49 protein-coding genes (1 of these 49 running past the window's edge) are annotated in these 57,671 nt (G+C 58.0%); 19 read left to right on the forward strand and 30 right to left on the reverse strand.

Features of this window, described 5'->3' with window-relative positions:
* Nucleotides 1–95, reverse strand: a 95-nt coding sequence (locus tag QN399_RS08105; RefSeq protein ID WP_323566405.1) for a hypothetical protein, incomplete at its 3' end; no start/stop codon positions are given.
* 783 nt (nt 96–878) lie between these two features.
* On the opposite strand from QN399_RS08105, the gene QN399_RS08110 reads away from it, so the two are divergent.
* The 5 genes from QN399_RS08110 to QN399_RS08130 all read left to right on the forward strand — a co-directional run bounded on the left by QN399_RS08110 (nt 879) and on the right by QN399_RS08130 (nt 3,743).
* The gene (locus QN399_RS08110; protein ID WP_330200795.1) at nt 879–1,613 is read left to right on the forward strand and encodes an FKBP-type peptidyl-prolyl cis-trans isomerase; all 735 of its coding nucleotides are present in this window, start codon (nt 879–881) and stop codon (nt 1,611–1,613) included.
* 371 nt (nt 1,614–1,984) lie between these two features.
* Nucleotides 1,985–2,437 carry a YkvA family protein gene (locus tag QN399_RS08115; RefSeq protein WP_322178225.1) on the forward strand — a complete coding sequence of 151 codons (453 nt, stop codon included), beginning with the start codon at nt 1,985–1,987 and terminating at the stop codon, nt 2,435–2,437.
* A 144-nt stretch (nt 2,438–2,581) separates the two neighbouring features.
* Nucleotides 2,582–2,920, forward strand: coding sequence for a helix-turn-helix transcriptional regulator (locus tag QN399_RS08120; protein ID WP_322178226.1), 339 nt, complete (start codon nt 2,582–2,584; stop codon nt 2,918–2,920).
* Nucleotides 2,917–3,282 carry a hypothetical protein gene (locus tag QN399_RS08125; RefSeq protein WP_219061537.1) on the forward strand — a complete coding sequence of 122 codons (366 nt, stop codon included), beginning with the start codon at nt 2,917–2,919 and terminating at the stop codon, nt 3,280–3,282. The genes QN399_RS08120 and QN399_RS08125 overlap by 4 nt, the downstream gene beginning before the upstream one ends.
* Nucleotides 3,279–3,743: a sel1 repeat family protein gene (locus tag QN399_RS08130; protein WP_330200796.1), complete on the forward strand. Its 465-nt coding sequence runs from the start codon at nt 3,279–3,281 to the stop codon at nt 3,741–3,743. The genes QN399_RS08125 and QN399_RS08130 overlap by 4 nt, the downstream gene beginning before the upstream one ends.
* Before the next feature lie 8 nt (nt 3,744–3,751).
* On the opposite strand, the gene QN399_RS08135 is transcribed toward QN399_RS08130, so the two are convergent.
* Nucleotides 3,752–5,524 (reverse strand): bifunctional diguanylate cyclase/phosphodiesterase, encoded by a 1,773-nt coding sequence (locus QN399_RS08135; RefSeq protein ID WP_322217257.1) that lies wholly within the window; start codon nt 5,522–5,524, stop codon nt 3,752–3,754.
* Between the two features lie 145 nt (nt 5,525–5,669).
* On the reverse strand, nt 5,670–7,748 hold the full coding sequence (locus QN399_RS08140; protein WP_330200797.1) for a carboxy terminal-processing peptidase: 2,079 nt from the start codon (nt 7,746–7,748) through the stop codon (nt 5,670–5,672).
* A 139-nt stretch (nt 7,749–7,887) separates the two neighbouring features.
* On the opposite strand from QN399_RS08140, the gene QN399_RS08145 reads away from it, so the two are divergent.
* Entirely contained in the window at nt 7,888–8,850 is a 963-nt protein-coding gene (locus QN399_RS08145; RefSeq protein WP_322217254.1) for a zinc-binding dehydrogenase, read from the forward strand.
* 58 nt (nt 8,851–8,908) lie between these two features.
* Here the strand turns inward: QN399_RS08145 and QN399_RS08150 are convergent, their stop codons facing one another.
* The 6 genes from QN399_RS08150 to QN399_RS08175 all read right to left on the reverse strand — a co-directional run bounded on the left by QN399_RS08150 (nt 8,909) and on the right by QN399_RS08175 (nt 14,203).
* A complete protein-coding gene (locus QN399_RS08150) occupies nt 8,909–9,562 on the reverse strand; it encodes an HAD family hydrolase (protein WP_322178231.1) in 654 nt (217 codons plus the stop codon).
* 60 nt (nt 9,563–9,622) lie between these two features.
* Nucleotides 9,623–10,612, reverse strand: a complete 990-nt coding sequence (locus QN399_RS08155; protein ID WP_322178232.1) for an ABC transporter ATP-binding protein — start codon at nt 10,610–10,612, stop codon at nt 9,623–9,625.
* Nucleotides 10,609–11,409, reverse strand: a complete 801-nt coding sequence (locus tag QN399_RS08160; RefSeq protein WP_219061530.1) for an ABC transporter permease — start codon at nt 11,407–11,409, stop codon at nt 10,609–10,611. Before QN399_RS08160 ends, QN399_RS08155 begins: the two co-directional genes overlap by 4 nt.
* Nucleotides 11,396–12,241 (reverse strand): ABC transporter permease subunit, encoded by an 846-nt coding sequence (locus QN399_RS08165; RefSeq protein WP_330200798.1) that lies wholly within the window; start codon nt 12,239–12,241, stop codon nt 11,396–11,398. Before QN399_RS08165 ends, QN399_RS08160 begins: the two co-directional genes overlap by 14 nt.
* Nucleotides 12,238–13,044 carry an alkaline phosphatase family protein gene (locus tag QN399_RS08170; RefSeq protein WP_322178234.1) on the reverse strand — a complete coding sequence of 269 codons (807 nt, stop codon included), beginning with the start codon at nt 13,042–13,044 and terminating at the stop codon, nt 12,238–12,240. Before QN399_RS08170 ends, QN399_RS08165 begins: the two co-directional genes overlap by 4 nt.
* 91 nt (nt 13,045–13,135) lie before the next feature.
* The gene (locus tag QN399_RS08175; RefSeq protein ID WP_322178235.1) at nt 13,136–14,203 is read right to left on the reverse strand and encodes an ABC transporter substrate-binding protein; all 1,068 of its coding nucleotides are present in this window, start codon (nt 14,201–14,203) and stop codon (nt 13,136–13,138) included.
* 363 nt (nt 14,204–14,566) lie between these two features.
* On the opposite strand from QN399_RS08175, the gene QN399_RS08180 reads away from it, so the two are divergent.
* A complete protein-coding gene (locus QN399_RS08180) occupies nt 14,567–15,283 on the forward strand; it encodes a UTRA domain-containing protein (RefSeq protein ID WP_322178236.1) in 717 nt (238 codons plus the stop codon).
* A gap of 36 nt (nt 15,284–15,319) precedes the next feature.
* On the opposite strand, the gene QN399_RS08185 is transcribed toward QN399_RS08180, so the two are convergent.
* The 7 genes from QN399_RS08185 to minC all read right to left on the reverse strand — a co-directional run bounded on the left by QN399_RS08185 (nt 15,320) and on the right by minC (nt 22,038).
* Entirely contained in the window at nt 15,320–17,503 is a 2,184-nt protein-coding gene (locus QN399_RS08185) for a mechanosensitive ion channel domain-containing protein (RefSeq protein WP_322178237.1), read from the reverse strand.
* A gap of 138 nt (nt 17,504–17,641) precedes the next feature.
* Nucleotides 17,642–17,806, reverse strand: a complete 165-nt coding sequence (locus QN399_RS08190) for a hypothetical protein (protein ID WP_322178238.1) — start codon at nt 17,804–17,806, stop codon at nt 17,642–17,644.
* A gap of 104 nt (nt 17,807–17,910) precedes the next feature.
* On the reverse strand, nt 17,911–19,200 hold the full coding sequence (locus QN399_RS08195) for a M18 family aminopeptidase (protein WP_322217248.1): 1,290 nt from the start codon (nt 19,198–19,200) through the stop codon (nt 17,911–17,913).
* Nucleotides 19,201–19,299: 99 nt separating this feature from the next.
* The gene (locus tag QN399_RS08200; protein ID WP_322178240.1) at nt 19,300–19,935 is read right to left on the reverse strand and encodes an RluA family pseudouridine synthase; all 636 of its coding nucleotides are present in this window, start codon (nt 19,933–19,935) and stop codon (nt 19,300–19,302) included.
* Nucleotides 19,936–20,029: 94 nt separating this feature from the next.
* Nucleotides 20,030–20,284 (reverse strand): cell division topological specificity factor MinE, encoded by a 255-nt coding sequence (gene minE, locus QN399_RS08205; RefSeq protein ID WP_219061521.1) that lies wholly within the window; start codon nt 20,282–20,284, stop codon nt 20,030–20,032.
* The gene (gene minD, locus QN399_RS08210; protein ID WP_219061520.1) at nt 20,281–21,096 is read right to left on the reverse strand and encodes a septum site-determining protein MinD; all 816 of its coding nucleotides are present in this window, start codon (nt 21,094–21,096) and stop codon (nt 20,281–20,283) included. Before minD ends, minE begins: the two co-directional genes overlap by 4 nt.
* Nucleotides 21,097–21,297: 201 nt before the next feature.
* Entirely contained in the window at nt 21,298–22,038 is a 741-nt protein-coding gene (gene minC, locus QN399_RS08215) for a septum site-determining protein MinC (RefSeq protein WP_322178241.1), read from the reverse strand.
* A gap of 133 nt (nt 22,039–22,171) precedes the next feature.
* On the opposite strand from minC, the gene QN399_RS08220 reads away from it, so the two are divergent.
* From QN399_RS08220 to QN399_RS08245, 6 genes are all read left to right on the forward strand, one after another.
* Complete coding sequence (locus tag QN399_RS08220) at nt 22,172–23,104, forward strand: lipid A biosynthesis lauroyl acyltransferase (protein ID WP_322178242.1); 933 nt, start codon at nt 22,172–22,174, stop codon at nt 23,102–23,104.
* A 54-nt stretch (nt 23,105–23,158) separates the two neighbouring features.
* Nucleotides 23,159–24,328: a patatin-like phospholipase family protein gene (locus tag QN399_RS08225; RefSeq protein WP_322178243.1), complete on the forward strand. Its 1,170-nt coding sequence runs from the start codon at nt 23,159–23,161 to the stop codon at nt 24,326–24,328.
* A gap of 217 nt (nt 24,329–24,545) precedes the next feature.
* Nucleotides 24,546–25,367 carry a hypothetical protein gene (locus QN399_RS08230; RefSeq protein WP_330200799.1) on the forward strand — a complete coding sequence of 274 codons (822 nt, stop codon included), beginning with the start codon at nt 24,546–24,548 and terminating at the stop codon, nt 25,365–25,367.
* Nucleotides 25,364–28,684, forward strand: a complete 3,321-nt coding sequence (locus QN399_RS08235) for a LysM domain-containing protein (RefSeq protein WP_330200800.1) — start codon at nt 25,364–25,366, stop codon at nt 28,682–28,684. Before QN399_RS08230 ends, QN399_RS08235 begins: the two co-directional genes overlap by 4 nt.
* A complete protein-coding gene (locus tag QN399_RS08240) occupies nt 28,669–29,661 on the forward strand; it encodes a sel1 repeat family protein (protein WP_322178246.1) in 993 nt (330 codons plus the stop codon). Before QN399_RS08235 ends, QN399_RS08240 begins: the two co-directional genes overlap by 16 nt.
* Nucleotides 29,662–29,811: 150 nt before the next feature.
* On the forward strand, nt 29,812–31,002 hold the full coding sequence (locus QN399_RS08245; RefSeq protein WP_330200801.1) for a hypothetical protein: 1,191 nt from the start codon (nt 29,812–29,814) through the stop codon (nt 31,000–31,002).
* Nucleotides 31,003–31,019: 17 nt separating this feature from the next.
* Here QN399_RS08245 and QN399_RS08250 read toward each other — a convergent pair whose 3' ends face one another.
* From QN399_RS08250 to QN399_RS08305, 12 genes are all read right to left on the reverse strand, one after another.
* Nucleotides 31,020–31,637, reverse strand: a complete 618-nt coding sequence (locus QN399_RS08250) for a glutathione S-transferase (RefSeq protein WP_323565853.1) — start codon at nt 31,635–31,637, stop codon at nt 31,020–31,022.
* Between the two features lie 21 nt (nt 31,638–31,658).
* On the reverse strand, nt 31,659–32,171 hold the full coding sequence (locus tag QN399_RS08255; protein WP_322178248.1) for a peptidylprolyl isomerase: 513 nt from the start codon (nt 32,169–32,171) through the stop codon (nt 31,659–31,661).
* A 118-nt stretch (nt 32,172–32,289) separates the two neighbouring features.
* A complete protein-coding gene (locus QN399_RS08260; RefSeq protein WP_330200802.1) occupies nt 32,290–35,946 on the reverse strand; it encodes an AAA family ATPase in 3,657 nt (1,218 codons plus the stop codon).
* A complete protein-coding gene (locus QN399_RS08265) occupies nt 35,943–37,187 on the reverse strand; it encodes an exonuclease SbcCD subunit D C-terminal domain-containing protein (protein WP_330200803.1) in 1,245 nt (414 codons plus the stop codon). Before QN399_RS08265 ends, QN399_RS08260 begins: the two co-directional genes overlap by 4 nt.
* Nucleotides 37,188–37,281: 94 nt before the next feature.
* Complete coding sequence (locus QN399_RS08270; protein WP_330200804.1) at nt 37,282–38,949, reverse strand: BatD family protein; 1,668 nt, start codon at nt 38,947–38,949, stop codon at nt 37,282–37,284.
* On the reverse strand, nt 38,946–40,685 hold the full coding sequence (locus tag QN399_RS08275; RefSeq protein ID WP_330200805.1) for a VWA domain-containing protein: 1,740 nt from the start codon (nt 40,683–40,685) through the stop codon (nt 38,946–38,948). The genes QN399_RS08270 and QN399_RS08275 overlap by 4 nt, the downstream gene beginning before the upstream one ends.
* Nucleotides 40,682–41,752 (reverse strand): VWA domain-containing protein, encoded by a 1,071-nt coding sequence (locus tag QN399_RS08280; protein ID WP_322178253.1) that lies wholly within the window; start codon nt 41,750–41,752, stop codon nt 40,682–40,684. The genes QN399_RS08275 and QN399_RS08280 overlap by 4 nt, the downstream gene beginning before the upstream one ends.
* Entirely contained in the window at nt 41,745–42,239 is a 495-nt protein-coding gene (locus tag QN399_RS08285; RefSeq protein WP_322178254.1) for a DUF4381 domain-containing protein, read from the reverse strand. The genes QN399_RS08280 and QN399_RS08285 overlap by 8 nt, the downstream gene beginning before the upstream one ends.
* Nucleotides 42,236–43,180, reverse strand: coding sequence for a DUF58 domain-containing protein (locus tag QN399_RS08290; protein ID WP_322178255.1), 945 nt, complete (start codon nt 43,178–43,180; stop codon nt 42,236–42,238). Before QN399_RS08290 ends, QN399_RS08285 begins: the two co-directional genes overlap by 4 nt.
* A gap of 4 nt (nt 43,181–43,184) precedes the next feature.
* Entirely contained in the window at nt 43,185–44,144 is a 960-nt protein-coding gene (locus QN399_RS08295) for a MoxR family ATPase (RefSeq protein WP_219061506.1), read from the reverse strand.
* Nucleotides 44,145–44,364: 220 nt separating this feature from the next.
* Entirely contained in the window at nt 44,365–45,114 is a 750-nt protein-coding gene (locus QN399_RS08300) for an amidohydrolase family protein (RefSeq protein WP_330200806.1), read from the reverse strand.
* A gap of 44 nt (nt 45,115–45,158) precedes the next feature.
* Nucleotides 45,159–45,518, reverse strand: coding sequence for a hypothetical protein (locus QN399_RS08305; RefSeq protein ID WP_322178257.1), 360 nt, complete (start codon nt 45,516–45,518; stop codon nt 45,159–45,161).
* 173 nt (nt 45,519–45,691) lie between these two features.
* Between QN399_RS08305 and QN399_RS08310 the strand changes: the two genes are divergently transcribed.
* On the forward strand, nt 45,692–45,910 hold the full coding sequence (locus QN399_RS08310) for an alkylphosphonate utilization protein (RefSeq protein ID WP_257604287.1): 219 nt from the start codon (nt 45,692–45,694) through the stop codon (nt 45,908–45,910).
* Between the two features lie 499 nt (nt 45,911–46,409).
* Nucleotides 46,410–51,272, forward strand: a complete 4,863-nt coding sequence (locus QN399_RS08315; protein WP_322178258.1) for an NAD-glutamate dehydrogenase — start codon at nt 46,410–46,412, stop codon at nt 51,270–51,272.
* 133 nt (nt 51,273–51,405) lie between these two features.
* Here the strand turns inward: QN399_RS08315 and acnB are convergent, their stop codons facing one another.
* The gene (gene acnB / locus QN399_RS08320; RefSeq protein WP_322178259.1) at nt 51,406–54,006 is read right to left on the reverse strand and encodes a bifunctional aconitate hydratase 2/2-methylisocitrate dehydratase; all 2,601 of its coding nucleotides are present in this window, start codon (nt 54,004–54,006) and stop codon (nt 51,406–51,408) included.
* A gap of 405 nt (nt 54,007–54,411) precedes the next feature.
* On the opposite strand from acnB, the gene QN399_RS08325 reads away from it, so the two are divergent.
* Nucleotides 54,412–54,885, forward strand: a complete 474-nt coding sequence (locus tag QN399_RS08325) for a DUF1289 domain-containing protein (RefSeq protein WP_219061501.1) — start codon at nt 54,412–54,414, stop codon at nt 54,883–54,885.
* 47 nt (nt 54,886–54,932) lie between these two features.
* Here QN399_RS08325 and QN399_RS08330 read toward each other — a convergent pair whose 3' ends face one another.
* The gene (locus tag QN399_RS08330; protein WP_322178260.1) at nt 54,933–55,796 is read right to left on the reverse strand and encodes a universal stress protein; all 864 of its coding nucleotides are present in this window, start codon (nt 55,794–55,796) and stop codon (nt 54,933–54,935) included.
* Nucleotides 55,797–55,978: 182 nt separating this feature from the next.
* On the opposite strand from QN399_RS08330, the gene QN399_RS08335 reads away from it, so the two are divergent.
* From QN399_RS08335 to QN399_RS08345, 3 genes are all read left to right on the forward strand, one after another.
* A complete protein-coding gene (locus QN399_RS08335) occupies nt 55,979–56,653 on the forward strand; it encodes a tRNA isopentenyl-2-thiomethyl-A-37 hydroxylase MiaE (protein WP_322178261.1) in 675 nt (224 codons plus the stop codon).
* 249 nt (nt 56,654–56,902) lie between these two features.
* Nucleotides 56,903–57,391 (forward strand): MarR family transcriptional regulator, encoded by a 489-nt coding sequence (locus QN399_RS08340; RefSeq protein ID WP_330200807.1) that lies wholly within the window; start codon nt 56,903–56,905, stop codon nt 57,389–57,391.
* Nucleotides 57,388–57,671 carry the 5' end (the start) of an efflux transporter outer membrane subunit gene (locus QN399_RS08345; RefSeq protein WP_322178263.1) on the forward strand. The gene runs 1,186 nt beyond the window's last position, so only the first 284 of its 1,470 coding nucleotides appear in the window; the start codon lies at nt 57,388–57,390; its stop codon lies off the right edge, out of view. Before QN399_RS08340 ends, QN399_RS08345 begins: the two co-directional genes overlap by 4 nt.

A 57,671-nucleotide genomic window follows, 5' to 3' on the forward strand; every position in this document is an offset into this window, starting at 1 on the left:
GTGGTAATCCAGCCGGAGCGTAAAACCTGCTCGACGGCGGCAATTTCTTCGTCACCGATACTCGGGCGGGAAAAGGGGAGAAAGCTCTGGCTCATGGCATTCCTACGTGGGCAGCGTGTCTTATGTACATATACTAACAACTTATGCAGAAAGCCGAACTCTGCATTTACTTCATTGAAATCGCTTGCACGCTCATCAGACGTAGCTGTTGAGCACCCAACGGGCGAGCGTGGATTTAGAAGCGTGCTTGCGGTCGAGGTATATACACACTTCTATCACGTCATCAAGTTGCTTTTGAAGGTGGGATTTCCGCAAAGTCACTCAGTAACATCTACTCGTAGTGCCAAGCGCAAAGATAATAGGTTCCCCAAGACTAACGGTATGAAATCAGTGAGTTTTTTGCAAGAAATATCGGCTTACAAATGCAGGGTCGAGTTTGCTCGTCATGGCGTTGGTCCGTATGCGCGTCGAGTCGCCAGCCCTGGAGCGTCGGGGTTATGTAAGTGCAATTGCTTTTTATTCAGCACTGACGGCCAGTCCTGAGCATTCATAGTGTCCAGTGCTGTTGTGTTCTTGAGGTGAGTCGACACAGGGCCAAGTCGGGGCGGGTCTTATTTGAATAAAACCCGCTATGAACAACGCCCTGTTCAGCGTTTCGTCCAGGTTGTAGGTCGCGAAAAAAATCAGGCTCGGCGAATAGGCTCTTGCTGCGCAGCTGAACCAATGCTGTACGACATGCACTCGGTGCAAGAAAACGTTTGGATACCTGAACTTATCTGACTTTTCTGCCTCTCATGCCGGTAGCCATTGATCGCGGCAGCCTGATAAGCTCGCGGCTTTACTCGTTTGCCCTATTGGCGCATGAACAAGGAATTAGTATGAAACAGCATCGGTTGGCGGCGGCGGTAGCCCTGGTAGGTCTGGTACTCGCGGGTTGTGACTCGCATACCAACGTAGAGCTGAAAACCCCGGCGCAAAAAGCTTCTTACGGTATCGGCTTGAACATGGGCAAAAGCCTGGCTCAGGAAGGTATGGATGATCTGGACTCCAAAGCGGTAGCCCAAGGCATCGAAGACGCCGTCGGCAAAAAAGAACAGAAGCTCAAGGATGATGAGCTGGTCGAAGCCTTTGCTGCCCTGCAAAAGCGGGCTGAAGAGCGTATGGCCAAAATGAGCGAAGAGTCGGCAGCCGCCGGCAAGAAATTCCTGGCAGAGAACGGCAAGCGTAAAGAAGTGATCACCACCGCTTCCGGTCTGCAATACGAAATCATCAAGAAAGCCGATGGCCCTCAGCCTAAGCCGACCGACGTAGTGACTGTTCACTACGAAGGCAAGCTAACTGACGGCAAAGTCTTCGACAGCTCCGTTGAACGCGGCAGCCCGATTGATCTGCCGGTAAGCGGCGTGATCCCTGGCTGGGTTGAAGGCCTGCAACTGATGCACGTTGGCGAGAAAATCAAACTCTACATCCCTAGCGACCTGGCTTACGGCGCGCAAAGCCCAAGCCCGACGATCCCTGCCAACTCCGTTCTGGTCTTCGATCTGGAACTGTTGGCTATCAAGGATCCTGCCGCTGCAGCAGCAGAAGCTCCTGAAGAGCCAGCCGCCAAGTAATTGAGCGCACTGGTTTGAGCACAACGCCCCGCTTTGACGGGGCGTTGTTGTTTGTGGCGTTTGGACGCGAACGGATCCCCTCTGACGCAGTCGTAATACCATTAGCGGACTGACTATTGCTGGCAGATTGTAGGACGATCGATTGCGACCCCCTGCAATGCGGTGGGGGTAACTTCAGTCAGGCCCCAAGTCAACGAATTTGTCGTATTTTTAATGTGAGTAAAAAACGCCCGATTTGAGCCAAAGCCCTACAGCGCGGGCGTCTCAGGCCTGAAAATAGGGTCTGTTCACAAGGTTATCCACAACTTGTGTGGATAACATTTTGTGCAGCATAGTGGTGACACCTGTTGCAACCTCCGTTGGGAGCGATCATGAAAACACCTTGGAATTTGATTCGTTTTTTACCCATGGCTCAGCGCTTGCTCAGTCGTGGGCGTTTGCCAGCCTTGATCTTTGCTGTTGCACGCAAGGGCGCCAGGCAGGGTGACCGTTTGGGTAAGCTCAAGGATGACCTGCGCTTGCTGCAGGCCCTGTGCCTGGCCTATTGGCGCGGTGAGTACCGAGCTGTCAGCCCCAAGGCGATGCTCTCGGTGGTGGCGGGGTTGATGTATTTCCTCAGCCCGTTCGATGCCGTGCCGGACTGGATACCCGGGATCGGCATGCTCGATGACATCGCAGTGCTGGCTTGGGTCATGAAAAGCCTGGAAAGTGAGCTGAATGCCTTTCGAGCGTGGCGAGCCAGGCAGGCACCGGAGAAACTTGTCGTCGTCGAACGATTGCCCGCAACACCGGAGCTCCTGGTGCTAGAGCATCGCAAACCCTGAAGCGCACGGATTTATGGGGGTTATCGTTGTCTTGAGCGGTCGCTTGTCGATTCAGAGGACGCAAGGTGCCTCTGTCCGCTGTTAAGATATCAACACAGGGAAAAAGCCTACTCGCAAAGTGTTGTAGTCCTACAGGGGGTTTGTATGGATCTTCAGATAATTACACGTGATGGAGAGCCAGAGTACGCAGTTTTGCCTTGGGCTCAGTATCAGGCTCTGCTCAAAGCGGCCGGGATCTCGGACACAACCGTTCAACACTCGCCGCAACCGCCTGAGGTCGCGCCTGTCGATCATCCCGGCTTTGATCAGTTGGGTGCCTTGCGCGCCGCCAAAGGCCTGGAAGTTGCGCAGTTGGCGCGTGCAGTCGGGATAAGTCCGTCGTATCTGGACTTGATCGAAAGTGGCGAGCGATTGCCGGATGCGGCCATTCGCCGAAGCCTGGCCTGGGAATTGGGTGTCCCTGGCTGGGGGGGTGAGTCATGAGTGTGCGCATCAGCCGTCTGCACTGGGAAGGGCTGTTGACTGAGCTGGATCAGGCGCGCCGGCAACGGCATCTATTGACCTACCGTGCTTTACTCGAGCGGTTGCAACTTCCCAGCCCCGCGATGCTTACCCTTACTGCCGCACTTGAACACTTGGCAGCGTTGGATGCTCGCGCCGAACAGCCGTTGCGTAGTTCGTTGGTGATCAGTCAGGGCGCGAGTCGTTTGCCGCGTACTGGCTTCTTTGAATGCGTCGAACGGCTTGGGCGATTCTCGGGCCCTTCCGACGGCGTAGCCGCAGCGTCATGGCATGCTTCTGAAGTGGCGCGGGTCTTTGAATACAGCTATCCGGAGAGCGTGTGAATCCAAGTCTGTGGCGTTTACGAGTACGATTGAGCTACTTGCTGGCTCGGCGGTTATTCCATTGGTCGTGGTTCGTGCAACAACCTCGAGGCTGGCAATGGCTCGAAGGTCAATTCTCGCGTATGGCGAATCTGGGAGATGTTGGCGCTCAGAGCTTCTACGGCCATATCCTGACGTTTCGCGGTCAAGGTTTGGGTGCTCGCGAGGAAGGCGTGCGTCTGTTGCGTCTGGCCGCGTTGGGGGGTGATGGCAAGTCGGCTTACCAGCTCGGCGTGTTGAGCCTGGCGGGTGACACACGCAAGGCCCCTGATGCTGTCGATGCCGCTCAATGGTGGGGCATGGCAGTCGAGGCCAGGCATCCACTGGCGGCCATCAAACTGTCGCAGTTGTACCAACAGGGCGGCCCCGGCTTACCCCCCGATCTGGATCGTGCCAAAGCGTTTCAGGCCCATACCCGGTAGTTGGGTATTTAGCGTGCCAAAAATGCTTCGCAGTCCAGTGTGTCGATGACGTGCACGCTGGGGCCTGCAACGTTCTTTGCGTGGTGCTTGGCTTGTGACGCCATTTCTGCGAGTTGACTGGCATCCAGATCCGCACAGGCATCGGGGTGCAGGTGGACGACGCCTATGGACAGCGATAACAGTGCGAAGTCCTGGCGCTGGCCCTGACGATTGAGGGCAGTGAAACAGCCCGACTCCAGATGCTCGGCTCGATAGAAGCGCCGACACTGATTCTGAAAATCATCTAGCAAAAGATTCAGGCGTTTGCGCCAGTCTTCGGAGCCCAGGACCATCAAGAAATCATCACCGCCAATGTGTCCGACAAAGTCGCGGCTCGGGTCGATCCGGTCGTTCAGGCACTGCGCCAGGCAGAGCAATACCTCGTCGCCACGTCCGTAGCCGTAGATATCGTTGAACGGCTTGAAACTGTCGATATCCACGTAGCAGATCATTGACTCCTGGCCCTGTTGCAGCAGGCGGGTCAGGCATTGCTGGATCGGCACGTTTCCGGGCAATAAAGTCAGCGGGTTAGCGTAGCGAGCTTGCTGTATTTTCAGTTCAGTGATCAGTTTCAGCACGTCAATCACCCGCCCAAGACCCAAGTAGCAGCCATTGAGGGTGATGATGAAGTCCTCTTCAATACGCTGCCGGGCGCGACTGGTCAGCAGGCGGCTGACCTGCTGCAAGGACTGGTTCAGCTCGACAGCAAGAAAGTCGTCGCTCATCAGGCGGCTGATCGGTTTGCGCGCGAACAGGTCGGTAGCGAAAGGCTTTAGCAGAGCCTCGGACAATGAGTGCCGATGCACGATACCGCAGGGTTGCGACTGCTCGTCCAGCACTGCCAGGGAGTTGAGGTTGGCTTGTTTGCGAAAGTACTCAAGGACGGCGGCGGTCGGTGTGGACTGATTGACTGCGGGTTGTTCGTTGAGCAGAGCGCTCAGGTCGCAGGCGTCTTCGTTCAACGCCGGTACCGTCGGATCGAGCTTGGGTAACAGCGCGCGGGCATCACGCGGTGGATGTTCTTGCGGGCGACAGAGCAGATAGCCCTGAACCAGATCCACGCCCATGTCGATCAGCACCGCGAGCTCTTCCGGCAGTTCAATGCCTTCAGCGATCACAATCGCTCTGGAGGCCTTGGCCATCTGCAGCATGGAACCGACGAACTCGCGCTTGACCGCATCCTGATGAATGCCGTCGATAAAGTGTCGATCAATTTTTACGTAGTCTGGGCGCAACTCCGACCACAGGCGCAGGCTGGAATATCCCGCACCCAAGTCGTCCATGGCGATGGAAAAGCCCATGTCCCGGTAGTGATGCAGTGCGTTGTACAGCAGCTCGAAATCTTCAGTGGGTGTCTGCTCGGTCAGCTCGATCACCACCTGGCTGGGAGAAATGCCGTAGGCGTTCAGCAATTCCAGGGTACGACCTGGCGGGTGAGCCGGTTCCAGCAGCGACTCAGGCGAAACGTTGAGGAACAGCTTGCCCTCAAGTTTCTGTTCGCTGAAACGTCGACAGGCACATTCTCGCGCAGCCAGTTCCAGCTCGCTGAGCCGCCCAGCTTGGCGGGCCACTGCGAACAAGCTGATGGGCGAATGCAGGGGGCTGTTGGACGGGCCTCGGGTCAAGGCTTCATAGCCGAGAATCCGGCGGTCCGACAGCGACAGTATCGGTTGGAACAAGCTGTGCAAATCGCGTTGAGCCAGAATTGAACTCAGTGCGCTCAGCTGTTCAGTGACGGTCATGGTGATCTCTGCGCAAAAAAAAAAGGGGCTAAGCGCAATAGCGCTCAGCCCCTCTATTCCACGACAGATTGATGACTGTTTGATGACTGAATGCCACTAGAGAGCACTAAATGGCCAGCATTTTACGATCATCCATCCTGCCTTTTTACTTTTTTGCGATAGCGGCGTTCAAACTCAGGTAGTCGAGCAGGATGCGCCCGGTTTCGGCCAGGTAGGCGTCATCCTCGGGTTTGGTCTTGTCTTCTGCTGGCAGCGCGTCCTCATCTTCTTTCTTCAGCTCTTTGAGCGGCTCTTCACCTTTGGCCTTGCGGCGGGTGTTTTCCAGAGCCAACTGCTTGCCTTCGATGTCGGTGTGTTGAGCGCGACGCTCGGCTTCGTTGAGGCTAACCGTTTTTTCTGCCATCAGCTTTTGCGCCAGGAGCAAGCGGTTCTCGATGAAGACGAACTCCGGGTCCTTCGACGAGCGCTCATCATGCCGCGTCTTGAGTTGCGCGAGGAACGGTTTGAACGGATCGACGACAGGCTTGATGGCCGGTCTGATGGTGTCATACGACATGGCTTCGGGCAGCGCGCTCTCGCCGATTTCCTTGGTGTCGATGATCGACGGGTACGCGATGTCTGGCAGTACACCCTGGTGCTGGGTGCTCTGGCCGGAAACCCGGTAGAACTTGGCCAGCGTCAGTTTCAGTTCGCCATGGTTGAGCGGCTGAATGGTTTGTACGGTGCCTTTACCGAAGGTCTGGCCACCGATGATCAACGCGCGGTGATAGTCCTGCATAGCGCCGGCGAAAATCTCGGAGGCCGAGGCAGACAGACGGTTGACCAGCAACGCCATCGGGCCTTTGTAGAAAGCACCTTTGGCTTCATCTTCAAGGACATCGACCTTGCCGTCGCTGTTGCGAACCAGCACGGTAGGGCCTTTGTCGATGAACAGGCTGGTCAACTCCGTGGCTTCCTGCAACGAACCGCCGCCGTTGTTACGCAGGTCGATGACAACACCATCGACTTTGTCGGCTTGCAGTTCAGTCAGCAGTTTCTTCACGTCACGTGTGGTGCTCTTGTATTCTGGATCGCCTGCACGATAGGCCTTGAAGTCCAGATAGAACGCCGGAATTTCGATGACGCCGAGTTTGTAGTCGTGGCCATCCTGCTTGAGGTTGAGGATCGACTTCTTCGCCGCCTGCTCTTCAAGCTTGACCGCTTCGCGGGTGATCGCGACGATTTTGCTGGTCTGGTCATTAGGCGCATTGCTGGCCGGAATCACTTCCAGGCGCACGATTGAGCCTTTAGGCCCGCGAATCAGTTTAACCACCTCGTCCAGGCGCCAGCCGATCACGTCGACCATCTCTTTGTCGGCCTGGGCAACGCCGATTATCTTGTCCGCCGGGGCAACTTGCTTGGTTTTGGCGGCAGGGCCAGCCGGAACCAGGCGCACGATCTTGACGTTGTCGTTATCGCTCTGCAACACGGCGCCGATGCCTTCCAGCGACAGGCTCATGTTGATGTCGAAGTTTTCCGCACTGTCAGGCGACAGGTAGTTGGTGTGCGGATCGTAAGACATGGCGAAAGTGTTGATATAGGCCTGGAACACATCTTCGCTGCGGGTCTGCTCCAGACGCGACAGCTGATTCTTGTAGCGCTTGGTCAGCAGCTCTTGAATCGCTTTGGGTTCCTTGCCGGCAATCCTCAACCGCAGGACTTCATCCTTGACGCGTTTGCGCCACAGATCGTCCAGCTCGGCAGTACTCTTGGCCCACGGGGCATCCTTGCGCTCTACGAGCAAGGTTTCCTGGGCGGTGAAATCGAACTTGCCGACGCCCTTGTCCAGTTCTGCCAAGGCAAAATTCAGGCGCGATTTGACGCGATCCAGATAGCGCTTGTAGATGGTGAAGCCGGGATTCAGGTCGCCGCTCTTGAGAAAATCGTCGAACTGCGTGCGCCATTTGTCGAATTCGGTAATATCACCGGCCATAAAGTAGCTACGGGACGGGTCCAGCAGCTTCAGATAGCTCTCGTAGATGATGACCGAACGCTTGTCGTCCAGCGGCGGTTTGCTGTAGTGATGCCTTTTGAGCAACTCTACAACGTTAAGACTGGCAATGACCTCTTCGCGATCTGGCTGAAGGTTATCCCAGCTATTGGCTGCGAACGTATTGGCGGACAGCGGCAACACGCTGAGGCCAATGAAAAAGGCAAGCGCGGTGCTGGGGAAAAAATGCTTCATGCTGATTCGACGCGGGGACAATTGATAACGCATATTAGGCCGTCTTTGAAGTCGCCGGTTCCGTCGGATCCGGTCGCATAATGCAAAAAGCCCGTGCGTCTATAGCACCGGCTCAGTCCAGACTTACTATGGAGGCACTGTGAAGGCATTGCAAGGCGTTGACGGACATGTGGAATGGCTTGAACAACCCGGCCTGACATGTGATGTAGGGCAAGTACGCATTCGGATCGCTGCGGCGGGTCTCAATCGTGCGGATTTATTGCAGCGGGCCGGGCTGTATCCGCCACCGCCGGGAGCCAGTAAAACCCTCGGGATGGAGTGCTCCGGGGTGATCAGCGAAGTCGGTTCGGGTTCGTCCTGGCACGTAGGGGACAGAGTCTGCGCATTGCTCGCAGGTGGTGGCATGGCTGAAGAGGTCGTAGTCGACGGACGGCATGTGCTGCCGGTTCCCGAGGGCATGTCTTTGCCGGAAGCGGCAGGTATCCCCGAGGTGTACGCCACTGCATGGTTGAATCTGTTTCAACTGGCTGCATTGAAGCCGGGTGAAAAGGTATTGCTGCACGCCGGGGCAAGTGGTGTTGGTTCAGCTGGCATTCAGCTTTGCAAGGCGTTCGGCAACCCGGTATGGGTGAGCGTCGGCTCTGCCGAACGTCTGGCGTATTGCGAAGCGCTGGGGGCTCAGGGTGGGGTTGTGCGCAGCGACAACCTGGAAAGCCTGAAAGACCTCGGTCCGTTCGATGTCATTCTTGATCCGGTGGGTGCCAACTACGCGGCCTTGAACATCAAAGTGCTGAACGTTGATGGGCGATTGGTACTGATCGGTCTGATGGGCGGGCGTGAAGCGCAACTGGACCTGGCGCAAGTGCTGGTCAAGCGTGTGCAGATACTGGGTTCGACCCTGCGTAGCCGTGATGATCAATTCAAAGCGGATTTGCTCAGTGATCTGAGTCAGCACGTGTGGCCGTTGTTTGTCGAAGGACGCCTCAAGCCGCAACTGGCCAGAACGTTCCCGATCAAAGACGCCGAATCTGCCTTCGCCGAGCTGGCGACCAATCAGGTGTCAGGCAAACTGGTGTTGGTGATCGACGAAAGTCTGGTCTGACACATGGTGTGAAGTCGTTCGCTTAAGCGGCCTGCCAACCAGGCCGCTTATTCAGCCATCACTTCCAGCTATGAATCGGCCAGCTGGCCTTTTCTGCATGCTCGCGCAGTACCGGGTCCGGGTTGACGACGCGGGGGTATTGGACCTTGAGCAGCAGCGCCAGGTCATTGCGTGAATCCGAGTAGAAACTGGAGCCTTCCAGCGTCTCGCCTTCGTTTTGCAACCACTCCAGCAAGCGCGTGACCTTGCCTTCGCGGTAGGTCAGTACGCCCAATGTCGCGCCGCTGTAGACGCCATGTTTGACCTCCAGTTCGATCCCCAGTACTTCGTCGATGCCCAGTCGTTCGGCGATGGGTTTGACCAGGTGCGTGCCTGACGCCGATATCACTAAAATCCGGTCACCGGCCGCTCGATGGGCGGCGATGGCCCGGCAGGCCTCGCTGAAGATGATCGGTTCGATCACGTCTTCGACCCAAGGACCTACCAGGTGCGCGACTTCTTCCGGCGTGCGACCGGCCATGGGCTCCAGGCTGAAGGTCATGTACTCCTCCATCGCCAGTTCGCCTGCGCTGTACGCGGCCATCAGTTCATTGTTACGGCGCATGAACGACTCAGCGTCCACCCAGCCGAGTCGACCCATTTGTTCGCTCCACAAGCTGGCACAGTCGCCGTGGATCAAGGTTTCGTCCAAATCAAAAATCGCTAACGCCATTACTGCTGTCCTCTGAAATTTTGCAGCCTTCGTAACCTCTACAGGTTCTGCGGTTGTCGCTTAGGCTACTTCACACAGCGCCGACGGATCGATAGCCAAGGCCACTCGACGTCCATTGGGGTGCAAATCAGCCGCTGAACGGTTCAGTACGTCGACCACCAGTTCCACGCCTCGGGCTTCGATCCGGTAACGGATCACGTTGCCCAACAGGCTGTGGCTGCGCACTTCGCCGTCGAGGTCGCCGGTCAGGCTCAGCTCGATGGCTTCCGGACGAATCGCCAGACGGCTGTTGATCGGCCGTTGCAGCAAGCGGCTGGCGCTGTCGGCGTCGAGCAGGTTGTAGTTGCCGATAAAGCCGGCGGCAAACACGTCGATCGGCGCGGTGTATAGGGTTTCAGCATCGCCGCTTTGGACGATCCGGCCCTGGTTCATCAGGAAGATCCGGTCTGACATGGTCAGCGCTTCTTCCTGATCGTGGGTCACGAAAATCGTCGTCAGTCCCAATTCACGCTGGATCTGACGAATCTGTTCGCGCAGGTGTTTACGAATCCGTGCATCCAGCGCCGACAGCGGTTCATCGAGCAACAGCAGGCGTGGCCGGGTCACTAGCGAGCGCGCCAGCGCAACCCGTTGGCACTGGCCACCAGACAGTTGGTGCGGGTAGCGTGCGGCGAAGTCGTTCAGTTCGACCAGTTTCAGCACTTCGGCGACTCGCGTGCGGCTGTCGTCGGCGTTGACCTTTTGCATGCGCAGGCCGAACGCGATGTTTTGTTCGACGGTCATGTTGGGGAACAGCGCATAGCTCTGGAACACCATGCCGATGCCGCGCTTCTGCGGGCTGAGCGGGACAATGTCCTGGCCGTCGAGCAGGATCTTGCCGCCATCAACCGCGGTCAGGCCGGCAATACAGCGCAACAGGGTGGATTTGCCGCACCCGGAAGGGCCGAGCAGTGTCACGAACTCGCCTTTCCTGATGTCGCAGTTGATGTCGCTGAACACGGCGGTGCCGGCGTAGCTCTTTTGCAGGTGATCGACGCTGACGAAGCTCATTGGCTTTTGTCCTTGTTCATTAAATTGGCCGCCCAAGTCAGCACCAGCACAAAGAAGAAGTAGGAAACCACCAGCGCACTGGTGAAGTGACCGCTGCTGTTGCGCATGTTGTTCAGGTAGACCTGCAGGGTTTCGTAGCGCGTGCCGACCAGGATGTTGGCGAACACGAACTCACCGAACAGGAAGGAGAATGACAGCAACAACGCGACCATCAGGCCTTTGCGCAAGTTTGGCAGCACCACCAGGAACGCGGCCTGCCAGGTGCTGGCACCGAGCAGTTGCGCAGCGTCCATCAGGTCGCGCAGGTTAATCGCTTGCAGGTTGTTGGTAATCGCCCGGTACATAAACGGCAGCGCCACGGTGAAGTAGCAGCCGATCAGAATCCACGGCGTGCCGACCATCGCGAAAGGCCCGGACCCATAGAGCTGCAACAGGCCGACGGATGACACCACGGGAGGCACGGCGAAGGGCAGCAGGATCAGGATATTCATCAGCGCATCAAGCTTGGGGAAATGGTAATGCACGACAAACAGCAGTGGCAGGATCAGGACCACTGACAGCACCAGGGAGCCGACACATACCAGCAGTGACTGGCCGAATGCGTGGAGGAAACGCGGGTCGCTCCACAGTTCGACATACCATTTGACGGTAAACCCGCTGGGCAGAATGGTTGCCGACCAACTGGTGGCAATGGAGTAGATCAGCGTCCCTGCCAGTGGCAGCAACAGAATGATGAACAGCAGGTACACCACGACGCGGTGGTAGAGGACGGCGGAGCCCGGTTCAGCGCGAGACATGGTAGCTCCTCTTCAAAAGCCACTGGTGCACGAGGGTCACCAGGGTCATCAGGCCCACCAACACTACGGCCAGGGCGCTGGCCATATTCGGGTCGAGGCTGATGTCGCCTGAAACCATGGCGGCAATACGGATGGGCAGCACGTTGAAGTTGCCTGTGGTCAGGGCGTACACGGTGGCGTAGGCGCCGAGGGCATTGGCCAGCAGAATCACGAAAGTACCGATCAGCGCCGGGGTCAGCACTGGCAGGCCGATATACCGCCAGAACTGCCAGCTGTCGGCCCCGAGCAAGGCAGCGGATTCGCGCCAGTCTTCGCGCAAGGCGTCGAAGGCCGGGTAGAGCAGCAGCACACCCAATGGAATCTGGAAGTAGGTGTAGAGGATGATCAGCCCGGTTTTCGAATACAGGTTGAAGTCCTCAATGATCCCGGCTTGCTTGAGCATGATTGTGATACTGCCGTTGAATCCCAGCAGGATGATGAAGGCGAAGGCCAGCGGCACACCGGCGAAGTTGCTGGTCATGTTGGCGAAGGCGTTGACGAAGTTACGCAGTCGCGAGTCGACCCGACGCAGGGAGTAACTGCCCAGCACGGCAATGATGATTCCGAACACGCTGGACCAGAAGCTGATCTCCAGGCTGTGCTGGATCGCTTGCAGGTAGAACCGGGAGCTGAACACTTCAGTAAAATTAGCCAGGCCCCAGCCGTTGTCTTCCGATTGCAGGCAGTGGATCACGACCCAGGCCAGCGGGGCGATCTGGAATACGATGAAAAACACGGAGAAGGGCACCAGACACAGGGCCGCCAGCCATTTGCCTCGGGTGATTGAGTTCACTTCAACAACTCCCGGCACACTGGCTTGTCGTGAGGGACGCCGAGCAGTTCGCAGACCGTGCCACACAGATCGGTCTGTTTCGGTTGGGCATTGCTATCGAAACTGAAGGCATCGCCGAACACGAACAGCGGAACTTCGCGTTCTTCCGGGAGTAAGCCATTGTGGGAACGGTCGTTGTTCATGCCGTGGTCAGCGGTCACTAGCACCTGGTAACCGGTGTCGAGCCAGCCTTGCAGGTAATCGGCGAGGATGATGTCGGCAGAGCGCGCACTGTTGCGGTATTGCGGGGTATCGAGGCCGTGCTTGTGCCCGGCGTCGTCAATGTTCATGGGGTGTACCAGCATGAAGTTCGGCGCATGGCGCAGACGTAGGCTTTCGGCATCAGCGAACAGGTGTGAATCCGGATAGTGATCCGCATAGTAGAAGTGTCCATGCTGGATCGGCAGGTGTGCGTCGTCAGTGTGGCGGTCGCGGGCGGCAACGAACGGTGAGCGGTTATACAGTTCGCTGACCCAGTGATAAGCCGCTGCGGCAGTGCTGAGACCAGCGTCGGTGGCATAGTGGAACACGCTGCGCTGATTCGACAGGCGCGTGACGTTGTTGTGCACGATACCGCTGTCGATCGGTTTCACGCCGGTAAGGATGCACTCGTACAGCGGTCTGGACAGCGAAGGTAGCTCGCATTCCAGTCTGTACAGGGCGGCGCGTCCTGCACCTGCGTATGCCTGAAGGTGTCCCATGGCATGTCGGGCGACTTGGTAGTTAAGACCATCGAGGACGACCAGGATGACGTTGTGCCTCATAACGGATGAGCTCCAGAAGCGTTGTACACAATCAGAAAAAATGGTCCAAAGAGGGAAAAACGGGCGAACCCGTTCTTCCCTCAAATAACGCTTATTTCATTTCGATGATGACTTGTTCGTTCCACTTTTTCGGCAGGCTTTTCGAGGTTTTTTCCCAGGCATCCGCGTCGGCAATCGGCTTCACGTGTTTGTACTGCTCGTTAGGCAGCAGCTTGGCTTGTACGTCAGCCGGCAGGGTGATGTGTTCAGCACGAATCGGACGGGCATTGCCCCGCGCCAGGTTGGTCTGGCCGGCATCGCTGAAGATGTATTCGCGAGCCAGTTTGGCGGCGTTCGGGTGTTTGGCGTATTTGTTGATGATGGTGGTATAGCCGGAAATCACCGAACCATCGGAGGGGATCAGCACTTCATAATCGTCAGGATTGACCATCTTGTCGCGGTAGCTCAGGCCATTGAAATCCCAGACCACGCCCACTTCGATTTCGCCTTTTTCCATCGTGGCGATTGTCGGGTTGGACAGCGACAGACGCCCCTGTTTGGCGATTTCGGCGAACATCAACAGTGCCGGTTCAATATTCTTTTCATCGCCACCTTTGGAAATGGCAGCAGCCAGCACGCCGTTGGCGGCCTGGGCGGCGGTGCTCACGTCACCGATGGAGACCTTGTATTTGCCTTTCTCCAGGTCAGCCCAGGTTTTGGGGGCGTCGGAGCCATGGAGCAATTTTTTGTTGATGATGAACGCGATGGTGCCGGTGTAGGCCAGTGCCCAGTTACCGTCTTTGTCTTTCGCCCAATCCGGGATTTGAGCCCAGGTGCTTGGCTTGTACGGCTGGGTCACGCCCTGTTTTACTGCGATAGGACCGAAGGCTGCACCCACATCGCCGATATCCGCGCTGGCGTTGTCTTTCTCCGCAGCGAATTTAGCGACTTCCTGGGCCGAACTCATGTCGGTGTCGATATGCGTGAGGCCGTAGTTTTTCAGCAGGTCGTCCCAGGTGCCTTTCCAGTTGGCCCAGTTATCGGGCATGCCGACGCTGTTGACCGCACCTTCCGTCTTGGCCGCGGCCTCCAGGGTTTTCAAGTCGGTATCAGCAGCCATGGCGGCTGTGCACAGGGCAATGGTCGAACCTAACAGTGATGCCAGGAAAAGATGTTTCATCCGAAGCTCCTTTGGGCGTTTTCAACGCTACGTTTTTATCGACGTTAGTGCGGTTGGGTTGGTCTAGGTCAGCAATACCTGAGCCAATTTAAGCCTGCTGAATGACACTTTGATGTCGGCATCACTCCTGCAAGGGTAATCATCAGCTAAGGGAGGTCAGTCCAAGGTAAGCGTAGACCATGGCTAAAATATTGATATTCATCGGTTTTGTTGATCTGGAACAACCGTATCAGGCCGTCCCTCGGCAGCTTTGTCATCGATCAGTCATGTGCTTTGTCTAGGCTGACCGATACTCACAGGAGCGATATTCATGCTCGGTCCTGCTCTTAAACAGCGCTGGACTAGTCCAGATAGGTAACGTTGATGCGCGAAGATGCACCAAAGGCGGTGACAGCCATCGGTCTGGCCTTGCAGGAACAGATCGAGCACGGCTTGTTGCCGGCCAGTAGTAAGCTGCCCGCCGAGCGCAAACTCAGTGAGTTGTTCGGTACCACGCGGATCACCGTGCGTGAAGCGTTGTTGCAGTTGGAGGCACGGGGTCTGGTTTATCGCGAGGAGCGACGTGGCTGGTTTATCTCGCCGCCGCGCCTGGCTTACGATTTGATGCGCCGCAGCCATTTTCACGCCATGGTCAGTGCGCAGGGACGAGTGCCTTCGACGGAGGTGATTTCAGCGCGTCTGCAGCCTGCGTCGGCGGCGGTATGTGCCTGGTTGCAGTTGCCAGCATTGTCCAGCGTGATCCAGATCTGCCGCGCGCGACGCATTGATCAGCGACTGGTGTTGTACGTGGAGCACTATCTCAATCCGGAATACTTTCCCCAGATACTGGATGTCGATCTGAGTCAGTCGCTGACCGAGTTATACGCCAGCCGTTATGGCTTGCGGTATGGCCAGGTGCGTTTCGAGATGGTGCCGACGGCCTTGCAGGTCGAGGCGGCAGCGGCATTGAAAGTGTCCGTTGGCAGCCCGGGCCTGCGCATTGCCCGGGTCAACTATGATCAGCAAGGCCGTCTGATCGACTGCGACCTTGAGTATTGGCGCCATGATGCGATTCATGTGAGTGCGGTGGTGCCGGGGTAGGGCGCGATCATGTCGTCACGCCCAGTGTGGTCGCGATCATTGCTTTTCCTTGGCCGCTCCAACGCCAATCACGCTACCGCCGCCGGTGCTCACCTGTACGCTTAAACGTGGGGTTGCCAAATCGAGTCCGGCTTCATCCAGATGGCGTTTAAGCGACAAGTTGAAGGCGCGCGAAACTTCCCACTGTTTGATCGGAGCAGTCTTGAAGCGCGCCCGCAGGACTGCGCTGCCGGATTCGAAACTTTCGACCCCCTGAATCTCCAGCGGCGACCAAATGTTGCGTCGCTCCAGCGGGTCACTGTGCATTTTATGCCCGACCTCACGAACCAGTTTGATCGCGTCGTCGATGTTCATGCTGAACGGAATCGCAATGCGGAAAATCGCATAGCCGAACTCCCGCGAGTAGTTCTGGATGCTTTTGATCTCGCTGAACGGAATGGTGTGGACGATGCCATCGATATCCCTCAAGCGCACCGTGCGGATGGTCAAACCTTCGACCGTGCCCAAATGCCCGCCGACGTCGACGTAGTCGTCGATGGCCAGCGAGTCTTCGATGATGATGAACAGGCCGGTGATCAAATCCGCCACCAATGACTGCGCGCCGAAACCAATGGCCAGGCCGATAACCCCGGCACCGGCCAGCAGAGGGGTCACGTTCATGCCCATGTTCGCCAGTGCGACGATCAGGGCGATGATGAATATCGCCACGAACAGCACATTGCGGATCAGCGGCATCATGGTTTGCGCCCTGGCATTGGCCAGGCCTTTGCGTGACCGGGTCAAGGCATGATGCACGGCGGTGTCACCGAGGATCCACACCAGCCAGGCGAACAGCAATGTTGCGCCCAGGCTGAACAGCTTGATGCTGACTTCGTGGCCGTCACCTTCGGCGAAACGAATCAGCGACAAGCCCCACACGCGAAGGCCCAGTTCGATGAACAGCAACCAGACCAGCAGATGCGCCAGGGTATAGAAGAAGTTTCTCAGTCTGTCCGAATACAGCGCATGACGTTTTTGTCCATGGTACGGCCGTTGCGCATGACGGCGCACCAGGCCATTGATGACCATGCACAGCACCAGCAATACCGCGCAGATCAAGGCCTGACGCAGGGCGGTACTGGTATCGCCAGCAGAGAAGAACGTGGCGAACAATGACACCGCCACCAGCATCAATGCCGGCACATACCAGAACGAGCCCAGGATGTAGAGGCTGTCGCTCAAGGCGCGCCGGGTCAGGCGACGGGACAGCGGCTGGTTGCGGATCAAGTGGCCGATGGGGCGGCGGAATCGCAGGATGAACAGCCCCGTGGAGATCGCGGCCAGCACGTTAGCCAGGGTTGCGGCGGTGTGCGCCAGGTGTTCGCCAAGACTGGCGATCAGGCGCGGGTCGCTCAACGCTTGGCCGAAGGCGGCAAAACTGCCGATCAGCCACAGCGGGCGAAACGCCTGATGACGCAGGATATACAGCGCTCGGCGGCGGTGGGGGCCGTCGACAACGGAAAAGGCAATCACGCAAATGGCCGAGAATAAGGTGCCAACCACCAAGGCATACGCCAGCACCATGGCCAAATCCTTGCCCAGCGAAGAGGGCAGGGAATAGCTCAAGTACACGGTGATAACCAGGGCCACCAGCCACGGCCCCAGTTTGCGCAGGGCAAAACGCAGCATGTCCCAGGTACGAGGGTGTTGTGGCAGCTCTTCTGACAGACCAAAGCGCAGGCGCACCCGATGGCTGAGCCAGATCAGCACGGCAGCCAGCAGGCTCCAGAGCAGCATCACCAGGGCGAAACCGAAGATGACCGGCAACCATTGATTGGCGGGCAGCATCAGCCCCAACAGCTCTTCCTGCGCCAGGGTCAGTTCGTCGGACCAGCGCTGAATCGGACTGTCATCACCGCTGAATTGCTTCTCGAAACCGGACAGGGTGCTTCCGATCAATCCAAGCACGCCTTCTTCGGCGGTCGGTTGAGCTTTCTTGGTGGTGTCGCGGAGTTTTTTCAGGTCGTCGAGAAGTTTGGTGCGTTGTTGATCGTTTTCCAGGGTCTTGATCACTTCATCCAGCGATTGCCCAAGAGGTTCCTGTGCTTGCGGTTGGCCTTTCTGTGAGCCACCTAGTGAACCCGGCAGGCTTAGGGCCTGAGCCGCGCTAATGGGTATCAGGGCCAACAGACAGATCAGAAAAAGGCGCGGGAGAGCGAGCAGGCGGACAAAAACAGGCACTGGGCGGTGAACCTCGAATCAGCACAAAAACGCCCGGTATCATCAGGCAATGACTGGCGAGTGTACGAGTGACGCGTGGGCTTGGCGAGCGCCATTGTATAGACAGCTTGCGGTTATGCACGCCATACGCCGAGCGGCTTACACCAGTTTTTCGAGGAGTTTGTAAACCACCGTCCCGAGGATGCAGACCATGCCCAGCCAGAGTAAGAACACACCAACACCTCGCTCCTGGTAAGAGAAACCCACACACAGCATGAGCATGCCGGCGACTATCGGTATTAGCATGGAGTGGAACGGATCCATGAGCACTGCACCTGTCTGGTTCGGTAGTGTCAGTCTAGGTGGGTTTTTGCAGATGGACCAAGTGATCGTCTTCGCAGGCAAGTCCGCGAAGACGATGGACTGGATCAAGGCAGTTCGTGGCTGGCGTAGAACGCGGTAAGCACTTTCACCAAATGCGCCAGATCCTGGCTGCCTGCCAGTTCACGGATCGAGTGCATGGCGAAGGTAGGCAGGCCGATATCGACGGTGCGCACCCCCAGGTGGCTGGCTGTGATCGGGCCGGTGGTCGAACCGCAGGCCATGTCGCTGCGCACCACAAAACTTTGCACCGGAACTTCTTCGGCCATGCACAAATGGCGGAAGAAACCGGCGGTTTCGCTGTTGGTTGCGTAGCGCTGGTTACTGTTGACCTTGATTACCGGGCCTGCGTTGAGTTTCGGGCCGTGATTGGCGTCGTGCTTGTCAGCGTAGTTCGGGTGGACGCCGTGGGCGTTGTCGGCCGAGATCAGCAACGACTTTTGAATGGTCCGCACATAATCTTCGCCTTCAGGTAGCAGGCGTTGAAGCACTTGTTCCAGCATCGGACCGTCTGCACCGCAGGCGGAGCTGGAGCCAACTTCTTCGTGATCAGTGCAGATCAGCAGGCAGGTCTCATCGGTTTCGGCAGTGAGCAAGGCGTTTACACCGGCGAAGCACGACAGCAGGTTATCCAGGCGTGCGCCGGCGATAAAATCACCATGCAGGCCGACGATCGCAGCGCTTTGGGTGTCGTAAAAGCTCAGCTCGTAATCGAGTACCACATCAGCATTCAAACCGTGTTCGCGGGCCAATTGATCGGTCAGCAGTGCACGGAAATCTACACGCTCATCGCCTGCCACCTGCGCCAGAATGGGCGGTAACTCGTTCTGGGCGTTGATCGCCCAACCTTCATTGGCCGTGCGGTTCAAGTGGATCGCCAGATTTGGGATCACGGCGATGGGCAGTTTGAAATCGATCAGTTGGCTTTCGACCTTGCCATCACGGCGGAAGGTGACACGCCCGGCCAACGACAAATCACGGTCGAACCAAGGCGCAAGCAGGGCGCCACCGTAGACTTCGACACCCAGCTGCCAGAAACCCTGGCGCTGTATCTCGGGCTGCGGCTTGACCCGCAGGCACGGGCTATCGGTATGGGCACCGACCAGACGGATGCCGCCGCTCAAGGGCGATAGACGGCCCAGTTTGAAAGCGACAATCGACGAATCATTGCGGGTGGCGTAATAGCGCCCACCGGCCTCGGTGGCCCATGTTTCGCGTTCATCCAGACGTAGGTAACCGGCCGCTTCCAGGCGTTGAACAAGGCTTGCGGTGGCATGAAAGGGGGTGGGGGAGGCCTTGAGGAAATCGATCAGGCCTTGGTTCAACTCTTCGCGCATAAGTTACTCCAGACAGCAGTGGCGCGAGTTTACCGTATCTTGTGACTGACGCCGACCTTGTGGGGATTTGCATGTGCGTCCGGTTCGGATTGCACGCAATCAAAACGGCGCAGGGCACTCGAAGCGCATGCGCTCACCCGATTGTGGGTGAGTGAAGCTGAGCATGCTGGCGTGCAGGCACAGGCGTGGGTAAGCAGCCAGCGCTTGCGGGTGTGCGTACAGCCCGTCGCCCAACAACGGGTGGCCGATGGACAGCATGTGCACGCGCAATTGGTGTGAGCGACCGGTAATCGGCGTCAACTCGACACGGCAGTAATCACCGCAGCGTTCCAGCACTTTCCAGAATGTCAGTGCGTGCTTGCCGAATTCGTGATCGACCACGTGCCGGGGTTTGGTAGGGGGGTCGTAGCGCAGCGGCAAATCGATACTGCCACTGTCCAGTTCCGGCTGACCCCAGCACAGAGCGGTGTAGGCTTTTTCGGTTTCACGGTCGTGAAACTGCCGTGACAGCTCGCGATGCGTATCGGCATCGCGGGCCAGCAGGATGATGCCGGAGGTTTCCCAGTCCAGGCGATGGACAATGCGGGCCTCGGGGTAACCGTTTTCCTGCAGGCGGGTAATCAGGCAATCCTTGTTGTCCTCGGCACGGCCGGGAACGGAAAGCAGCAGGGTCGGTTTATCGACCACCAGAACGCCAGCGTCCTGGTGAATGATGCGGATGTTCGACAACGGCATGTGCAACGGGCCTCGAAACGCTGGAAACGCCAACGGCGGTATTCAGACCCTTTTTTTCAAAAGGTCCGAGATACCGCCGCAGGCACCCGCCGGATCAACGATCTGGCAGGGTGATATTGAGTTCGAGGATCGAGCAGCTGCCCTGGTTTTCCAGCGCGACATGCACTTGTTCAGACTCGATGTTGACGTATTTACGGATGACTTCAACCAGCTCTTTTTGCAAAGCCGGCAGGTAATCCGGGGTGCTGCGTTGGCCTCGTTCGTGCGCCACGATGATCTGTAGACGCTCTTTCGCTACCGAAGCTGTACTTTCCTTCTTACGGTCACGAAAGAAGTCAAAAATATTCATTCACGGCCTCCAAAGACTCGCTGAAACCATCCCTTTTTCTGCACATCGATGAACCGGTGTGCAACTTCCTTGCCCAGCAAGCGATCCACGGCATCGCTGTACGCCTGACCGGCGTCGCTCTGGTCGTCAAGGATGACCGGGATACCCTGGTTAGAGGCTTTCAAGACTGCCTGGGACTCAGGAATCACGCCCAGCAGGCGGATTGCAAGGATCTCTTCGACGTCTTCGACGCCAAGCATTTCGCCCTTGGTGACACGCTCTGGGTTGTAGCGGGTCAGCAACAGGTGTTCCTTGATCGGGTCTTCGCCTTTTTCTGCGCGACGGGACTTGCTCGCCAGCAAGCCGAGCATGCGGTCCGAGTCACGTACCGAAGACACTTCCGGGTTGGTCACAACGATTGCTTCGTCGGCGAAATACATCGCCAGATGCGCGCCTTTCTCGATGCCCGCAGGGGAATCGCAGACCACATATTCGAAGGTTTCCTTGAGTTCCATCAAAATCTTTTCAACGCCGTCCTGAGTCAGGGCGTCTTTATCACGGGTCTGGCTTGCGGCCAGCACGTAAAGATTTTCCAGTCGTTTGTCTTTGATCAGTGCCTGGGTGAGGGTTGCTTCACCGTTCACGACGTTGACGAAGTCGTAAACCACGCGGCGTTCGCAGCCCATGATCAAGTCAAGATTACGCAAGCCGACGTCGAAGTCGACGATCACTGTTCTGTGGCCGCGCAAAGCGAGACCGGTACCGATAGCGGCGCTGGTGGTGGTCTTACCCACACCACCCTTGCCGGATGTAACCACGAGAATCTTGGCCAAGGTGTTTCACCCCTAGAGGAAAAGGACAGTTAGTCCCTGAAGGGCATCCCTTGAAACGGCAACAGTCGAGCAATGCTGGAAATCGAGAACCCCTGAATCAGAGGTTTAACCATTGGGAAACCTTGGCTTTCTCGACTTCCGACTTCTTTTGCTACGTTTTCGCGACGAATCAGGGATGCTTTAAAATGGCGGCAGTATCCGTTAAAGACGGGTGATGTTCAACACTTCACCGGACAGGCTGACCTGTACCCCGGCCCCCCACAGCGGATCTCTGCGCAGGTCTTCGGAAACCTTGTATTGCCCGGCGATCGAGACCAGTTCAGCGCCCAACTGTTGGCAAAAAATCCGTGCCTTGGTATCACCTTTGATCCCGGCCAATGCTCTTCCGCGCATAGGGCCGTATACATGGATGTTGCCATCGGCCAGAAGTTCCGCACCGGGACTGACCGGGGCGATGACCACAAGGTCGCAGCCCTGGGCATAAATCTGCTGACCGCCACGCACGGGAGAGGTGATGATTTTGGTCGGTTTTAGGGTTGGCTCAGGTGGCTTTTCCGCTTTTTTCTTCGCTGCATCGCCTTCGACCGGTTCCAGCGGACGCTCCCGGGCACCCGAAGGGGGCAGTACCGGCAGGTCAATAGCAATGGCGGCAGCGATGTCTTCGATGCGGTTGGCACGAATCGCCAGCGTGCGCAGGCCGTGTTGCCGGCACACACGCATCAAGGCCGGCAGGTCGACCGCGCCTTCGCCAGCGGGCAGTTTGTCCAGAGCCAGCACCAGAGGGGTGTTGCTGAAGAAGTTCGGCGCGAGGGCAACCTTGGCCGCCAACTGGCGATCAAGGCTTTCAAGATTGTTTCGGGCCAGCTCAAGCACGGTAATGGCAAGCATGCTGCCCTTCAGCTGGAACACAGGATCCTGGTCTTGCAATTCGATTTGGCTCATGGTCGGCACAAAGCAGCTTGTCGCTAAAAGTGCCGAGACTTATAACGAGAACGCTCGCGAGTCGCAAGCCAAGCCGAACCGATGTTGCCGAACCGATGTAGAATGCGCGGCCCTTATCTTTACGGAAGCTGTAATGGATCGCCCGCGTTTTCGAGCTCGTTTTCTTCTACCGCGTTTCTGGCCGCTATGGCTGGGGCTGGGGCTGCTCTGGCTGATCGTTCAGTTGCCGTTTCGCACGCTGATAGCCGTTGGTCGGGCGCTGGGTGCGGTGATGTATCGTTTTGCCGGTGACCGACGGCGTATTGCGTCGCGCAACCTGGAGCTGTGCTTCCCCCATCTGTCGAAAGCCGAGCGTAAACAGCTGCTCAAGGAAAATTTCGCGTCTACTGGCATCGCGTTTTTTGAGATGGCCATGAGCTGGTGGTGGTCGCGCCAGAGGCTGGCCAAACTGGCCCATATCGAAGGACTGCAGCACCTCAAACAGGCGCAGTTGGAGGGGCAGGGCGTGATTCTCATGGCACTGCACTTCACCACGCTGGAAATCGGCGCGGCCTTGCTCGGTCAGCAGCACACCATTGATGGCATGTACCGCGAGCACAAAAACCCGCTGTTCGACTTCATCCAGCGTCGCGGCCGTGAACGCCATAATCTGGACTCCCTCGCTATCGAGCGTGAAGACGTGCGTGGCATGCTCAAGCTGCTACGCGCTGGCCGGGCCATCTGGTACGCGCCAGATCAGGATTACGGCGCCAAGCAGAGCGTGTTCGTGCCACTGTTCGGGATTCAGGCGGCGACCGTGACCGCCACCAGCAAGTTCGCTAAGCTGGGTCGCGCTCAAGTGGTGCCGTTTACCCAGCAACGCCTCGCTGATGGCAGTGGTTATCGACTGGTGATTCATCCACCGCTGAGCGATTTTCCCGGCGAAAGCGACGAGGCCGATTGTCTGCGGATCAATCAGTGGGTCGAACGCGCCATCATCGAGTGTCCGTCCCAGTACTTATGGGCGCATCGACGCTTTAAAAGCCGACCAGCGGGCGAGCCAAAGCTGTATAAGACGCGTGGCTGACACTAAACAGGCTGAAAATTAAAAAATGCGTTCACGTGCCATAGAAAATCGGTCATGAGTGCCGCTGAAATCTCTTCCGCAGAACCGATCACCGGGCTGATTCTTTCCGGTGGCGGTGCACGGGCGGCTTATCAGGTCGGCGTACTGGCCGGGATAGCTGATTTGTTGCCTGCCGGTGCTCCAAATCCCTTTCCGGTGATCGTCGGCACCTCGGCCGGGGCCATCAATGCCGTCAAGTTGGCCAGCGGTGCTTCGCACTTCTGCGCCGCCGTTCACCAATTGACCGAGTTCTGGCAGGGCTTTCGCAGTCATCAGGTGCTGCGTAGCGATTGGGCGGGGGTGGTCCATCAAGCCGGCCGCTTCGTCGGCCACCATCTGATGGGGATTGGCTCGCGAGTCCCCGTGGCGTTGCTCAACAGCTCGCCCTTGCGTGACCTGCTCAACGCCCGTATGGACCTGAGCGGTATCGAGCATGCCATCGAAGCCCAGCATCTGCGTGCCGTGGCAGTAACAGCGTTTGGTTATGAGTCGGGACAAGCCGTGACCTTTTATCAAGGTAAGGACTCCATCGACTCCTGGCTGCGTCATCGGCGTATCGGCTTGCCAGCACAACTGACGGTCGATCATTTACTTGCCAGCTCAGCGATCCCCTTGCTGTTCGCGCCGATCAAGATCGAGCAGGAGTATTTTGGCGACGGAGCTGTACGTCAATCAGCACCGATCAGCCCGGCGTTGCACTTGGGGGCGAATCGGGTGCTGGTGGTCGGGGTCAGCGGCAACCCGCGCAGTGTCGAAGCGAAAGCTCCGCTGCACCGGCCAACACGGGGCGCGCAGCCGAGTCTGGCTCAGATTGGCGGGCATATGCTAAACAGCACCTTTATCGACAGCCTGGAAAGCGACATCGAATTGCTGGAACGTCTCAATGAATTGAGTCATTTGTTGGCTCTGCAACAGCCAGTACGCAGGTTGGGTCTGGCACCGGTCGACGTGCTGGTGATCGCGCCCAGCCAGCCGCTGGACGAAATCGCCGCACGTCATCGGCACGAGTTGCCGGCCGCCTTGCGCATGTTCCTGCGCGGCCCGGGCGCGACTAAAACCAGCGGCGCCGGCGTGCTGAGTTACCTGTTGTTCGAAACCGGGTATTGCAGTGAGTTGATCGAACTGGGCCGACGCGATGCCCTGGCCCAGAGTGACCAGTTGAAGCGGTTTTTAAGGCTGGCTTGAGGACGCGCCCCTGCGGGCGCTTTCGCCGTTCAAATCGGCCCCGGCAGAGTCCAGACTGGCAGCAAATGCTACAGGCGTTACCCACCCCCCCGTCGTTGATGTAGGACTTGTCCTCAAGCCACACCGGAAACGTCTCCTTCGTATCCCCCCGCATTGAACCCGTTCGTCATCCACTGCATGTTTCGTCCTTTCTGGCAGACCTATCAAAGGACGGCTTATGTCTGACGCGATCATCCGGTTTCTTGAGCGTCCCACCCTGAACGGCCCTCGACTGGAACAGGGGCAGAAGATAGCGTTCCTTATCGAAGCCGCCCACGCGCCTGCCGCATGGACGGTACTGATGCAGCAAGGCGCGCAGTACAGCGTTGACCGGCTGTGGTTCGGCACGCCGTTTCAGGCGCACATGGCCCAAGGGCCCTCCTGGTTTTTGGTCAACACAGTGTGCATCGACGGGTTGGCGCAGGTGTGTCATCAACGCCCCGCCGGCATGGCCTTGACCTGCACCGACCCGCCGCAGGCACTGGCGCATGCCCGAACATTGCTGAGCATGATCCCGACGAACGTATTGTCGATTCACGACCCCGCTATCTGGGCCGCGCTGGCAATGGAAAACACCCGGCAACACGCCTGCCTGTTCGGGCCGTGGAGTGAGGTTTACACCCCGGTTCCTGGCGTTAATCCCGCATCACGTCAGTGGCATGTCTGGAAAGCCGAAACACCCGCCACAGGGCCCTGCGAATACCCCCTCGTTTTCCCCGACACCCTGTACTCGACCTACAAGGACATCCGCTGGCTGCACTGGCTACGGCAGAACCCACAGCACTTTGCCCAGGTGCCAGACAACGAACTGCCTCGCGCAGTCAGCAACCTCAATTTCTTCGTGAAGCACGGCATCGGTATCGACCGTGACCTGTTGCAGCTCTCTGCGCTAATCACCCACGGCGACGTGCGTGAGCGCGAAGACCTGCTCCCGATCCTCACCTCGCGCGAACGGCCACAGCGTCGGGTCGAGCAACTGCTACAGGGATTACAGCCATGACCACTCACATTTATACCGTCCAGGAAGGCGACACCCTCAGCGGTCTCGCGCAGCGATTGAACAGCGGTGTTGACGAATTACGACGTCTCAATCCCTTTATCAACAATCCGAACTACATCCGCACTGGGTGGACATTGAATGTGCCGGACACCACCAACGCGCGCGTGGCGGACAACCCGGCGCTCGCACCCGACACCAGCGCTCTGGAGGTGTTGCACCTCGACCCCGTTGCCGCGCCGCCTGAACACTGCACCGTCAATTTCTGCGGCGAGCAGCCGTGCACGCGAGACACCCATTACGCCGACGTTATTTATGAAGTCGGTCAGGAACGCTTCTGGCTGTTGCGCGAACACACCCTGAATACGCTGGTCGCCGCTGCCGATAGTCTACAAAAGAAGCTGCTGACCACTAATCCCGACTCACGGATCAACGCCCTGAATGACGCGGGCCTGCTGGAGCCTTTTCTCGAACCCAAAACCAACAGTTTTCTGGATGCCCAAGACAGCCAGCGGTATCTCGAAATCGAGCATGAGTTGGGCCAGACAGGGCGCGACCTCGGACGTCTGGGGATACGCGAAGAGGGCTTGCAGGACGTCAAACACGTACCGAGTCTCACGGTTGAGCAGCTCAGACACGTCAACCAACAGCAACAGGCCGCCCTGCCGTTACGCCGCGAACTGGCTGCACTCGATGCCAAGGGCCATAAAATCGGCCTCGAACGCGGCTATAGCTTTGAAGACGGTCATCTGTACAGCGCCGAGGCGATGAAAGCTCGCGAGATCATCCAGCGTTATCTCAAACAGCGCCAGATTCTGGTGGACCTCGGCAAACCTCATTTCAGCCAGCAAGAAATCGAGCAATTCTCCCGAGAGCAGGCCCAACTGCTCACAGAGATTGATAGTGCGACTCGTGACCTCACTTCACCGCGACTGGACATTGCGCAATGGGTACGGAATTCGACAGGAAAGTTTCATTATTCCGAACTGGTAAAAACCCTTCTCGAAGCCGCCGCCTACGGCCTGGCCTTGCCCGAATACGCTCTGCAAGGCGACAACGGGGATATTCAGCACGGGTTCGAGGAGTACGAGAAATACCACGCCTGGCTCAGGCAAAAAGCAGCCCTGGATCAACACGTCGAAAAATCATTCGACAATTGGGTCAATGTCGCCAAACAACAGCCTCCGAGCAGCCTGTTCACCACGGAAGCCGTGCAGTGGCAGGCACTCGAAGCCCAAGAACAGGCGCTGAAGAAAAAAGCCGAAGATTTCGTCAAACGCTCAAAACCCCTACGCCACCTGCTCTGGAACCCCGAGACCTTTGCGCCAAAACCGCAACAACGACTGGTACGCACTAACTTTCCGTTGCGAGAAATCAGCGTGCCCACCGAGCGCACGCGCCTGCGTCACTTGAGCCTCACCGACGTACTCAACCACCTCAACCAAAGCACCCGCGACCTGCTCAAGGACGACCTGAACAAAGCACTGGCCCAAGCCAAAGATCCCACCGTCAGAGTGACTGCGGGCAATACCAGTGCCGACCCGGATCTGTTCACCTCCTGGCTGAGAATGAACGACGCTCGGCCCGTTGAAATCCAGGCCGGCTGGTTCGACCGCAACGGCTTCTTCCAGCCCGAAACGTTCAAGCGCTACATCAAAACCGAAAAAATCTACATCGAGAACCTGCGCGACGACGCCACCTTCGATGCCTGGGGCAAAGACCTTGAACAGATCCTGTTCAAAAAAAGCATCCTCGGCCCATTGCGCTTATTCGATAACAGCCCGCAGGCGCGCTTGATCCGCTGCTTGACCCCGGCCCAGAGCAACGTGCAACTCGCCACTCAAACACTAGACCCCAGCGTCAGCCTGAAAAAAGGCCTGGGCGCGTCGGCCAACGTGACGCTGGACGTCAATCGGGCGCAGGGCGAAGTTGATGTGGCCTCGTTTGAGCTGCCAGGGAGGGCCGAGGCGACACCGAAAACGCTGAGCTACAAAAACGAAAACGACGACCAAGGCCAGAAAGTCGCAGACGGTATCGTCACGTTCGGAAAGTTTTGCCTGACCGGCAGCATCAAGGCCTGGGGCTTCGCCGGCGCCTCGATGATGCTCAGCGCCAACCTGCGCGTGGGGCCGAACAAACAGGAAAACGACGACCTGGGCCTCGACACCGGCCGCGACGCGGAGCGCCGCCTCAGCCGAGCGGAGACCGGCCTGAGACCCCACATCCGCCACGACGACCTCCTCGGCGGACAGTTCAACCTGTTCGCTGGCGTACAAGGTGGGGTCAAAATCAATGGCTCACTGCTCTGGACTCCGCCCGACGACCTGCTGACCCTGCGCCACCCGATCTTCAAGAAACACGTCGATAATGACGGTTGGCTGGAACTCGCCACCTTGGGCATCGACGCCTCCGCCGCATTGGGTGTCGGCACCAAGGCCGGGCTTAACCTGTCCCTGCAAAACGGCTACGTGATCCTGCGCATGAACGCCGCCATCATTGCCGGCCCCGGCGTGCAAGGCGCCTTCAACTTCGTCGTGGGCTACAAGGCCATTATTCAGATCCTGGATATCTTCAATAAAGCCCTGGTTGAAAACAACTATAAGAAAATGGTCTGGGTACAACCGGAGGCCTTCGCGTACTTCAGCAAACTGCAACTGCTCAGTGCGGTCGGCGTGGACATGCAGTGGGCTTTTTTGAGGGGGTATAACGTTGTGAGTCGGATGTATGACGCGATAAAGGCTGGCGGGCGGGCGGGGCCGATGGCTCACGAGATTTTTGATAAACAAGACGATCAGGAATTGAGGCGGTGGTATTCAACCTTGACGCCAGAGGGGTTGGGGTCGCTGCTGGATACGCTACTTCAAAGGCCAAGGGCGTTTGAAGTAGAAGCGCAGGGCGATATGGGTGGCACAAGGACGGTGAGGTATACAGCGCAGCAATGCCATTTATTGCAGCAGCACGCGATCGAAATCATTTTAACTTCCATCCATGAGAATGCCACGGCAAGCGCATATAACACGATCGGCTATGAAAGCCTGGCCTCGGCGCAAGAGCGGTTTGGCAAAGCAGTGCTGCGTTTTTCATCCTTTAATAAACCGGATAATCCCAAGTTTATTTATTGTGAAAATGTATACCGGATGAGTAATTTCATGGCGGCAAATGCTGGTGAAAAAATAGAAGATAGAATCATGCAGGAACGTTATAGAAAAGCGAGACGTCGATTGGGCGAGGCGATGGACACTGCCTGTGATTTTGCATCACAGACAAAATTCTGGAACCCAGATGCAGGGACGGAGCTGGCACCATGGCCAAGATATTGATTGTTGCAGTGAAACTAACCGGCCTGCTGTTGCTGTTCAGTCATTGCGCCTGGGCTCAATTGACACCAGAGCAAGAAGAGGCACGCAGCCAAGGTCTATTTTTCTTAAATATGATCAAGAGTGCAAAGGCAAGCCCCTTCCTTGAAATATCAGCCGAGGCTGGGGACACGGATTCACAGTATTACTTGGCTGAAATTCTTAGGCGGAACCAAAAAGTTATAACGCCGAGAGCTCAGGAGCTGTACGAAGCCGCCGCCGAAAAAGGTGATATTTACGCCATGATGCGGTTGGCCGATAAAGGTGATGACCTTTGTCACATCATGGAGAATTGTCCGCCTGATATAAAAACACCTCAAAAGTGGCTGGAAAGCGCTCGCTCACTGGCCAAAGAAAGAGCCGCTCAGGGGGATGGTGAGGCCATGCAGCAACTTTTCATGATAAGCGGTCATTTTGATTGGTTAGTCAAAGCAGCGGAGTCCGGCTTCCCTGATGCGCAGGAATGGCTCGGCTCTTTATATAAAGAAGGTGTTGGCACTTTTCTGATCCCCGGCAACCGGAAAAAGGAAATCGAGAAATGGTACCGGGCCTCGGCGGAAAGTGGCTATGCGCCGGGTATGAGTAGCTATGCCGATTTACTGCAAAAATTTGGAGATCTCAAAGGTGCTGGTTATTGGACAGAAAAAGCAGCCGAGGCCGGTCACTTTGGTTCTATGTCTAGTTACGCCGCGTGGACTGCTCATATGCCCGACGAAGTCGGCTACCCGCTTGATATGGTAAAAGCCTATGGTCTGACACTGCTCATGGCAGAAGCGGACCCCGGTAGAAGGCCGTCATCGCCCGGCTACGGAGGGCAAGTACTGCCAAGTGTCGCCGCCAAAATGACCCCCGAACAAATAGACGCCGGCAAAGCCTACGCCAAAGAGTGGGCGAAAACCCATCCGTCGCTGTCGAGATTCCCGCCTAGGTACGGATATTGATGCCGGCTGGACGCTCTCACGCCAATGCACGTAGGACCCATCCTCAAACTTCGCAAGACAACTCCCTACCTGTATCCCCCTCATTGAAACCATTCCTGTGTCGCCGCATCTTGCAGTTCTTCCGAACTTTTTTGTAGGCGACGCACTGCCATGTCAACGGCCAAACACCCTGTCCTCGATCAAACCGAATCCTTGCGTGCCGCCGCTGACCGACAGCAGTTAGGGTGCCTGGAAAGTACGTGGCTGGGCTGGAACGAGTTGCATCGTTTTGTTTGTTCTAAAGGGCATGTTTTTCTCAAGACCCCGAGACGGATGAGCCGAAGCCAGGAGAGTTGTCAGGCGTGTATTCAGGATCGCTTTACGGAGCGGGTCCGCGCCATTGCCCTGGAGGCCGGGGTGACGTGGCTGGATGAGCAGTGGCTGGGTGATGGCGTGCCCCATAACTTTCGTTGTTCGCAGGGGCACACGTGGCAACGTAAATCTTCGACCATGGGCTTACACCCTGATTGCAGCCTCTGCAAGCGAGACAAGGCCAGAAACCTCAAGGGGTTCTCCGACGGACTGACCCGTTTGCAGCAGATCGCTGCGCAGCACGGCGGGGTATGTTTGGCTGATGCTTACACCAGTACCCGTCAACGGTATGGTTTTCGCTGTGCCCAAGGGCACGTATGGGAGTCTCTAGGTGTCAATATCATGGGCGGCGCGTGGTGCCATGAGTGCGCGATCCAGCCCAGACTTATCCATGAAAAGGGGGTGGACGGACTGGCAAGGTTGCGTGAAGTGGCCGAACGCCATGGCGGAGTCTGCCTTGACCAGAAGTACCTGGGCGTAAAGCATCACTATCGCTTTCGTTGCGATGCCGGGCATGAGTGGATGAGGTTGGGGGCGAGCGCCTTGCATGGCAGCTGGTGTGTGACATGCCACCTGAAGGCGAAGACACTCACCCTTGATGACGCGCATCGGGCAGCAGCGGCAAAAGGAGGAACATGCCTGTCCACTGAGTATGTAAATGCCCAAATAAAGCTTCAATGGCAATGCCAGAACGGACATCGCTGGCTTGCCCCGATGGGGACTATCAGACAGGGTGGTTGGTGCAAACGGTGTCCAAAGAGCAGGCTAAGCCTCGACGATGCCCATCAGGCCGCGCGAGCAAGAGGTGGGAAATGCCTGTCCACCAAATACGAGAACTGCCACACAAAAATGCACTGGTTGTGCGAACGAGGGCATGGCTGGCACACCAATCTGTCAATCATACGTAATGGCCATTGGTGTCCTGAGTGCGCTCATATGGCGAAGGTAACCACTCTGAAGACGATGAAGCGATACTTGTCGGCTAAGTAAAGGGCGTTGGCCATGTGTCAGACCGGCTTGGTCATCACACCCATGAACAGCTCTGACGCGAGAAAGCGCTGTAACCAGGCCTGTAGGCGAGGGTAGGGGCTTTGCCAGAACCAGTCGGGGTCGACGTAGCAGAACTGCCGCACGAAGGGCGCCAGGGCGATGTCGGCCAGGGTCACGTGCTCAGCGGCCAGGAAGGTCCGTTGTAGCAGGCGTTTTTCGAGCTTTTGCAAAAACAGTGCACCCAGGTCGCGGTAGTGTTCCTGCGAGTGTTCAGGATGGCGGACCGCGTATTTGTAGTGATCCAGATGGTGCTTGAAGACGTGATCGTTTTCTTCGATCAATGCCCCGATGTCGCTCTGGGCCTGCGGGTCATTTGCCAGCAGCCAGTCATCGGGGTCGTTGAGCGCCAGTGCCCAGCGCATGATGCCCAGACTCTCGTCGATCACGCGTCCTCCCTCACAGATCAGGACGGGCACAGTGCCTTTGGGTGAATAGGCAAGCATGTGCGGCGGCTTTTCTTTGAGGCTGACTTCGCGAATGTCCAGTGCGCAGCCCGCGTAAAACAACGCCATGCGCGCACGCATGGCGTAGGGGCAGCGCCGGAAAGAGTAAAGAATCGGCGTCGCGGTGTTCACTGCGCTCAGCAACGGGTCTCTTTACGCTTCGGCAGGCAGTTGGCCGCAGTCGGCGATCACGACTTTTTTGCTGGTTTTGCCTGATTGCGAGCCCAGTGCTTCAATGGCCCTCACAACGTCCATGCCTTCGATGACTTTACCGAATACCACGTGTTTGCCATCCAGCCAGCTGGTGACGATGGTGGTGATGAAGAACTGGCTGCCGTTGGTGTTCGGGCCTGCGTTGGCCATGGACAGGTCGCCTGGCTCGGTGTGCTTCAGGGTGAAGTTCTCGTCCTTGAACTTTTCGCCGTAGATCGACTTGCCGCCGGTGCCGTTGTGGTTGGTGAAGTCACCGCCTTGCAGCATGAAGTCTTTGATCACGCGGTGGAACGAAGAGCCCTTGTAGTGCAGGCCGTCGCCTTTCTCGCCGGTGCACAGGGCACGGAAGTTCTCAGCGGTTTTCGGTGCCACGTCTTCGCGAAGTTCCATCACGATGCGACCCATTGGCTCGTCGTTGGCGGTGATGTCGAAAAATACTTTTGAATTGGACACGGGGAGTTACCTTCTCATTTGAGGTGGCGCAACGGGTCGCGCCGTGGGTGTGTAGGGTACAGAAATTCCGCTTGGCAGTTTTGTCTGACACAGGAAATGGGGGCTGCCTGTCGGTTTATCAATTGCTGACCTCAATCGTACTCAAACCATTGCCTTGGCGCCGCACCTGAATCTGCACGGGGATTCGCTCGTGCATTTCCTGCACATGAGAAATCACCCCCACTTTACGCCCTTGGGCTTGCAGGCCGTCGAGGGCATCCATGGCCAGTTGCAGGGATTCCGGGTCGAGGCTGCCGAAGCCTTCGTCGATGAACAGGGACTCGATTTTCAGCGTGCTCGACGCCATTGACGCCAGGCCCAGGGCCAGGGCCAACGACACGAGGAAGGTCTCGCCACCGGACAACGAATGCACCGAGCGCAGTTCATCGCCCATTTCGGTATCCATTACCAGCAAGCCCAACATGCTGCCGCCGCGCTTCAGGCGATAACGGCGCACCAGTTGCCGCAGCTGTGCGTTGGCATGGTGAACCAGCAGGTCAAGGTTGTAGGCCTGAGCGATCTTGCGGAACTTGTCGCCTTCGGCCGAACCGATCAGCGTGGCCAGGCGCGCCCAGCGTTGATACTGGGCATAGGCGTCGGCAATCTGTTGCGCCAACGCTTGATTGGCGTCTTGGCGGCGTTGATCGTCGGCTTGTTGGGCGCGCAGGTCGGCATTGAGGTGTTCGCTGGCGGCGCACTGCCCCTGCAGCTCGCTCAAGGCGCTGTCCAGTTGCTCGGCGCCAAGGTTGCCATTGGCTTGCGCTTGATGGCTGTGCAGGCGCTGTTCGCGCTCGTGCAGCAGGACCTTGGCTTGCTCGATGGCTTTTTCACTGTGCTGCAGGCGTTGGCGCAGTTGGCTGACGTGTTCATCGTCGACGCTCAGTAACTGTTCGAGAGCACTGTCATCCAGCTCGCTATGGCGGCTGCGCCATTCGGCAATCCTGGCGCTCAGCTCGCTGCGCTCTTGCTCCAGGCTTTGCAGGCGTTCCTGCCTGGCTTTGAGTTCGGCGGCGAGTTCGATCAGTTGGCTGCGTACGTCCTGCAACGCTTGGCTGGCGGCGCTTTCGACGTGACGCGCCTGTTCGACGGCGTGTTCCAGTTGTTGCTGCCAACGTTCAGCGCTGCGCTGTTCACCGGCTTGGCCACCCAGCAGTTCAGCGAGCGTTTGCTGGCTGGTGTGCTGCTGCTGGGCGAGGGCGGCGAAACGTTGTTGCAGGTCTTCCAGGTGCTTTGCGCGGGCGTGTTGCTGGAACTGCTCCTGCTCGATTTTTTGCTGACGTCCACTCTGTTCAAGCAGCTCATCGCGTTGCTGCTCAAGCTGGTCCAGGCGCTGGGTCACTTGCTGATCGAGCTGAATGACCGTCGCTGCGGCTTCGTTGCGCAAGCCATTGAGGATGTCGGCGGGCAGCAGTGGGGTGAAAGCCGCCAGTTCTTCTTCCAGTCGCTCATGGTCGCTGGCCAGTTGGCGCCGCTGTTCGGCCACATGTTGAGTAACGGTCTGGCTTGCTTCTGTGGCGCTTTGCAGTTGTTGCTGCAGGCGCCCGGCGTCTTGTTGCAGTTTGAGCAATGCGCTCTGGCGCTGTTCATCCTGGGTGATGTTTTGAGACAGCTGACTTAACTGCTGGCTCAGCCAGCCGTCGCGCTTGGCCGCGTCCTGCTCCAGGAGTCGGGTGCTGAGCGGATGAGCCTCGAGACTCGGGGTCAAGGCGCGTTGCTGTGTGGTCAATTGCTCCTGTTGGTGCAGGAATTCTTTTTGCTGAGCGATCAACCCACTGACGCAGGTACGCAGGTCGACCAGTTTTTCTTTCAGCGTGTCCACAGCTTTCAGGGCGTTGGCTTCTTCGCTTTCGTCATGCCGGGTCAGGCTTTGCAGCAGGGCTTCAGGCTGATGATACGGATGCTCGCGACTGCCACACACCGGGCACGGTTGATCGTCCTGCAACTGTTCGCGCAATTCTTCAACGCTGGCGCTACGAGCCAGGCGCTGGCGCTCCAGCAGTTGCTGAGTGACTGCCAGGGTTTGCTCGGCGACCTTGAGTTCATCCTTGGCCTGAATCCCCTCGCGGTTGAGGTGCTCGCGCTGTTGCTGGGCATGCTGCTGTTTCTGTGCAAGCGCCAGCGAACGCGTGTCGAGTTCCTGCTGCTCGGTCCATAAACGCGCAAGGTCTTCGAAGGCCCGTTGCTGTTTGCGATTGTCTTGCAGCAGGCTGCCGAGGATCTGGATTTGCTCAGCGACGGCATGCGCTTCGGCACCGGCTTCGTGGTACAGCAGCTCCAGGGCGCTACGTTGCTCGGTGAGATGTTGGCTGACGCTGGCGGCACGCTGCTCAAGCTGCGGCAACTCGATTTGGCCCTGTTTCAAGCGGCTGCCGATCTGCATCACTTGCTTCAGGCGTTCGCGGTAGGCATTCCAGGCTTCGCTGAGCGGAGCCAATGCGCTGCTCTGCTCAAGCTGTCCGGCAATTCGCTGCAGGCGCTCGGCTACTTGGTGTTGCTGGTCAAGCAGGCCTTGCAGGGCGCTTTGTCCCTGAATGCACTGTTGCTCCGCCTGTTGTTTGAGTTCAGTGGTCTGGTTCAGTTCGTCGATCAAGCGCGCGACGGTGCTTTGGGTTTCGAAGGCTTGACGTAACAGCGGTGTGGCGTCGGTCTGCTGCTGCTGAGCGTTGAGCAACGCTGCGTGGGCATCGACCTGGGTTTTCTCAAGCTGTGTCTGCTGGGCTTGACGTTCGATCTGCAGCTGTCGATGTTGCTGAATCTGCGCCACCAGCGGGCTGAGCTGGGCATTCAGTTCGGCCTGGCGAGCGAACGGGTGACGTTGCGGCGCGAGGTGTTCCAGTTGGGCCAGCTTCAGACGTTCGGCGCTCTGGCCGTCCCACTGCAATTGGGCCTGTTGCAGTTGTTCGGCAGCGCTTTGCTGTTCGTCCTGCAACTGATGCAGGGCCTTGAGCCAGTGGTGCTGAAGCTCGAGTTGCTTGAGTTGCGCTTGCTGAGTTTTCAGCTGTTGTTGGGCTTCGTTGAAACGCTGGTCGAGTTCGGCGCGGGCCTCTGGCGCTAGCGGTGTTACACCGGTGGCCAGTGCTTTCAGATCTTCATGGACCTTTTCCGCTTCCTTGCTCTTGCTGTAGGCGCGCCGGCCCAGTTGGCTGTAGATCGCAGTGTCAGTGAGCTTTTCCAGAAGCTCGCTGCGCTCTTTGTCATCGGCCTTGAGGAAGGCGCTGAACTCGCTTTGCGCCAGCATGACGGCGCGGGTGAACTGTTCGAAGTTCAGGCCCAGGCGCGCTTCGAGCATGGTTTTGTATTCGGTTTTGTTCTGGCTGCTCAACACCTGTTCGCTGTCCAGATCGGTCAGGGTCTGGCGGCTTGCCTGGAGTTTTTTGCTGGCGTTGTCCCGTGCGCGGTTGGTTTCCCAGCGGGCACGGTAACGACGGCTGTCGATGCCGACGAAATCCACTTCGGCGTAGCCGCTGCCAGTGCCGCGCCGCAGCAAGGTGCGCGGGTCGTTGGTGCTGATATCACCGTCGATTTCCGGCACTTTGGACTGACCGACATTGCTCAGCCGTGGGATGGCGCCAAATAACGCCAGGCACAGCGCGTCGAGCAGGGTGCTTTTGCCGGCCCCGGTCGGTCCAGTGATGGCGAACAAGCCAGCACTGGCCAATGGTTCAGCGGTGAAATCCAGCTCGAACGGACCCGCGAGGGAGGCAAGGTTTTTCAGGCGAATGGCGAGAATTTTCATGGCTGTTCGCTCTCCAGTTGTACGTCCTGCAAGAGCGTGGCGAAATCCTTGAGGGTTTGTTCGTCGACCTCGCTGCCGTAGCTGTCCTGCCAGGCGCGGCTGAACAGTTCCAGGGGACTGAGTTGGTCAAGGTCGATCAGGCCGTTGCCGCTGTCATCGCCCTCGGCGCCGCCGTTGCCCGCATATTCGGTGGCGATGCGGACCAAACGCACGGCCTTGCCCTGCAGCACGGTTTCGATTTGCTGGCGCAGGTCCGGTTGCGGTTCGTCGAGGCGCACCCGAACCTCCAGCCAGGGTTGGCGTTCGATGTCCGCCAGCAGATCGATATTTGGCAGGGACGCTAGTTGCACCAATAACTCCGCCATAGGTGCAGGACCGACGCGTTGCAGATTGACTGCGCGAGGAATCAAGCAGGGTTCGACGCTGATCAACTGATCGCCGTCGCAATTGATTTCGAGAATCTGATGCTGATAGCCGATCTCCGAAAACGATAGCGGGATCGGCGAGCCGCTGTAGCGGATGCGATCTTCACCGTTGACCTTCTGCGGTTTGTGCAAGTGGCCAAGGGCAACGTAGGTGATGCTCGGACCGAACAGGCTGGCGGGCAGGGCCTCGGCGTTGCCGATGATCAGGCTGCGTTCAGAGTCTTCGGACACCGAGCCGCCGGCCATGTGCGCGTGGCTGATGGCGATCAATGCCTGTCCCGGCTGGCGTTTGAGGTTGGCGGCTTCGATCAGCAGTTCATGGACCCGGCCAATACCGCGCAAGTAGTCGTCGCCCAGGGTGGCGCCCGTGACTTCTGCGGGCCGAAGAAAGGGCAGCGCCAGGCACCAGGCGCCGATTTCGCCGCTGGCCTTGGGTAACGGCAGCAGCAGGCGCTCGGCATCCAGTTGTCCGTCATCGAGCCATAACACCCGTCCCAGGGCATGGGTGCGCAAACGGCGCATCAGTGGTGCGGGCAGTTCGATGCGCGAGCCGGAGTCGTGGTTGCCAGCGATCATCACAATGGTCAGCAGCGGCAGCTGTTCGTGAGCGTTGACGATGAAGTCGTACAGGCGCTCCTGGGCTTTGACTGGCGGGTTGACGGTGTCGAAAATGTCCCCCGCGATCAACAGTACGTCAGGCTGGCGGTCGACCAGGCGGCCCCGCAGCCAGGTCAGAAAGCAGGCGTGTTCGAAGTCTCGCTCCTGGCCATGCAGGTTCTGGCCAAGGTGCCAGTCGGAGGTGTGGAACAAACGCATGGGGAATCCTTGTACAGCCTGATAGGAGCGGACTTGTCCGCGAAGAGGCCGGGTCAGTCAATGAAGATCGAATAAAAACCGCAGATATTCAAAATTATTTCGGGTACAGCGGCGGCAGGCTGGTGTCGGTGGCCGGATTCTGAACCCGCTCACCTGCTGGCAATGTACGCACGGCGCGCCACAGTTCTTCACCTTGCCAGTACTGGCCTGCCTCGCTGTACAGCGCGCCGTTCAGGCCGTCGAGGGCGTCGGACAAGGGTACGAAACGTGCAGCCATGTCGGCCAGGGTTTCCGGTTGTTGGCGGGCCCAGGCATCCAGCGCCTGGCGGGTCGCCTGCGGATCGTTGGACAGACTGGCACGTTTGAGTTCATCAAGTACGGTGCGTGGGCTCGGACCCGCTTGCACAACCCGCGACACTGCCGGTTGCCAACGCGCGCGCCACCATAGGCCAAAGCCGAGCAGGGTAGTGCAGGCCAGAAGTAATGTACTCAGTTGCCATGGCCACAACGATTGCCCTGCGATGGTCATGCCGTTCGCATCGGTGCTCACCGGAGTGTTCAGAGACAGACTCGGGTTATTCACCACCTGAAGGGTGCGTGCGGGGAGACTGCTGTGTTCCAGATGATCGTCAAGGGTGTTCCACCAGACCACGTCCACTGCCGGTAAGTCGATTGCGCCTGTGCGTGTAGGCACCAGGGCTTCACGTTCTTCGCGGCTGCCGATCAGGCCCCGCTCGCTGGTCAGGTTGGCCAGTTGAGGTTGGTCGGGGTAGCGACGCAGGCCGCTGACGTCGGTGCTGGGCAGTGGCGTCAGTTGCGCGCTCGACAAGCCTTCGGCGCGGATCGTCAGGCTACGGGTCAGGGAGTCGCCGAGCAGGATGTGTTCCGGTTCCGGTTCCGGGTTCCAGGCTTCGCTCAGGCTCACGCTGCGTGCGGGCAACCATGGGGCGTCGGCAGGGTAGTCGGTGGGCTGGGGTTTTATCCACAGGGGGATTTCGGCGGAGCTGACGTGCACCTGCTTGCCTGGCTTCGGCCCCGTCGGGTTGACACCCTGAGCCTGTCCCTGATTCTGGGCTTGAGCGTCCTGCACCAACGTTGCACTGAAGACTTGCGCGGGAATCAGCAACTCACCGCTGTGCTGTGGATAAATCGCATAGCGTATCTCAATGACACCGTGGCGAATGCCATTGATCAGTTTTTCATAGGTGCGCGAATCACCGAGTTTTTCGATCCGTGCATCCGGGATCTGCAGAGGCGTCAGGTTGCTGTCATCGAACAGTGCGACCGAGTGATAGACGCGCAGGGTCAGCACGACCTGAGCTTGAACGTAGACGTTTTCCTGATCGAGGCTGGCGTCGATGAACACGGGCGCCAGCGTCTCTTGGTCCTGGGCTTCGCTTTGTACCACTTGCAATGTGATCGGCTGACTTTTCAGCTCGCCCAGTTGCAACGAGGGGATGACCACGGTGCCGTTCTGCTTCGGCAGCAGGGTAATGATCCAGCGGGTGGTGGCTTGAGCGCCGCCGTCCAGGGTGGTCAGGTGGTTGATCTGCCGCGTGCCGTGTACGTCGAAGTTAACCTCCAGCACGGTCAGATCGGGTTTGCCGAACAACGTGACGTCATTGGATTCCAGGGTCAGCTCTACGGTTTCGCCGGAGTTCAGGCGTGCGCGATCGACGCTGGCCACCAGCTCTGCAGCCTGAGCCGACAGCGTCATAAGACCTAGCATGAGGCTGATCAATAAAGTGTACGGGCGACTCATCGGGTTTGTTCCTGACGCTGTTGCTGTTCATACCAGAATTTACGTCGCAACAATTCGCCGGGATCGTCCGGGATCTGTCGCAACCATTGTTCCAGAGCTTGTCGTCGTTCTCCGTCGAGGGCGGTGTCGGCGGGTTTTATCGGTGGTCGGGTGGTGTTTTCATCGCCCAGTTGTGAGCCAGGTACGTCGTTGCCGCCAGCCGGGCTGTTCGGGTTGCTGGTGACGGTGTTGTTATTGGCGCTGCTGTCGTCGCCTGATGGGGGTAGCGGCTGATTTGGATTCTGCGGTGCTGTCGCCGCGCCAGCTTGTGGACTTTCGCCGATGTCGTCTTTTTTGCTGCCGTCCGGCTTGTTGGGGTTGGAGGCCTGTTGCTGCTTGTCCTGTTCCAGCAAACGCTCGACCAGCGCCTTGTTTTTCAAAGCCGGTTGCAAATCGGGCTGGCGTTCCAGGGCCTGTTCATAGGCATCCAGCGCGGCTTCCAGTTCGCCAGCCCTGGCCAGCGCATTGCCGCGATTATAGTGGTCGGCGGCGTTGTTGCCTTCAGCAAATCGCTGAGCGGCACTGGCGTAGTCGCCGGCCTGGTACAGCGCCAGACCTTGCCATTGGCTGTCCTTGAAGTGTTGTGCAGCTTCGGCAGGCCGACCTTGTTCGAGCAGGCGCTGGCCCTGCTGGTCGGGCCGCAACCACAGGTCGTTGAACTCGAAAGCATAGCTGGGCTGTGGAAGCATGAATAACAGCGGCAGGCACAACAACCAGCCTCGGCGCCCGGCGCAGGCCGCGAGCAATAATAGTGGCAGCAGCAGCCACGGACCCTGATCGTCCCAGCTGTCCAGATGCACGGTCTGGCCATCGCTGCGCAGGCTTTGCGGACTGTCGAACAGGCCCAGTCCTCGCAGGTCGGAGTCATCCAGGGAGGCCTGACGATAGCGCCCGTCGATCTGGTTGGCGAAGTCTTTCAGGCTTGGGCTGTCCAGGCGAGGCAGGAGGATCGCGCCTTGTGGGTCTCTGAGAAAGCCCCCTTTTTCCTGCATGACCGGCGCACCGTCGGCGGTGCCAACGCCGAGGATCAGCAGCGGGTTAGACTGTCGGCTCAAAGCCTCGCGGATGCCTTGGCGTTCCTGTTCGCCGAGTGACGAGCCGATCAACAGCAAGCGCCCTTGGCCCTGCGCACTTTGCTTAAGTAGGGCAAGTGCGTTGGTTACCGCCAGATCGGCGCGGTGGCCGGCTTCAGGCATGATAGAGGGCTTGAGCGCGTCGAGCAGGTTACGACTGGTGGTCAGGTCGTCAGACAGCGGCACCAAGGTGTGAGCACTACCGGCATAGACGATGATCGCCGTTTGCGAATCGCTGCGGCTCTGCAACAGGTCGAGCAGTTTACGTCGCGCCTGCTCCAGGCGAGTCGGCGGAGTGTCGGTGGCGAGCATTTCCGGGGTCAACTCGAGCAACACGACCAACGGGTCGGCGGGCTTCTGGCTGGATTGCTCGACGTGCTGCCAACTCGGTCCGAGCAACGCCAGCACGGCGAGGGTCCAGGCCAGGCCCAGCGCAACCCACGGCAATTTGCTGTCTCGACCACTGCCGCCTCCGAGCAGTACCGCGTGGAAAGCCACAGGCAAGATCATCTGCCAGCGTCCTGCACGTTTTTGTCGGTGCCAGAGTTGCCACAGCAACCAGCCCAGCAGCGGTAGTAGCAGCAACCACCAAGGCCTGAGCCAGTGCGGCCAGAATGTGATCATCGACGCCTCCGCAAACGCTTGAGTCGCTGACGCCATTGCTCATTCGACGGCAGAAAAACTTTCTGCTTGAAGAAGCGTTGCAGCAGGTTGTTCGGAAAGCGTTCGCGGATAACCAACAGCATACTCAATAGCAGCGCGCCGGCCAGCGGCCAGTGATACAACGCCTGGGTCGAGCGTGCTTGGGTAGGCTGTTGGGCGACCGGCTCCAGGGTATCGAGTGTTTGTCTGATTTTTTGCAATTGTTGGCCGTCGCGGGCACGAAAATATGTGCCCCCGGTGATGTCGGCAATGTGTTTAAGGGTGGGCTCGTCCAGGTCCAGGCTCGGGTTCAATCCCGGCATGCCTAGCGTTGCGCCTTGTTCCGGGTCGGCACCGATGCCAATCGGGTAGATTTTGACCCCTTCATTGGCGGCCAGGCGCGCGGCGGTCAGCGGATCGATTTCGCCGCCGTTGTTGGCGCCGTCAGTGACCAGCACCAACACCCGGCTTTGTGCCGGGCGCAGACGCAGACGCTTGAGACCCAGGCCGATGGCGTCGCCGATGGCTGTGTTTTTTCCGGCGATGCCAATCCGTGCTTCATCCAGCCAGATACGCACGGTGTGTCGGTCGAAGGTCAGAGGTGACTGAAGATAGGCCTTGCTGCCAAACAGGATCAGGCCAACACGATCACCTTCACGACTTTCGAGAAAGTCTCCCAGCAAATTTTTGACCAGGGTCAAGCGGCTGACCTCATCGCCGTTCCAGTGCATGTCGGGGTAGTCCATGGAACCGGAGACATCAACGGCCACTAACAAGTCGCGGCCACTGGCAGCAATTGGCAGCGGCTCACCCAGCCACTCTGGACGGGCAGCGGCCATCAGCAATAACAGCCATAGCAGAATGAGTGGTGCCTGTTGCCGCCACCCAGGCAAACTGGTCCGTGCCCGACGTCCGGCCAGACCTTCCAGCTCGCTGAGAAAACTGACCTCGAGTGCTGCTTCACCGCTGTCTGCCACAGGCAACAGTATCCTCATCAGCCAGGGCAGAGGCAGCAGGGCGAAGACCCACGGCCAGGCGAACTCAAACATGTTTGCGAATCCAGGTGTCGACCGCCTGATTCAGGCCGGTGATAGCTTTGTCATCGAGTTTGCACTCCGGTTTGTACGCGCCTTCGACCAGCACCATCCAGCGGGTCAGGCCCGCAGCGGGACACCGGTTGTCGAGAAAGGCCAGCCACTTGCGGCCGTTCAAGGTGTGACTTTGGCTGTAGGGATAGTGGTTGCGGCACAGGCGCTTGAGCAACGCGTTGATTTGCTGCAGCCAGGCGCCAGCAGGTGCTCCGTCGTAAGGCTTGGGCAGTCCGGCGAGTTCTTCCAGGGCCGCGACCCTCAACGGATCCAGGGGTTGCTCGGCACGGCTGACCGGGCGCTTGCCGGGCCAGTAACGACGCAAACGCCACAGCCACCACGCCGCCACTGGAAGTAAGAACAAAAGCAGCCACCAGCCCGGCGCCGGTGGCCAGAGGCTGACCGCCGCGGGAGGGATCAGCGGTTGCAATTGCTCCAGGTTATTCATGGTTGTTTACCGGGACGCTGGGGATTCAGGTATTCGCGCAGCTGCTCGACCATTTCGCTCTGTGTGCTCAGTGGCATCAATGGCACACGCAGTTTTTGCGCGAGTAATTCCCAGTGTGCAACGCGGGCTTCGCCTTGAGCACGATAGGCCTGGCGCAAGTCTGGTTTGAGGGTGTCGAGTTCCAACTGCGCGCCGCGTTCGGAGAAGCGTAACAGGCCGGCTGCCGGCAAAGCGTGATCCAGTGGGTCGGACAGCGGCAACAGCAGCAGATCGCAATGCCTGGACAGCAGACTCAGTTGCTGCTCGGCCGCATCGGACAGCGCCCGCTCATCGCAGATCACGATCACCAGGCTGCCGGGGCGCAGCACTTCACGGGCGCGGCGCAGGGCGGTGCCAAAAGCGTCACGGTCGGCGGGAATTTCGGTGTGCAGTGATTGATTGACCCGCACCAGCCGGTTGAGCAACTGCAACAGGCTCTGCTTGCTGCGCCGGGGTTTGATCTCATAGTGCTCGTTGTCGCCGAACACCAGACCGCCGACCCGGTCGTTATGGCTCAGGGCGGCCCAGCCGATGAGTGCCGCAGCCTGAGCGGCGAGGACCGATTTGAACATCAGGCCCGACCCGAAAAACAGCCGACGGCTTTGTTCCACCAGAATGAAGATGGGACGTTCGCGCTCTTCATGGAACAGCTTGGTGTGCGGCTCCTGGGTGCGGGCGGTGACACGCCAGTCGATGGTGCGCACGTCGTCGCCAGCCTGGTAAACCCGCACCTGATCGAAGTCCACGCCACGCCCGCGCAGCTTCGAGTGGTGCAGGCCGATCAACGGGCTGCGCTGGCTCGGGGTGGAAAACAACTGCACTTCGCGCACGCGATGGCGCATCTCGATCAGCTCAGCGAGGCTGACGCGAATTCCCGGTTCGGCAATCGGTTGGGGTTGCATGGGGTCAGGCGACAGCCACGACGTCGAGGATGCGCTGGATCACGCGGTCCTGATCGATACCGGCGGCTTCCGCTTCGAACGACAGAATAATACGGTGGCGCAACACGTCGAACAGCACCGCCTGAATATCTTCGGGGCTGACGAAATCCCGGCCAGCCAGCCAGGCATGAGCCCGTGCGCAGCGGTCCAGGGCAATCGAGCCACGCGGGCTGGCGCCGTAAGCAATCCAGTCGGCCATTTCCGGGTCGAACTTGGCGGGTGTGCGCGTGGCCATCACCAGCTGTACCAGGTATTCCTCCACCGCATCGGCCATATACAGCCCGAGGATTTCCTTGCGTGCAGCGAAAATCGCCTGCTGGCTGACCCGGCGTTCTGGCTTGGTTTCACCATTAAGTGCTTCGCCGCGAGCTTGCTGAAGGATCTTGCGTTCGACTGCCGCGTCCGGGAAGCCGATTTTGACGTGCATCAGGAAGCGGTCGAGCTGGGCCTCGGGCAGCGGATAGGTGCCCTCCTGCTCGATGGGGTTCTGCGTCGCCATCACCAGAAATAGCGGCGACAGTTCATAGGTGCTGCGCCCGACACTGACCTGACGTTCGGCCATGGCCTCCAGCAAGGCTGACTGAACCTTGGCCGGGGCCCGGTTGATTTCGTCGGCGAGCACCAGATTGTGGAAGATCGGCCCCTGTTGGAAGACGAAGCTGCCCGTTTCCGGACGATAGATCTCGGTGCCGGTGATGTCGGCAGGCAGCAAGTCAGGGGTGAATTGAATGCGGTGGAATTGTGCTTCGACGCCTTCGGCCAGTTCCTTGATCGCTTTGGTCTTGGCCAGACCCGGTGCGCCCTCGACCAGCATGTGGCCGTCAGCGAGCAGGGCAATCAACAGCCGCTCGATCAGTTTTTCCTGGCCGAGAATCTGCGTTGAGAGAAAGGTTCGCAGCGCAATCAGCGCTTCACGATGTTCCATCGTTGACTGTTCCTGGCAGGGTGACCGACAGCGTCAAACGACGCTGAGGTTGGGGGTGTTACTTTAATCCATCCGGGGCTGTGCCGACTAACGGCTATGGGCTTTTTTCCGGGATTGTCGGATTTAACCTGCGTAAATATCGGAATTGTCTGACGTGTCGTGTTTAAGCTGTGTAGGAGATTGCTGCTGGATAAATCTCCATCACGGCCTTCCGCAGTACTTACACCCGATAAAATGCCGTCGCATTGTCCCACAGCGCCAGCCGTGCGCCTTGTTCGCCCACTGCATCGATCAGCAGTTCGATATCGCTCGCTGCAAACGGCCGTGGCGCACGAGTGGAGGGCAGGTCGGTGCCGAACATCAGGGCGTGGGGGTTGGCGGCGAAAATGTCTTTTAGTGTCGAGGCTGCCGGGAAGTCCACCCGACCAAAACCGCAGGCCTTGATACGTACGCCTTTTTCGGCCAGACGCAGGACGCTGGGCAGACCCTCTTTGCTCAAACCCAGATGATCAATGCTGATCGCCGGCAATTGCAGCAGGCGTTGTTCAATCTCGGGCAACTCACGGGAGTCGATGTACAGCTCAGAGTGCCATCCCACTTGCTCGTGCACGCGATGGGCCAGCGCTTCAAGCTGGTCCAGTTGCTCCGAACCGCCACGCTTGAGGTTAAAGCGCAGTGCGCGCACCCCAAAGCCATTCAGGGTTTGCAGTTCGGCGCTGGTCACGCGGTCTGGCAATTGGGTCACGCCGACGAAGCCTGACCCTAGTCGATGCAGGGCGTCGAGCAGATAACCTTGATCGAAGCCCTGGAAAGAACCGGACACCACCGCACCGCCGGTGACGCCCAGTGGCCGGGTTTGGGCCAGGTAATCCTCGACGGTAAAAGGTTCGGGCAGATAACCGTTGTTGGGCACCAGGGGAAAGCGCGAATCGATGATGTGGCAGTGGGCATCGAAAATCGGTGGGGTCATGACTGTTCCCGTCTTAGTGTCGGTTGACGATCAAGCGATGGGGTTCAGGCAATTTCGCTGACGTAGGTGCCGATGTCTTCCAGAATGATCTGCAAGGTTTCCTGGACATCACGCAACTCGTCCGCCGGTGTTGTGTGACGAATTTCATAGGTGACATGACCCTCGAGCTGCTCAGCGTCGGCGGGGTCGATTTCAACCAGCAGGCGTTCGGCGCTGAAGGTGACTTTCAAGTTTTCCAGGGTCAGTGTCTTGTCGTCACCGACTGTGATCTCCACCTGATTCTCGTCAGGGAAGCGGGTCAGCGAGAACAGATCGCCTGTTTCCCCGTGGCAGCAGAACAAGGCCATATCGTCGTATTCGTCATCGCAAGGGTTGACGATGAGGGCGGTCGCGTTGATTTGCATGATGGTTTCCTGATCTATCGAGGCAGACAAAATTTGATTTTGCCAGTCTCGGCGATTGTTTGTCGGTTAATTACACGCTATGTCCCAGTGGCCTGCTAGGTTTTTATTGGGCGGGGCAGGGGCTATAATGCGGGCCATTACACCTTCGTAATGCTTAAGAATGTTTACTCGATATGACCCTGATTGTTAGAGACAGCAATGGTACCCAACTGGCCGACGGCGACTCAGTGACGCTGATTAAGGACCTTAAAGTCAAAGGCACTTCGGTCACGCTCAAGCGTGGCACCATGGTCAAGGGCATTCGCCTGACCGATAACGAAGATGAAGTTGAATGCAAGGTCGAGAAAGTCAAAGGCTTGGTATTGCGTACCGAGTTCTTGAAAAAAGCCTGATCCCTGATCATCGGCTGCTTGTCCAGGGGTGCGCAATCGCACCCCGTGACGTTTTATCCACAATCCCCCGCTTCATCCGGCTGGCTGTGATCCTCTTCTCAGTCTCGGCAATGCCTTCCCTTGATCATTCAAGAACACCTGATTCGGTGTCGACCTCTATTTAGAGGGGATTTCGCGCGCCTGTTACGTGCCGATGACCGAATATGTCGCAGCACCGCAAGCAGGGTCGGGCCCGCTATCGTTAAGCTTCGCAGCAGGATGGACACCTCTAAAGACACAGCCCGCCCGGGCAGTCGTTTTTGTAGATGCCCATTTTCTTCACCGAGTTCACTCTCGGGAAAATGAATGTGACTACCCGATCGTGACGAGCGTTTGTTCTTTAGCTTCATTACCCTGTCATGCTGTGCTGCGTTTGTTTGAAACTCAGCACGCGTGATGGCGATTCCCTGAACGGGATGCGACGCTTCTATCAATAAAAAGCCCAAGCGGAGTACCACAGATGGCGTTCTTCACCGCAGCCAGCAAGTCCGACTTCCAGCATCAACTGCAAGCGGCACTGGCGCAGCACATCAGTGAACAGGCACTGCCACAAGTGGCGCTGTTCGCTGAGCAATTCTTCGGCATTATTTCCCTTGATGAACTGACCCAGCGCCGGCTATCCGACCTGGCCGGTTGCACCTTGTCTGCCTGGCGACTGCTTGAACGTTTCGAACATATTCATCCGCAAGTGCGGGTCTACAACCCTGATTACGAGCGCCATGGCTGGCAGTCGACCCACACCGCGGTCGAGGTTCTGCATCACGATCTACCGTTTTTGGTGGACTCGGTCCGTACCGAGCTGAACCGTCGCGGTTACAGCATTCACACCCTGCAAACCACCGTGCTGAGCGTGCGTCGCGGCAGCAAGGGCGAATTGCTGGAGTTGTTGCCCAAGGGTTCTCACGGCGAGGACATCCTGGAAGAGTCTCTGATGTACCTGGAGATTGATCGCTGCGCCAATGTTGCCGAAATGAATGTGCTGGTTCGTGAACTCGAGCAAGTGCTGGATGAAGTACGGATCGCGGTCGCTGACTTCGAACCGATGAAGGTCAAGATCAACGAGCTGCTGGCCGGTATCGACACCCTTGAGTTTGCCGTTGAAGAAGGCGAGAAGTCCGAGGTCAAGGTCTTCCTGCAATGGCTGGTGGACAACCACTTCACCTTCCTTGGCTACGAAGAGTTCGAAGTCCGTAATGACAATGGCGGCGGCTATCTCGTGTATGACGAGTCGTCCTTCCTCGGTCTGACCAAGCTGCTGCGCGCAGGGCTGACCAAAGAAGACCTGCACATCGAAGACTACGCAGTGAATTATCTGCAAGAGCCGATGTTGCTGTCGTTCGCCAAGGCCGCACACCCAAGCCGGGTGCATCGCCCGGCGTACCCGGATTACGTGTCGATCCGCAAGATCGATGCTACCGGCAAAGTGATCAAGGAATGCCGCTTCATGGGCCTGTACACCTCATCGGTGTACGGCGAGAGCGTGCGTCAGATCCCTTACATTCGCCGCAAGGTTGCCGAAGTCGAGCGTCGCTCCGGTTTCGATGCCAAGGCGCATCTGGGCAAGGAATTGGCGCAAGTGGTGGAAGTGCTGCCGCGTGATGATCTGTTCCAGACCCCGGTGGACGAGTTGTTCAGCACCGTGATGTCCATCGTCCAGATCCAGGAGCGCAACAAGATTCGCGTGTTCCTGCGCAAGGACCCGTATGGCCGGTTCTGCTACTGCCTGGCCTATGTGCCGCGCGACGTTTATTCCACCGAAGTCCGGCAGAAAATCCAGCAAGTACTGATGGATCGCTTGAAGGCCAGCGATTGCGAATTCTGGACCTTCTTCTCCGAGTCAGTATTGGCGCGCGTGCAGTTGATCCTGCGAGTGGACCCGAAAAGCCGTCTCGACATCGACGCACAGCAGCTGGAAAACGAAGTGGTACAGGCTTGCCGGTCTTGGCAGGACGATTACTCCAGCCTCGTTATCGAAAGCTTCGGCGAAGCCCACGGCACCAATGTGCTGTCCGACTACCCTAAAGGTTTTCCGGCCGGTTACCGTGAGCGCTTTGCTGCGCATTCGGCCGTGGTCGACATGCAGCATTTGCTCAGTCTGACTGAAGCCAATCCGTTGGTGATGAGCTTCTACCAGCCGCTGGCGCAAGCCGGTAAGCAGCAACTGCATTGCAAGCTTTACCACGCCGATACCCCGCTGGCCTTGTCCGACGTCCTGCCGATTCTGGAGAACCTTGGCCTGCGCGTGCTGGGTGAGTTCCCTTATCGCCTGCTTCGAAAAAATGGCCGCGAGTTCTGGATTCACGACTTTGCCTTTACGGCGGGTGAAGGCCTGAACCTCGACATTCAGCAACTCAATGACACGCTGCAAGATGCGTTCGTACATATCGTGAGCGGCGATGCCGAAAATGATGCGTTCAACCGTCTGGTGTTGACGGCGGGTCTGCCGTGGCGCGATGTCGCGTTGCTGCGTGCTTATGCCCGTTACATGAAGCAGATTCGTCTGGGCTTTGATCTGGGTTATATCGCCAGCACCCTGAACAACCACACCGATATCGCTCGCGAGCTGACGCGGTTGTTCAAAACGCGCTTCTATCTGGCGCGAAAACTGACTTCCGACGACTTGGAAGACAAGCAGCAGCGCCTGGAACAAGCGATTCTGGCGGCACTGGACAACGTTCAGGTGCTCAACGAAGACCGCATCCTGCGTCGTTACCTGGACCTGATCAAAGCTACCTTACGGACCAACTTCTACCAACCGGACGCCAACGGTCAGAACAAAAGCTACTTCAGCTTCAAGTTCAACCCGCGCCTGATTCCCGAGCTGCCCAAGCCGGTGCCAAAATTCGAGATCTTCGTCTATTCGCCACGGGTCGAAGGTGTGCACCTGCGCTTCGGCAACGTCGCTCGTGGTGGCTTGCGCTGGTCGGACCGTGAGGAAGACTTCCGCACCGAAGTGTTGGGTCTGGTAAAAGCCCAGCAAGTGAAGAACTCGGTCATCGTGCCAGTGGGCGCCAAAGGTGGCTTCATTCCGCGTCGCCTGCCGTTGATTGGCGGCAGCCGTGACGAGACTCAGGCTGAAGCGATCACCTGCTACAAAATCTTCATTTCCGGTTTGCTGGACATCACCGACAACCTCAAGGACGGTGGCCTGGTGCCGCCGACCAATGTGGTACGGCATGACGAGGATGATCCGTACCTCGTCGTTGCAGCTGACAAAGGTACCGCAACGTTCTCTGATATCGCCAACGGGATTGCCATCGATTACGGCTTCTGGCTCGGCGATGCTTTCGCCTCGGGTGGTTCGGCCGGTTACGACCACAAAAAAATGGGCATCACCGCTAAAGGCGCGTGGGTCGGTGTGCAGCGTCACTTCCGTGAACGCGACATCAACGTCCAGCAAGACAGCATCAGTGTGATCGGTATCGGTGATATGGCCGGTGACGTGTTCGGCAACGGCTTGTTGATGTCCGACAAGCTGCTGCTGGTTGCTGCGTTCAACCACCTGCACATCTTCATCGATCCGAATCCTGAGCCGGCCAACAGTTTCATCGAGCGCCAGCGCTTGTTTGATCTGCCGCGTTCGGCCTGGAGCGACTACGACGCCAGCATCATGTCCGAAGGCGGCGGGATCTTCTCGCGCAGTGCGAAAAGCATCGCCATCAGCCCACAGATGAAAGAACGCTTCGACATCACGGCCGACAAGCTGACCCCGACCGAGTTGCTCAATGCGCTGCTCAAGGCGCCGGTGGATCTGCTGTGGAACGGAGGTATCGGTACGTACGTCAAATCCAGCGAAGAAAGCCACGCCGATGTCGGCGACAAGGCCAACGATGCGCTGCGTGTGAACGGCAATGAACTGCGCTGTAAAGTAGTGGGCGAGGGCGGCAACCTGGGCATGACCCAATTGGGTCGGGTCGAGTTCGGCCTCAATGGCGGCGGCTCCAATACCGACTTCATCGACAACGCCGGTGGTGTGGATTGCTCCGACCACGAAGTGAATATCAAGATTCTGCTCAACGAAGTCGTTCAGGCCGGTGACATGACTGAGAAGCAGCGAAACCTGCTGCTCGAAAGCATGACCGACGAAGTCGGCAGCCTGGTGCTGGGCAACAACTATAAGCAGACGCAGGCCTTGTCCCTGGCCGCGCGTCGCGCTTATGAGCGGATCGCTGAATACAAGCGTCTGATGAGCGATCTGGAAGCGCGTGGCAAGCTGGACCGTGCCATCGAGTTCCTTCCGACCGAAGAGCAGTTGGCCGAGCGGACTGGGGCGGGCCATGGCCTGACCCGTGCCGAACTGTCGGTGCTGATCTCTTATAGCAAAATCGACCTCAAGGAATCGCTGCTCGGGTCCCGCGTTCCAGATGACGATTATCTGGTGCGCGACATGGAGACGGCATTCCCGCCTTCGCTGGCCGCCAAGTTCTCCGAGGCCATGCGTCGTCACCGCCTCAAGCGCGAAATCGTCAGCACCCAGATCGCCAACGACCTGGTCAACCATATGGGCATCACCTTCGTTCAGCGGCTCAAAGAGTCCACTGGCATGAGTGCGGCCAATGTGGCGGGCGCTTACGTGATCGTGCGGGACATCTTCCACCTGCCGCACTGGTTCCGGCAGATCGAGGCCCTGGATTACAAGGTTCCGGCCGAAATCCAGTTAGCCCTGATGGACGAGCTGATGCGTCTGGGTCGTCGCGCCACGCGCTGGTTCCTGCGTAGCCGTCGCAACGAACTGGATGCTGGACGCGACGTCGCACACTTCGGTCCGCACATCGCGGCGTTGGGTCTCAAGCTTGACGAGCTGCTGGAAGGCCCGACCCGGGAAGTCTGGCAGGCTCGTTATCAAACGTATGTCGAAGCCGGCGTACCCGAGTTGCTGGCGCGCATGGTCGCAGGCACCAGCCACTTGTACACGCTGTTGCCAATCATCGAAGCGTCGGATGTCACCGGGCAGAACGCTGCCGATGTGGCCAAGGCTTACTTCGCCGTGGGCAGCGCGCTGGACGTGACTTGGTACTTGCAACAGATCAGCAACCTGCCGGTGGAAAACAACTGGCAGGCCCTGGCACGTGAAGCCTTCCGTGACGACATCGACTGGCAGCAACGGGCGATCACTGTGTCGGTCCTGCAGATGCCGGATGCTCCGGCGGATGTCGAAGCGCGCCTGACATTGTGGCTTGAACAGCACCTGCCAATGGTCGAGCGCTGGCGGGCAATGCTGGTTGAGCTGCGTGCGGCCAGCGGAACTGACTACGCGATGTATGCCGTCGCCAACCGTGAGTTGCTGGATTTGGCGATGAGTGGTCAGGCGGTTGTGGTTTGATGGTGTGAGTTGAAGCGGTAACAAAGGGCCCTGCATCGCGAGATGTGGGGCTTTTTTGTTTTCTGACTCTGACAGTATTGAAGGCAAAAAAAACCCCGTCACCAGGACGGGGTTTTTTCAACGCGGTGTTTCGTTACGCTTGAACGACCGGGATGTTGGCGTTCGCTGCAGCTTCACGGAACTCGGCGATCTGGTCGAAACTCAGGTAGCGGTAAACGTCCGCTGCCATGGTGTCGATTTCTTTCGCGTAGGCCATGTATTCCTCAACGGTCGGCAGGCGACCCAGGATCGATGCAACAGACGCCAACTCGGCCGAGGCCAGGTAAACGTTCGCGCCATCACCCAGACGGTTGGGGAAGTTACGGGTCGACGTGGACACCACGGTAGCGTTAGGTTCAACGCGTGCCTGGTTACCCATGCACAACGAGCAACCTGGCATTTCCATGCGTGCGCCAGCTTTGCCGTAGATGCCGTAGTAGCCTTCTTCGGTCAACTGGTGCGCGTCCATTTTGGTCGGAGGCGACAGCCACAGACGGGTTGGCAGCGAACCTTCAACTTTCTGCAGCAGTTTGCCTGCAGCGCGGAAGTGACCGATGTTGGTCATGCACGAACCGATGAATACTTCGTCGATCTTCTCGCCAGCAACGCTGGAAAGCAGACGGGCGTCGTCCGGGTCGTTTGGCGCGCAGAGCACAGGCTCTTTGATGTCAGCCAGGTCGATTTCGATGGTTTCGGCGTATTCGGCGTCAGCATCGGCAACCATCAGCTCAGGGTTGGCAACCCAGGCTTCCATCGCTTGAGCACGACGTTCCAGAGTACGAGCATCGCCGTAGCCTTCGCCGATCATCCAGCGCAGCAGGGTAATGTTGGACTTCAGGTACTCGGCGATCGACTCTTTCGACAGCTTGATGGTGCAACCGGCAGCGGAACGCTCGGCAGAGGCGTCGGACAGCTCGAAAGCCTGTTCGATGCTCAGGTTGTCGAGGCCTTCGATTTCCAGGATGCGACCGGAGAATGCGTTTTTCTTGCCTTTCTTCTCTACGGTCAGCAGGCCAGCCTGAATCGCGTAGTAAGGAATGGCGTGAACGAGGTCACGCAGGGTGACGCCAGGTTGCATTTTGCCTTTGAAGCGGACCAGGATCGATTCCGGCATGTCCAACGGCATAACGCCCGTGGCAGCAGCGAACGCGACCAGACCGGAACCGGCCGGGAAAGAAATCCCCATTGGGAAACGGGTGTGCGAGTCACCACCGGTACCGACGGTGTCCGGCAGGAGCATACGGTTCAGCCAGCTGTGGATGATGCCATCGCCCGGACGCAGGGAAACACCGCCGCGGGTCATGATGAAGTCAGGCAGGGTGTGGTGAGTCTTGACGTCGATCGGCTTTGGATATGCCGCGGTGTGGCAGAAAGACTGCATGACCAGATCGGTAGAGAAACCCAGGCAAGCCAGGTCTTTCAATTCGTCGCGGGTCATCGGGCCAGTCGTGTCCTGGGAACCGACGGTGGTCATCTTCGGCTCGCAGTACGTGCCTGGACGAACGCCGGCGACGCCGCATGCCTTGCCGACCATTTTCTGCGCCAGGGTGAAACCCTTGGTGCTGGCAGCCGGTTGTTCAGGCAGCTTGAACAGGGTCGAAGGTGGCAGACCCAGTTCGGTACGGGCTTTTTCGGTCAGGCCACGGCCAATGATCAGTGGGATACGGCCGCCAGCACGAACTTCGTCGAGCAGTACAGGGGTCTTCATTTCGAAGGTGGCCAGGACTTCTTCGCTGTTGTGCTTGGTGACTTTACCGGCATGCGGGTAAAGGTCGATCACGTCGCCCATGTTCATCAGGGAAACGTCGAATTCGATCGGCAGAGCGCCGGCATCTTCCATGGTGTTGTAGAAGATTGGAGCGATCTTGTTACCGAAGCAGAAACCGCCGGAGCGCTTGTTCGGTACGAAAGGAACGTCGTCGCCGAAGAACCACAGCACCGAGTTGGTGGCTGATTTACGCGAAGAACCGGTACCGACCACGTCACCGACGTAGGCGATAGGGAAACCTTGGCCGCGCATGGTTTCGATCTGCTTCATCGGGCCAGTCACGCCTTGTTCATCAGGCACGATGCCGTCACGGGCCATTTTCAACATGGCCAGGGCGTGCAGCGGGATGTCAGGACGGGACCAGGCATCAGGTGCAGGGGACAGGTCGTCGGTGTTGGTTTCGCCGGTGACCTTGAACACGCGTAGGCTGATTTTGTCGTCCAGAACAGGGCGCTTCTGGAACCACTCGCCGTCGGCCCAGGATTGCAGAACACCTTTAGCATGAACGTTGCCGTTCTTGGCTTTTTCAGCCACGTCGTGGAACGCGTCGAACATCAGCAGGGTGTGCTTGAGTTCTTTGGCAGCGACTGGCGCCAATTCAGCGTTGTCCAGCAGGTCAACCAGGGTGACGATGTTGTAGCCACCTTGCATGGTGCCCAACAGTTCAACAGCACGCTTTTTGTCGATCAGCGGAGAGGTGGCTTCACCTTTGGCCAGAGCGGACAGGAAGCCAGCTTTGACGTATGCAGCTTCGTCAACGCCTGGTGGAACGCGATTTGTAATCAGGTCGACAAGGAAAGCTTCTTCGCCAGCCGGGGGATTTTTCAGCAGCTCGATCAGGCCTGCGGTTTGTTCGGCGTTAAGCGGCTGGGGCACGATACCCTGGGCGGCACGCTCTTCGATGTGTTTACGGTAGGCTTCAAGCACAGTATTACCCTCATCAGTGGTCCCAAATGGGTGTCCGGGACGCTCATCCAGAAAATTATCCGCACCCATGCGCTTTTTAGGCTTTTTGAGCCATTTGGCCGGGGAGTCGGTAATTTCTTACAGAAGCTGTTTTCAAAGTTTTACGCCTGCAGGACGGCTGATGAGTGTCGACACAGAATTTTTCGAAGAGAAATACCTGCATCAACACCGGACTGCTGGGTTACTTGACTGTGCTCGTGACGCTTTGAAAACAGCTTCTAACGGACATTGGCGCCTTAAAAGGCTCGATGATTCTACGGCAAAAATCGGGTAAAGGTAAGTTAGACCCTGCATGTTCAGGGGTGACCCTCGTTAGACAAAGGGCTAACATGCGCGCTTGTTTTGCCTGTTGCCGTCCTCTCGACCATGTCCAATCAAACCATCAAGACTCCCTGCATCGGCCTCTGTTCTACTGTTTATGGGGATCTGGTGTGCCGTGGTTGCAAGCGATTCCACCACGAAGTAATCAACTGGAATGGTTACAACGAGGATGAAAAGCGTGCTGTCTGGCTGCGCCTGGAACAACTGCTCGTCCAGGTCATGACCGCCAAGCTTGAAGTGTTCGACGCTGCCAAGCTGCGTCAGCAGCTGGAAAAACGCAAAATCCGCTTTGTGCCACATCAGTCGGCCTATTGCTGGGCCTACCAACTGATTGCCCGCGGTGCGCGGGTTATCAGTCAGCTTGATGCGTATGGGGTGGTGCTGATGCCGGAGTTTCGTAGTTGGGCCCTGCCAGAACTGCGCGATGCGATTGATCGCGAGTTTTTTCTGCTGTCAGAAGCCCATTACGAACGGTACATCGCCCCGGGTTTTCTCAAGGATGCGTTTGGCGTCAGGTAAATCGCTTCAAGCCATTCGCGAAGGCGATGTAACGGGCACAAACGCTATCAGCCCTTGGCCGCCAGCTCTTCCAGATGAGCAATGATTTCTTCGGTTTTCAGCACTAACACATCGGTTTCCAGTGAATCGAGCACCACTTCGGCGGTGTTGCCGATCAGTGCGCCGGAAATACCCGTGCGCGCCACAGTGCCGATCACGGTGACGACCGCGTTGAGTTTGCGCGCGGTATAAGGGATCAGCACGTCGGCCGGGCCTTCGGCGATGTGCAGGTGGGCGTCATCGACATCGAACTCGGCCTGAAACGCCCGGCATTGATCCCGGTAGCGCGCTTCGATGCTTTCTTTGAGCTGAAACACCGGATCGGCGGCTGACAGCATGGGTGAAGGGTGCGCGGTGATGACATGCAATTGCGCCTTGGCCAGCGCGGCAATCTGGAAGCCGTGATCAACGATGTTGAAGTGCAGGGCACGGTGCTCACCGTCAGAATTACCGACATCAACCGCCGCCAGAACCACCCCGCCAGTCCACGGCGTCGAGGTTTTGACCATCAGCACCGGGCTTGGGCATAGCCGCAGCAATTTCCAGTCATCGGGAGTCAGCAACGCTTTTTTCAGCGGGTTATCGGGGAAGTGCTGCTTGATGACCAGGCCACACCCTTTTTCCAGCTGAGCATCAATGATGGTTTGATGCAGCGTCTCGTTCCACTCTTGCTCGGCGGTAACGCTGAAGCCTTCGCTGATCAACCCGGTCGTGAGAACGCTGAGCAGGGCCGAGTGATCATGTTTTTTGTCGCAGACCAGCAAATGCAGATGTGCGCCAGTCACCCCCGCGATCAGTTTGGCGCGTTTAAGGGCCAGGCTTTCGGCATGTTGAGGCTCGATTATCACGAGGATGCTGCGAACGGCTTGCATGAGTTGGATCTCCCTAGATGCGACTGACTATTTTCACGGCGGCTGTTTAGCTACAACTATAGTTGCAGTCCGCTGACTGGGTTGTTGATCCAGATCAGGTCAAATCTGCTGCAAGGCGCTGGTTCATTCGCTCTGCCCTCGTATAATGCTGCGTTTTGCCCACCCAGCCGTGCTGTGAGCCTATGCAACTGAACCCTGAAATCGACGCTTCACATCCTGTAACCAAGGTTTCGAGGGCGCCCGTGCTGCCTGAAATCCATGAGTTTCTAGGGTGCAGGACCCCCGCGGGCTGGATTGAGGCGGCGTTGGCCAATCAGGAAAAGATGCTCCTCGATCACAAGAACTGTGAATTCAAGGCCGCCAGCACTGCCATGAGCATGATCGCCAAATACGGTTCGTATCCTGACTTGGTCATGATGATGTCGCGCCTCGCCCGTGAGGAGTTGGTGCACCATGAACAGGTCTTGCGGTTGATGAAAAAGCGCAAAATCGAATGGCGCGCATTGTCAGCCAGTCGTTATGCCTCTGGGCTGAGAGCAGCGGTGCGGACCCATGAGCCCGTCAAACTGGTCGATACGCTGGTGGTGGGTGCGTTTATCGAAGCCCGAAGCTGTGAGCGTTTCGAAGCCCTGGTGCCGTATCTGGATGAAGAGCTGGGCCGCTTCTATGATGGGTTGCTGAAAAGTGAAGCCCGGCATTTCCAGGGTTACCTCAAGCTGGCCTATCAATACGGTGAAGCTGCTGACGTTGAGCGGACCGTCGAAAAAGTCAGGGTACTCGAAGCCAGCCTCATCGACAGTCCCGATGTCGAGTTCCGCTTTCACAGTGGTATTCCGAGCCCTCAGCCCCGAGATTAAAGCTCCTCAGCCTACAGTCGCACAACGTTCTGTGTGAATAGGCCCGCGGCGCGCTTTCGCGGCTTTTGACGGCCACGACTTTGCCGATGGATGCGCTGCGGGTGTCCAGGTCCATCTGTTGTTCGATAGGGTTATAAAAACGGCTGTTGTCCGTCCAACTAGCAAGCTTGCTAATTAATGCATTGACATTCGCTGCCTAGGCAGTAGTATTTCGCCAACTCTCTGCCTAGGCAGCTTTTTGGTGGTTCGATGAAGCATTTCACGTCTGACAACTTCAACTCCGGTCTCATGGGTCTGTTGATCGGGCGCACGAACGCGCTCAAAGATCGCCTGCTGGACACGCATCTGGTGCCGTACGGTGTGACCGCATCGCAGTTTAAAGTGTTGGTTATCATTGCCCAGTTTTCTGCCGACACCCCGGCCGACCTGTGCCGTCACCTGTCCCTCGACAGTGGCTCAATGACTCGCATGCTGGACCGCCTTGAACAAAAAGAACTGATCACCCGCACCCGCTCGGACACTGATCGGCGCCAGGTACATCTGGCGTTGACCGAAGAGGGGAAAACGCTTTCGGACCGCCTTCCGCAGATCGGTGCCGAGGCCATGAACGACCTGTTGGGTGCGCTCGAACCGGCCGAATTGCAGAGCCTTGAGCAGATACTGACCAAGGTGCTGGTGGCGGCCGATGATCAGATCACTATTGCCCGTCTAGGCGTTAAAGCGACAGGTGGGAAATGAGTAACCTGACTCTGCGGACCTCAGTGAGTCTGGTGTTTCTCGCCATGAGCCTGGCCGGGTGCGCCAGTTACCGTGGTCTTGGCCCCGAAGGCACACGCCTGGATGCGAAAAACCTCCAGGCCGCGCAGACGCTCGATGGCGTGACGTTGTCGCCCGCCGTCTGGCCGAAAAGCGATTGGTGGAAAAGCCTCGGTGACCCGCAACTCGATGGTCTGATCAGTGAAGCATTGCGCGACAGCCCAGACATGCAAGTTGCCAGTGCCCGGGCGCATCAGGCCAG

It is taken from the genome of Pseudomonas sp. 10C3 (genome assembly GCF_036346185.1).
GTDB lineage: Bacteria > Pseudomonadota > Gammaproteobacteria > Pseudomonadales > Pseudomonadaceae > Aquipseudomonas.

Bases quoted from the DNA above. Each gene is read 5' to 3' on its own strand.
- QN399_RS08335 (WP_322178261.1), top strand. From the start codon at position 55,979: ATGCAACTGAACCCTGAAATCGACGCTTCACATCCTGTAACCAAGGTT.
- minE (WP_219061521.1), bottom strand. From the start codon at position 20,284: ATGAATATTTTTGACTTCTTTCGTGACCGTAAGAAGGAAAGTACAGCT.
- QN399_RS08155 (WP_322178232.1), bottom strand. From the start codon at position 10,612: ATGAGCTTCGTCAGCGTCGATCACCTGCAAAAGAGCTACGCCGGCACC.
- QN399_RS08170 (WP_322178234.1), bottom strand. From the start codon at position 13,044: ATGAGGCACAACGTCATCCTGGTCGTCCTCGATGGTCTTAACTACCAA.
- QN399_RS08325 (WP_219061501.1), top strand. From the start codon at position 54,412: ATGTCCAATCAAACCATCAAGACTCCCTGCATCGGCCTCTGTTCTACT.
- QN399_RS08290 (WP_322178255.1), bottom strand. From the start codon at position 43,180: ATGCAACCCCAACCGATTGCCGAACCGGGAATTCGCGTCAGCCTCGCT.
- QN399_RS08135 (WP_322217257.1), bottom strand. From the start codon at position 5,524: ATGACCGTCACTGAACAGCTGAGCGCACTGAGTTCAATTCTGGCTCAA.
- QN399_RS08265 (WP_330200803.1), bottom strand. From the start codon at position 37,187: ATGCGTTTGTTCCACACCTCCGACTGGCACCTTGGCCAGAACCTGCAT.
- QN399_RS08195 (WP_322217248.1), bottom strand. From the start codon at position 19,200: ATGCGCGAAGAGTTGAACCAAGGCCTGATCGATTTCCTCAAGGCCTCC.
- QN399_RS08260 (WP_330200802.1), bottom strand. From the start codon at position 35,946: ATGAAAATTCTCGCCATTCGCCTGAAAAACCTTGCCTCCCTCGCGGGT.
- QN399_RS08110 (WP_330200795.1), top strand. From the start codon at position 879: ATGAAACAGCATCGGTTGGCGGCGGCGGTAGCCCTGGTAGGTCTGGTA.
- QN399_RS08275 (WP_330200805.1), bottom strand. From the start codon at position 40,685: ATGATCACATTCTGGCCGCACTGGCTCAGGCCTTGGTGGTTGCTGCTA.
- QN399_RS08175 (WP_322178235.1), bottom strand. From the start codon at position 14,203: ATGAAACATCTTTTCCTGGCATCACTGTTAGGTTCGACCATTGCCCTG.
- QN399_RS08120 (WP_322178226.1), top strand. From the start codon at position 2,582: ATGGATCTTCAGATAATTACACGTGATGGAGAGCCAGAGTACGCAGTT.
- QN399_RS08285 (WP_322178254.1), bottom strand. From the start codon at position 42,239: ATGAATAACCTGGAGCAATTGCAACCGCTGATCCCTCCCGCGGCGGTC.
- QN399_RS08180 (WP_322178236.1), top strand. From the start codon at position 14,567: ATGCGCGAAGATGCACCAAAGGCGGTGACAGCCATCGGTCTGGCCTTG.
- QN399_RS08340 (WP_330200807.1), top strand. From the start codon at position 56,903: ATGAAGCATTTCACGTCTGACAACTTCAACTCCGGTCTCATGGGTCTG.
- QN399_RS08235 (WP_330200800.1), top strand. From the start codon at position 25,364: ATGACCACTCACATTTATACCGTCCAGGAAGGCGACACCCTCAGCGGT.
- QN399_RS08315 (WP_322178258.1), top strand. From the start codon at position 46,410: ATGGCGTTCTTCACCGCAGCCAGCAAGTCCGACTTCCAGCATCAACTG.
- QN399_RS08200 (WP_322178240.1), bottom strand. From the start codon at position 19,935: ATGCCGTTGTCGAACATCCGCATCATTCACCAGGACGCTGGCGTTCTG.
- QN399_RS08280 (WP_322178253.1), bottom strand. From the start codon at position 41,752: ATGTTTGAGTTCGCCTGGCCGTGGGTCTTCGCCCTGCTGCCTCTGCCC.
- QN399_RS08115 (WP_322178225.1), top strand. From the start codon at position 1,985: ATGAAAACACCTTGGAATTTGATTCGTTTTTTACCCATGGCTCAGCGC.
- QN399_RS08330 (WP_322178260.1), bottom strand. From the start codon at position 55,796: ATGCAAGCCGTTCGCAGCATCCTCGTGATAATCGAGCCTCAACATGCC.
- QN399_RS08225 (WP_322178243.1), top strand. From the start codon at position 23,159: ATGAGTGCCGCTGAAATCTCTTCCGCAGAACCGATCACCGGGCTGATT.
- QN399_RS08160 (WP_219061530.1), bottom strand. From the start codon at position 11,409: ATGTCTCGCGCTGAACCGGGCTCCGCCGTCCTCTACCACCGCGTCGTG.
- QN399_RS08295 (WP_219061506.1), bottom strand. From the start codon at position 44,144: ATGGAACATCGTGAAGCGCTGATTGCGCTGCGAACCTTTCTCTCAACG.
- QN399_RS08270 (WP_330200804.1), bottom strand. From the start codon at position 38,949: ATGAGTCGCCCGTACACTTTATTGATCAGCCTCATGCTAGGTCTTATG.
- QN399_RS08300 (WP_330200806.1), bottom strand. From the start codon at position 45,114: ATGACCCCACCGATTTTCGATGCCCACTGCCACATCATCGATTCGCGC.
- QN399_RS08230 (WP_330200799.1), top strand. From the start codon at position 24,546: ATGTCTGACGCGATCATCCGGTTTCTTGAGCGTCCCACCCTGAACGGC.
- QN399_RS08220 (WP_322178242.1), top strand. From the start codon at position 22,172: ATGGATCGCCCGCGTTTTCGAGCTCGTTTTCTTCTACCGCGTTTCTGG.
- minC (WP_322178241.1), bottom strand. From the start codon at position 22,038: ATGAGCCAAATCGAATTGCAAGACCAGGATCCTGTGTTCCAGCTGAAG.
- QN399_RS08140 (WP_330200797.1), bottom strand. From the start codon at position 7,748: ATGAAGCATTTTTTCCCCAGCACCGCGCTTGCCTTTTTCATTGGCCTC.
- QN399_RS08150 (WP_322178231.1), bottom strand. From the start codon at position 9,562: ATGGCGTTAGCGATTTTTGATTTGGACGAAACCTTGATCCACGGCGAC.
- QN399_RS08240 (WP_322178246.1), top strand. From the start codon at position 28,669: ATGGCCAAGATATTGATTGTTGCAGTGAAACTAACCGGCCTGCTGTTG.
- QN399_RS08305 (WP_322178257.1), bottom strand. From the start codon at position 45,518: ATGCAAATCAACGCGACCGCCCTCATCGTCAACCCTTGCGATGACGAA.
- QN399_RS08310 (WP_257604287.1), top strand. From the start codon at position 45,692: ATGACCCTGATTGTTAGAGACAGCAATGGTACCCAACTGGCCGACGGC.
- QN399_RS08125 (WP_219061537.1), top strand. From the start codon at position 2,917: ATGAGTGTGCGCATCAGCCGTCTGCACTGGGAAGGGCTGTTGACTGAG.
- QN399_RS08245 (WP_330200801.1), top strand. From the start codon at position 29,812: ATGTCAACGGCCAAACACCCTGTCCTCGATCAAACCGAATCCTTGCGT.
- QN399_RS08190 (WP_322178238.1), bottom strand. From the start codon at position 17,806: ATGGATCCGTTCCACTCCATGCTAATACCGATAGTCGCCGGCATGCTC.